The sequence below is a fragment of the Acidovorax facilis genome (assembly GCF_050626955.1).
In the GTDB taxonomy this organism is placed as follows: domain Bacteria; phylum Pseudomonadota; class Gammaproteobacteria; order Burkholderiales; family Burkholderiaceae_C; genus Acidovorax; species Acidovorax facilis.
This window is the reverse complement of sequence record NZ_CP192460.1, coordinates 1,294,939-1,351,003: the sequence shown is the minus strand read 5'-3', so window position 1 is coordinate 1,351,003 and position 56,065 is coordinate 1,294,939. Positions and strand designations below refer to the sequence as shown.

The window sequence follows — 56,065 nt, the reverse complement described above, 5'->3', positions numbered from 1 at the left end:
TCCATCCTGGCTGCGCCCCATGGCCAGCGGGCGAATGCCGTGCGGGTCGCGGAAGGCCAGCAGGCCGTGGCCTGCTATCAGCGCGATCACGGCATAAGAGCCCTTGATGCGTTTGTGTACCGCACGTACCGCAGTGAAGACGTCTTCAGGCTGCAGCGGCACACCCCGGGTGGCGCGCTCCAGCTCGTGCGCGAACACATTCAGCAGAACTTCAGAATCGCTTTCCGTGTTCGTATGGCGGTGGTCCGTCAGGAACAGCTCGGTGCGAAGTTCGCGCGCATTGGTCAGGTTGCCGTTGTGCACCAGCACGATGCCGAACGGTGCATTGACATAGAACGGCTGCGCCTCTTCTTCGCTGTAGGCGTTGCCTGCGGTGGGGTAGCGGACCTGGCCCAGACCCACATTGCCAGGCAACGCGCGCATGTTGCGCGTGCGGAACACATCGCGCACCATGCCCTTGGCTTTGTGCATGAAAAACTTGCGGCCCTGCTGGGTCACGATGCCCGCTGCGTCCTGACCACGGTGCTGCAAGAGCAGCAAGGCGTCATAGATCAGCTGATTGACGGGCGCTGGACTGACGACGCCGACGATTCCACACATAGTTGTATTCCATCCGTTTGCGGGAACAGCCCCGCGGCAACCCAGCGGCAACGGCTTCTGGCCGCAACCGCATCGCTATCAGGAAGGCAGATGCCTTCCAAATTCTTCCGGCAGCGCCGGTTTCAAGCCCCGAAGCACTTCAGCCAGCACCGGGGCACCTTGGGACTCCTGCCACCACAAGGCTTCGTGCAGGGGCGTGAGGCCCGCCACCACGGCCACCGCCAGCAGCAAAACCACCCCGCGCAACACCCCGAAGGCCGCCCCCAAAGTACGATCTGCAGGCCGCAGGCCGATGGCATCCACCAGCTTTTTTGCCAGCCATGTCAAAAAACCGCAGGCAAACACCGACGCAACAAACACCACCACAAACCCTGCGGCATAGCGCAATGCTTCGGCCGACTCGCCCATAGGCAACAACGCCGCCATGTCCTCGGCAAACCATTGCGCCACAAAAAAAGACACCACCCAGCCCACCAGAGACAGCACCTCGAACACCAGCCCGCGCCAGGCTCCTACGAGCATCGATGCCAGCAGCACCGCCGCAAAAATCCAGTCCAGCGCAGCCATGGATACAAAAACCCCTTGGCGCTGGCCTACAGAGTCAGCACAGAGGCCGACAGATCCAGCGCCTTGATGCGCGCCGCAGCCTTGTCCGCCTCAGCCCGGTTGGTGAAAGGCCCCACACGAACCCGTGTGCGCTTGCCCTCCTTGGTGTCCACCACCTGGGTGTAGGTTTTCATGCCCGCACGCTCCACTTTGGTACGCGCTTCACGGGCTTTGTCTGCGTCTGCGAAAGCACCCACCTGCACAATGAACCGGGCTTCCTCTGCAGTGGCAGCCGCAGCCGCGGGCTCTGCCGACCGGCCTTCCAGCAGCGCACGCGCGCGGGCAGCCTCGTCCGGGCGCTGCACAGGCTTGGGCTCGCTGGGCACCGGCGGCTTGGGCTCTGGCTTCGGTTCGGGTTTTATTTCCGGTTTGGCTGGCGCTGCAGGGGCGGGTTTGGAAGCCGCGGAACGCGATCCTTGCACCAGTTCCTCGCCATCCGCGAGCCCATTGCCCACCGCATTGTTGCTGCGCTGGGGCGTGGGGCGCGGTGCGGTGGCCACGTCCTGCGAAGACGGTGTCGAAGGCTTGGCAGCCCCTGGCGCCTCAGCAACCGGAGCGGGCACCACCAAGGGCGCCACCTTGTTGCGGTCGGGGATCTCGATGGGAATATCCACCGGAATCGGCCGGGGTTGGGTGTCAAACAGCATGGGGAAACCGATCACCCCAATCAGCACCAGCACTGCGGCGCCGATCAACCGATGGCGAGCACGCCGCCGCATCACCTCGATGCTCTCGGCCTGCGGGGTGCGCGGGCGCTTGGACGGCTTTTCGGCCTGAGCTTGTTCACCCTGACCGGGCCACCGAAACTTGAAAAATGCCATGGAGTAACGACTCGTTCGGACCTCAGAACCTGTCTATTGGCCCAGATGTTTGGCGTGCAGGCGAGGTGTTCCGTTGATCAGAACACCACCCACCGTGTAAAACGAGCCAAAGACCACGATTCTATCAGCGGGGTCTGCTGCGGCCACCGCCGCCTCCAGGGCCTCCATGGGGTCTGCGTGCAGACTGGAGGTCACATCGCGGCGCCCGCCCGCCACCATCTGCACGGCGTTCCACTTCTGCTGCAGGACGGCGGCAGTCTCGGCGCGCGGGGTCGGCAGGTTGGTGAAATACCAGCGGTCTACCAGCGGGCCGACCTTGGCCAGCATGGGCCCCAGGTCCTTGTCGGCCATGGCGCCGAACACCGCATGCGTCGTGGGGAAAAACCCCATGGCATCCAGATTGGCAGTGAGTGCAGCCACTGAATGCGGGTTGTGCGCCACGTCGAGCACCAGCGTAGGCTGGCCTGGCACGATCTGGAACCGCCCCGGCAGCTCCACCAATGCCAGCCCGTTGCGCACCGCCTGGGCCGTGACGGGAATGCGCTCGCGCAGGGCCTCCAGCGCGGCCAGCACGCCCGAGGCATTGATCAGCTGGTTGGCGCCGCGCAGCGACGGATAGGCCAGCCCCGCATAACGGCGGCCCCGCCCTGCCCAGCTCCACTGCTGTTTGTCGCCCGAGAAATTGAAATCCTTGCCGAAGCGCCACAGGTCGGCACCGATTTCCAGCGCATGGTCGATGACACTCTGGGGAGCCATCGGATCGCCCACGATCACCGGGCGGCCCGTGCGCATGATGCCGGCCTTCTCCCGGCCGATGCTCTCGCGGTCTGGTCCCAGGAATTCAGTGTGGTCGATGTCGATGCTGGTGATGATGGCGCAGTCGGCATCAATGACGTTGGTGGCATCCAGGCGCCCGCCGAGCCCCACTTCGAGGATGGCCAAGTCCAGCCGCGCATGGCTCATGAGGCGCAGGATGGCCAGCGTCGTGAATTCGAAGTAGGTGAGGGAGATTTCATTGCCATTTTGGACCCTGGCGCTTTCCACAGCTTCGAAGTGCGCTATCAAATCAGAAGCATTGACAATTTCACCGTGAACGCGGCAGCGCTCCTCAAAATGCACCAGGTGGGGCGACGTGTACACGCCTGTGCGGTAGCCCGCCTGCTGCGCCACCGCCTCCAGCATGGCGCAGGTAGAGCCTTTTCCATTGGTGCCCGCCACGGTGATCACGGGGCAGTCAAACCGCAGCACCATGCGGCGTGCCACTTCACGGACACGGTCCAGGCCCATTTCGATGTTGCGGGGATGAAGCTGCTCGCAGTGGCGGAGCCAGCCTTCCAGAGTGTGGATTTTGGTATGCATACAGGGCGGGATTGTCGCCCAGCCACAAGTTCGAGGATGATGCGCGGCATGACAACCTCACTCATCACCGTTTACGGTATACCCAACTGCGACACCGTCAAGAAATCCCGCACCTGGTTGACTGAACACGGCGTGGACTACCAGTTTCACGACTTCAAGAAACAAGGGGTGCCCGCCCACCGCCTGCCCGACTGGACGGCGGCAGCAGGCTGGCAAAAACTGGTCAATCGGCAGGGGACCACATGGCGAAAGCTGGACGCGCAAACCCAGGCAGCTGTCACCAACGACGATAGCGCCAGCGCCCTGATGCAGGCCCAACCTAGCGTCATCAAACGCCCGGTGGTGGAGTGGCAGCACGGTGGCCAGGTGCACATTTCCGTGGGTTTTGCTCCCGACCAATGGCAGATGTGGTTGGGACGGGCTGCAGGCACCTGAACCGGCACGTGAATCAATCGCCATGACCGGAGAAATTGCACAAATCTTTACGCAGATTTACGGCGGGCAGGCCCTGAATTGACCGTGCGGGCCTAAACTTTTCTGCAGTCTGGTGCGTTATGTACCGACCCGAAAGGAGTTTCTCCATGAAAAAGATCGTCATTTTTTCCGCCATGGCAGCCATCGCCACCATGGCCAGCGCCCAGGAACAGGGCCGCGTGCTCTCGGCCACCCCCATCGTCCAGCAGGTCGCGACGCCGCAGCAGGTGTGTGGCAACGAGACCGTCTATAGCGGTAACCGCACCACCGGAGCAGGCGCCGTGATGGGCGCGATTGCGGGTGGCGCAGCCGGCAACGCCATTGGCAAAGGCAGTGGCCGCGCCGCCGCCACAGCCATTGGCCTGATCGGTGGCGCCGTGATCGGCAACCAGATCGAAGGTGGCCAGCCGCAGTACCAGAACGTACAGCGCTGCACGACCGAGACGTATTACGAGAATCGCACAGTGGGCTACGACGTGGTGTATGAATATGCAGGGCGCCAGTACACCACCCGCACCCAGAACGATCCAGGCCGCTGGATCCCGCTGAGCGTGCAGCCTGCAGGCCAGACCTATTCCACCCAGCCTGATCCTTACGCCTCACAAGGTGTGTACAGCCAGCCGGGCGTGGTGACCTCGACCTACCCTGCGCAACCGGTGTACCAGCAGCAGCCCACTTATGTGACGCCGCCCGTCACGGTAATCGAGTACGGCTACGACAGCCGTCCTTATTACCCGCACCACCGCAACCCCTACTGGCGCTAAGCCTCGGCATGCCAGTATCACCAAGAGCCCTTCGGGGCTCTTTTTTTGCGCCCAACGGCTGATGGGGATTTTTCAGAGGCCTGCTGCGGCGGCGCTCCCCGCCCTCTGCCCTAAAATCCTGGGTTTCCCTCTACCTTATCCAGCGCACTCATGACCACCGAAAAAATTGACGGCGTGTCCGTCACCACCCAGGCCAATGTGTACTTTGACGGCAAGTGCGTGAGCCACGGCATCACGTTTGCCGACGGCACCAAGAAGTCGGTGGGCGTGGTACTGCCCGCAACGCTGACCTTCAACACCGGCGCGCCCGAGATCATGGAATGCGTGGCCGGATCCTGCGAATACAAGCTGGACGGCACCGACGCCTGGGTCAAGTCTTCGGCGGGCGACAAGTTCAGCGTGCCCGGCAACTCGAAGTTCGACATCCGCGTGACCGAGGCCTACCACTACATCTGCCATTTCGGCTGATCGTTCGACTGCGCATTCGGCTGGAATTTGATTGATTTTGGCCTCTAGCGCTTATCTATCAAGCGCAAGCAGCTATCATTTTTGAGAAGCATTTCATGGCAACCATCCTCCAGAACCTCCCCCTCGGCCAGAAGGTCGGCATTGCATTCTCCGGCGGCCTGGACACCAGCGCAGCCCTGCACTGGATGAAGCTCAAGGGCGCCGTACCCTACGCCTACACCGCCAACCTCGGCCAGCCCGACGAGCCCGACTACGAAGCCATTCCGCGCAAGGCCATGGAATACGGCGCAGAGAAGGCTCGCCTGGTGGACTGCCGCACCCAACTGGCGCACGAAGGCATTGCCGCCCTGCAGGCTGGCGCCTTCCATATCAGCACTGGCGGCCTCACCTACTTCAACACCACGCCCCTGGGCCGCGCTGTGACCGGCACCATGCTGGTGGCGGCGATGAAGGAAGACGACGTCAACATCTGGGGTGACGGATCGACCTTCAAGGGCAACGACATCGAGCGCTTTTACCGCTACGGCCTGCTGACCAACCCCTCGCTCAAGATCTACAAGCCCTGGCTGGACCAGCTGTTCATCGACGAACTGGGCGGCCGCGCCGAGATGTCGGCGTTCATGACACAAGCCGGCTTTGGCTACAAGATGAGCGCCGAGAAGGCCTACAGCACCGACAGCAACATGCTGGGCGCGACGCACGAGGCCAAGGACCTGGAGTTCCTGTCCAGCGGCATCCGCATCGTGAACCCCATCATGGGCGTGGCATTCTGGAAGGAAGAAGTCGCCGTCAAGGCCGAGGAAGTGTCGGTCCGCTTTGAAGAAGGCCAGCCCGTCGCCCTGAACGGCGTGGAGTTCAACGACCCGGTGGAGCTGATCCTCGAAGCCAACCGTATCGGCGGCCGCCACGGCCTGGGCATGAGCGACCAGATCGAAAACCGCATCATCGAAGCCAAGAGCCGCGGCATCTACGAAGCCCCGGGCCTGGCGCTGCTGCACATCGCCTACGAGCGCCTGGTGACGGGCATCCACAACGAAGACACCATCGAGCAGTACCGCATGAATGGCCTCAAGCTGGGCCGCCTGCTGTACCAGGGCCGCTGGTTCGACCCCCAGGCCATCATGCTGCGCGAAACCGCCCAGCGCTGGGTGGCCCGCGCCGTGACCGGCACCGTGACGCTGGAACTGCGCCGTGGCAACGACTATTCGCTGCTGAACACCGAATCGCCCAACCTGACTTACGCGCCCGAACGCCTGTCGATGGAAAAGGTGGAAGACGCGCCGTTCAGCCCGCTGGACCGCATTGGCCAGCTGACCATGCGCAACCTGGACATCTCGGACACGCGCGACAAGCTGGGTGTGTATTCGCGCGCTGGCCTGCTGTCGCTGGGTGGCAACGCGGCACTGGCGCAGCTGGAAAACGACCGCAAATAAACCTCGGGCCCAGAATATGGGTCAAAAATGGCTCTAGCGCTTACCCATAAAGCGCTAGCAGCTACATATATATGAGCAAAGCCACCGGAAACGGTGGCTTTTTTCTTTGCGGGGAAGGTTGGCTGCTGGTCTAAACCACCACCGGCTCGGGCTCCAGCCGGATGCCAAAGCGCTCGTACACGCTGGTCTGGATGGCCTTGGCCAGGGTCATCACCTCGCCGCCCGTCACGCTGTCGGCGCCGTGCCCCCGGTTGACCAGCACCAGGGCCTGCTTTTCGTACACCCCCGCCTTGCCGATGGACTTGCCCTTCCAGCCGCAGGCATCAATCAGCCAGCCCGCCGCCAGCTTGATGCTGCCGTCGGGCATGGGGTAATGCACGATCTTGGGCTCGCGCGCGATGATGTCGGCGCACTGGTCGGGCGACACCGTGGGGTTCTTGAAGAAGCTGCCTGCGTTGCCCACCACGGCAGGGTCGGGCAGCTTGGCGCGGCGAATGTCGCAGATCCAGTCAAAAATCTGCTGGGCACTGGGGTGCTCCACGCCCGCCTCGGCGCGGCGGCGCTCCAGATCGAGGTAGCCCAGCACGGGCTTCCAGGGCTTGGGCAGCCGAAACCGCACATGGGTGATGACCGCGCGCCCCGCCAGGCCCATGCCGCGCGGCATCCCGCTGCCGTCGGGTGCTTCAGACGGCGCATGCTTGAAGACGGAGTCGCGGTAGCCAAAGCCGCACTGCGCGGCATCCAGGCTGAACGACTGGCCGGTGGCCAGATCGAGGGCGTCGAGCGATTCAAACCGATCCTGCAGCTCCACGCCATAGGCACCGATGTTCTGCACGGGCGAGGCGCCCACCGTGCCCGGGATGAGCGCCAGATTTTCCAGCCCCGGGAACCCGTGCGCCAGCGTCCAGGCCACAGCATCGTGCCAGACCTCACCTGCACCCGCCTCCACGATCCAGGCCTTGGGGGTTTCCTCCACCAAGCGCAGCCCCTTGATCTCCATCTTGAGCACGATAGATTTCACATCGCCGGTCAGGATGATGTTGCTGCCCCCGCCCAGCACAAACTTGGCTGCGGGGGCCAGCTCCATATCGGCCAGAACGGCCTTCAGATCCGACACGGAGCGCACACGCACCAGGGTTTGGGCACGCGCAGCAATGCCAAAGGTGTTCCAGGGCTGCAAAGGGGCGTTTTTCTCGACTACCATTGGCCCGATTGTCGCACCCGCCCTTTCGGGCCCCTGCGATCTGTAGCTGTTTTCCCTGAGATTGAGAGCCATCCATGCCATCTTTTGACACCGTCTGTGAAGCCAACCTGGTTGAAGTGAAAAACGCCGTCGAGAACACCGCCAAGGAAATCGCCACCCGTTTCGACTTCAAGGGCACATCGGCCAGCATCGAGATCAAAGACAAGGACATCACGCTGATCGGCGACGCCGACTTTCAGCTCACCCAGATCGAGGATGTACTGCGCAACAAACTCACCAAGCGCAACGTGGACGTGCGTTTTCTGGACATGGGCGATGTGCAGAAGATAGGCGGCGACAAGGTCAAGCAGGTCATCAAGGTGCGCAACGGCATCGAGAGCGAGCTGGCCAAGAAGATCCAGAAGCTCATGAAGGAAAGCAAGCTCAAGGTGCAAGCGGCCATCCAAGAGGACAAGGTGCGCGTGACGGGTGCCAAGCGCGACGACCTGCAGGCGGCCATGGCGCTGATCCGCAAGGATGTGACGGACGTTCCCCTGTCGTTCGACAACTTCCGCGACTGAGATGGAGCACCCCCTGAGTCGCTTCGCGCCTTCCCCCTCCAAGGGGACGACGCCCTCGCTGCGGGGCGGCCCTTGCTTGGCTTCCCTCGCCTGGGCCGCGCCAGTTCCGAAGTACGGGGGAGGCGCACAGCGCCATCAACGAACGACGATCCACTCCTTTGCCCTGGCCGCGCTGGTTGCTCTGTGCTTGGCTCCGTCCTGGGCTCATGCGCAGGCGGTGGCGCTGGCGGGCATGCTGGGCAGCAAGGCCTTGCTGGTGGTGGATGCCAACCCACCCAAGGCGGTGGGTGCTGGGGATGAGTACCAGGGCGTAAAGGTCATTACCGTCACCAAAGAAGAAGCCACCATCGAAGTCAATGGCACGCGACGCGTGCTGCGGCTGGGCGAGGCCCCGGTGAGCGTTGGCGCCCGTGGCGGAAGCGGCAAGCGCGTCGTATTGATGGCCGACAGCCGTGGGCATTTCATCAACAGCGGCACCATCAACGGGCGTGTGATGCAGTACATGGTGGACACCGGTGCTTCCACCGTGGCCATCGGGCGGCAGGATGCTGAGCGCATGGGGCTCAACTACCAGAACGGCCAGCCCGTGCGCATGAACACGGCCAATGGTGTGGCGCAAGGCTGGCGCATGAAGCTGGACTCAGTGCGCATCGGCGATGTCGAGGTGTTCGGGGTCGAGGCCATCATCACCCCGCAGCCCATGCCCTACGTGCTGCTGGGTAACAGCTTTCTGACCGAGTTCCAGATGACACGCATCAACGACCAGATGGTGCTGGAAAAGCGCAACTGAGCCTGGCCGCTGCACACACCACCATGTCTGCCCACCACTCCACCGGCACCCCACACCACGCCGAAGGCGAGTACGAGGACTTGCTGGGCCTGTGGTCAGACCTGGAATCAGCGCTGTCGGTGCTGCTGTCGCGACCTCTGCAGGTACAGGATTTTGCCGCCAAGGTGCGCCAGTTCGATAGCTGGATGCAGGACCTGGTGGCGCACGACATCGACGCTGCGCTGTACCTGATGTTCCAGCTGGCGTCCACATCCACCGTGGGCTATAGCGCCTCCCATGCGCTGGTGTGCGGCACCTTGTGCCACATCATGGCGCACGAACTGCAGCTGGCACCACGCGAGCGCGACAGCCTGGTGCGCGCGGCCCTCACCATGAACATCGGCATGACGGCCCTGCAGGATGAGCTGGCCGAACAGCGTGAACGCCCGACACCGGTCCAACAAGAGGCCATCAAGAGCCACCCGGAAGAAAGCATGATGCTGCTGGAGCGCCTGTTCATCAACGATGCGCTCTGGCTGGACGTGGTGGGACAACACCATGCCACCGTGGCCGACCGTGTGCCGCTGGCCAACCAGGACCCCGTGGACCGGCTCACACGCGTCCTGGGCACCATCGACCGCTATGCAGCCATGATCAGCCCACGCAAGTCCCGTGCAGGCCGCAGTGCCACCGACTCGGTACGCGCCATCGTCGGGCAGGAGATCGACCAGCGCGATGAGGTGAGCTACACCCTGGTGCGCTCCATCGGCCTTTGCCCGCCAGGGACTTTTGTGAAGCTCGACAACGGCGAGACCGCCATCGTGCTGCGCCGCAGCGAAAAAGCCAATCATCCGCTGGTCGCCAGCCTTCTGGACCGCACCGGCACCCACCACGCGCAGCCCAGCCTGTACCAGACGGCCACCGGAAAACCCCGCATCCAGTCCGCTCTGGCCCGATCGGCCGTGAGCCTGGAGCTCAACCACCGCACCATGGTGCGCCTGGGCCTCTATGCCGCCCAGCACAGCGCCGGGCTCCGGGGGCTGATTTCAGGGCCAGGTTCGCTGTAGAACCTGTCCGTAGAAAAAGCTGAGCAGACGGCACGTGCACCGCAGTCAGCGCGGCGTGCCTTCCCCCTGCGTTTACTTTGGCGACTTGCCTGCACCCTCGGCGTTCGGCTTGGCCTTTTTGCTGCCCAGTCGCGACTCCTTGCCTTCGATCAGGCGCTGGATGTTCTCCTTGTGGCGCCAGGCCAGCAACATGGCCATCACGATGATGGAGCCCGCAATCGTGCCCTCGGCATACCACACCACCCCATCCACCAGCAGGTAATACACCGGCGCAAAGGCGGCAGCCACCAGCGAGGCCAGGGACGAGTAGCGGAAGAAAAACGCGATGATGAGCCAGGTCGCAGCCGTGGCTAGCCCCAGCCAGACGCTGATGCCCAACAGCACGCCCAGCGCAGTGGCAACGCCCTTGCCCCCTTCAAATCGGAAGAACACAGGCCACAGGTGGCCCAGAAAAGCCGCCAGCCCCACCATGGCGACCGTGCCGTCGTCCAGCCCATAGGGCTGACCAAACCACATCACCAACGCCACAGGCAGCCAGCCTTTCATGGCGTCCAACAGCAGTGTGACGATGGCTGCCGCCTTGGAGCCCGAGCGCAGCACGTTGGTGGCGCCGGGGTTCTTGCTGCCATAGGTGCGCGGGTCGCTCAGCCCCATCACACGCGTCACGATGACGGCGAACGACAGCGAGCCCAGCAAGTAGGCGGCCACAGCGGCAAGGATGGGATACACGGCGGTCAAAGTAACTCCTCAAAAATCGGGGGACGGCGGACGGTCTGCCGTGGCGGCCTATTCTGCCAGCGCGCAGTGCACCGGTTTAGCACCCAGCAACTGCACGCACACCTGCGGATCGATCTGCACCAGAAAGCCCCGGCGCCCGCCATTAATGGCAATGCGCGGCAGCGCCAGGATGGTTTCTTCGATGTACACCGGCATGGCGCGCCGCGTGCCAAAGGGCGACGTGCCCCCCACCAGGTAGCCGCTGTGGCGGTTGGCGACCTCCGGCGCGCACGGCTCGACCGACTTGGCGCCGATCTGGCGCGCGAGGTTTTTGGTGGAGACCTTGCGATTGCCATGCATCAGCACCAGCAAGGGCTTGGCATCCTGGTCCTGCATGACCAGGGTCTTGACCACCGTGAAGGGGTCGAGGCCTAGCACCTCGGCGCTGTGCATGGCGCCGCCGTGCTCCAGGTATTCGTAGGGGTGCTCAGTGAATGCCACCTTGTTCGCCTTGAGCAACTGGGTGGCTTGGGTCTCGGAGACGTGTTCTTTCTTGGCCATGGTGCGATCCGGGTAGGGAACGAATGGTATCCAGTTGCGCGCCCCCACTGCGAACGGCAGGCAGCCCGAATCAAGGCACCTCGATCACCCGCGCTGCTGTCGTCTTGCGCCGCCCCACCTTGCGCTTGCCGTACTGCTCAATGGCAGCCACCAGCGCCTGCGTGAACTGCTGCACCAGCGCCGACGGTGCCCGCCCTTCCACGGCCAGCACCTGCAAGCGTCGCTGCTGCAGTTGCACCTCGTCAAACGGCCGGGCCGCCAGCAGGCCCGCCTCCACCCAGCGCGCCGCCGTGAGGTAGCTGGCCAGCACCACGTCCTGCCCGCTCAGCAGCGGCAGCAGCGCCGATGAAAAATTGCTCTCCACCGCCGGCACATACCGCAGGCCCTGCACTGCACAGCTCAGGTCAAACAGCTGCCGCCCGGTCGTGTTGCCCGCACCCAGCAGCAGCGGATAGCGCACCACATCGGCCACGCTCACGCTGCGCTGGCGGGCCAGCGGGTGCTGTGCGGGCATGATGGCGTAGATCGGGGCAATGGCCGAATGCAGCACCTGCAAACCTTTCTCGGGCGCCACGCTGTACTTCAGCGCCAGATCAACGTCTCCGCGCTGCACCAGGGCCGACACTTCCTGCGGCACGTCCACCAGCAACTGCAGCTGCACCTGTGGGTGCGTCTGCCGGAACGCCGACATCACCAGCGGCATGAAGCTCGCGGCAAAGCCTTCGGTGCAGGCCACCCGCACACGCAAAGCCTGCTGGGCCGACAGCCCTTGCAGTTGCTCGACCAATTCTGTGGCCTGCGCATCGTGCGCCGTGGCATGGGCCAGCAGCCGGGTGCCCGCTTCGGTCAGCGCCATGCCACGTGCCTGACGTTCGAACAGCGTCACGCCCAGGCTGTCTTCCAGCTTGCCCAACTGGCGGCTCACCGCCGATGCTGCCACGTGCAGGCGCTGCGCCGCCTGATTGACAGAGCCGGTGCGCGCCACCTCCAGAAAGTAACGCAAGGGCAGGCTGAGCAGTGAAATGTGCATCGTGTACCTACTAACCAAAAGGCAACGCTCAGTTGCCAAATCTCTATCCAGAGCAATGGTAAACCGGCTCCCATCTTGCATGGTTTAAGGCTCCAATTCACCCATGGCTGTGGGTATCAGCGCAATCGCCTTTGTGGCAGTGGTGCCAACACCCCACGCATCAACCTCTGGAGCCTGCATGAAAAGCCTTGTCCGAGTCTCTTTGCTGTCCGCCGTCCTGGCCACCTTTGCCAGCGCCAGCACCCTGTCCCTTGCCCAGACGGCTGCGCCCTCGGAGGCGTGGCCCCAGCGAACTGTGCGCCTGGTCGCGCCCTTCCCACCCGGGGGCGGCACCGATGCCGTAGCCCGCGCGCTGGGCCAAAAGCTGTCCACACGCCTGGGCAAGTCCGTGGTCATCGACAACAAGCCCGGCGCCTCCACCATCATTGGCACCGACAGCGTGGTCAAGGCCGAGCCCGACGGCTATACCCTGCTGGTGTCGGGCTCCACCAGCTACACCGTGAACGCTGCGCTGCGGCCCAAGCTGCCGTACGACCCGCTCAAGGACCTGGCGCCTGTAGCCATCGTTGCCCGCGCACCGCTGGTGATCGTGGTCAGCGCCAGCTCGCCCCACAAGGACTTCGCCGCCCTGCTGGCCGCCGCAAAGGCCGCGCCCAAAACTATCAACTACGCCACTTTCGGCTCCGGTTCGGCCCCCCACTTGGTCGGCGCACTGTTGGAGCAGGCCGCTGGCGTGCGCCTGCAGGACGTGCCCTACCGGGGCAGCGCACAGGCCATGATGGGGTTGATCGGCGGTGAGATCCAGATGGCCATCGACACCGTGGCCAGTGCCGCACCGCATGTGCGCTCAGGCAAGCTGCGCGCACTGGCCATTGCAGGCAACGAGCGCGCCCGCGCCCTGCCCTCGGTTCCTACTGTGCGGGAGCTGAAGCTGCCAGACGCAGCCTTTGACGGCTGGTACGCCGTGGCAGCCCCGGCGCGCACGCCCGCGCCCATCGTGGACAAACTGGTGAAAGAAGTCGAGGCCGCCATGCGCGATGTCCAGCTGCAGGACCAGATCCGCGCCCAAGGCATGGAGCCCGTGTTCGTGGGCCCCAAGGCCATGCACGCCGCCATGGAAGACGAGATCGGGCGCTACCGCGCGCTGGCCCACCGTGCACAGATCGTGGTGGAGTGACCCCAGCAAGGAGAAAACGATGAACCGAGAGCAACTGATCAACAACGTTCACCACTACTTCGATGACGGCCGCTTTGCCGATGACCTGCGCCGACGCGTGGCCTGGCGCACCGAAAGCGACACCGGGCAAGTCCCCCCCACGCTGCGCACCTACCTGACCGACGAAATCGTGCCTTGGCTGGAGCCGCTGGGCTTTGACTGCCAGGTGCTCGACAACCCCGATCCCAAGGGTGGCCCGCTGTTGCTGGCCCGCAGGGTAGAAGACCCCGCCTTGCCCACCGTGATGACCTATGGCCACGGCGACGTGGTCAACGGCCAGGACAGCCAATGGCGCGAAGGTCTTTCGCCCTGGGAGCTGACCATTGAAGGTGACCGCTGGTATGGCCGTGGCACCGCCGACAACAAGGGCCAACACACCGTCAGCCTTGCCGCGCTGGCGCACACGCTGGAGGCACGCCAAGGCCGTCTGGGCTACAACGTGACACTGCTCATGGAGATGGGCGAAGAAGCCGGTTCACTCGGCCTGGCCGCATTCTGCGAACAGCACAGGGATGCGCTGAAAGCCGACCTCTTCGTGGCCAGCGACGGCCCCCGGGTGAACGCGGCGCGCCCCACGCTCTTTCTGGGTTCGCGCGGAGCCATCAACTTTTCGCTCGCGGTACGCAGCCGCGACAAGGCCTACCACTCGGGCAACTGGGGCGGCGTGCTGGCCAACCCGGCCACCGTGCTCACGCACGCGCTGGCCACGTTGGTGGACGCCCAGGGCCGCATTCTGGTCGAGGGCTTACTACCGCCTGCCGTGCCCGACAAGCTGCGCACCGCACTGAAAGACGTGGTGATCGGCGCAGGTGCCGATGACCCTGCGCTCACGCCCGGATGGGGCGAACCCGGCCTCACGCCCGCCGAACAACTGGTGGGCTGGAACACTCTGGAAGTGCTGGCTCTGGGTGCGGGCAACGCCCAACGCCCGATCAATGCCATCCCTTCCCAAGCGGTGGCCCATTGCCAGCTGCGCTTTGTAGTGGGCACCGACTGGAAGAACGTGCAAGCCACGCTGCGCGCGCATTTGGACGCGCATGGTTTCAGCCAGGTGGAAATCACCATGGGCATGGTGTGCGGCGCCACCCGGCTCGACCTGCACAACCCCTGGGTGGACTGGACGCTGGCGTCGCTGCAAGCCAGCGCGGGGCAGCCTGCCACCTTGCTGCCCAACCTGGCGGGCTCTCTGCCCAACGATATCTTTGCGGACCAGCTGGGCCTGCCCACCCTTTGGGTGCCCCACTCGTACCCGGCGTGCGCGCAACATGCGCCCAACGAGCACCTGCTGGCACCTGTGGCCCGCGAAGGGCTGGCCGTCATGGCAGGGCTGTTTTGGGACCTGGGTGAGGCGCAGGGCACACCGTGGAAGGAAGGACGTATCACCACCGCTGCGTAGACACCAGACGTACTGACCGACGTAAAAATGGGGCTGTTCAGCCCCTTTTTGCTATCTGTGCACAGTGATCACAATGCCGGGTCGCGCAGCTCCCAGCGGATGGCGTCGATCTCCTTCAACACCTCTGGCGACAGCGTGATTCCCCAGGCATTCAGGTCTTCATCCAACTGCGCCACCGACGTCACGCCGATGATGGTGCTGGCCACCTGCCACTTGGTGTAGCAGAACGCCAGCGCCATTTGCGTAGGCGTCATGCCATTGGCACGGGCCAGGGCGTTGTAGCGGCGCGATGCCGTGAGCGCCTCGGGGCGGCCCCAGCGTTGCTTGCGCACGGATTCATACGTGGCGATGCGTGCGCCCTGGGGTGCCGATGGGCCGGTGATGCCGCTCTCGTCGTACTTGCCCGTCAGCAGGCCAAAACCCAGCGGTGAGTAGGCGAGCAGCGACACGTTCAGGCGGTGGCAGGTTTCGTCCAGGCCGTTTTCCCACGTGCGGTTGATCAGGCAATACGGGTTTTGCACCGTAGCCACGCGCGGCAGGCCGTGCTGCTCGGCCAGGCGCACGAATTCGTGCACACCATAGGGCGTCTCGTTCGACAGGCCGATGTACCGCACCTTGCCCGCCTTCACCAGCCCCGACAAAGCTTCGAGCTGCTCGCGAATGGGGGTGGTGGAGGTTTCCTTGGAAGGGTCGTAGTACAGGTTGCCAAAGGCGGGCACGTGGCGCTCGGGCCAGTGGATCTGGTAGAGGTCGATCACATCGGTCTGCAGGCGGCGCAGGCTGCCCTCGCACGAAGCAACGATATCGGCCGCAGCCATGCCCTTGCCTTCGCGCACCCAGGGCATGCCGCGCGAAGGGCCCGCCACCTTGGTGGCCACCACCAGTTTCTGGCGCGCACCGGGGTTCTTGGCGAACCAGTTGCCGATGATGGTTTCGGTAGCGCCAAAGGTCTCAGCCTTGGCTGGCACCGAATACATCTCGGCCGTGTCGATGAAGTTCACCCCCCTTGCCAGCGAGCGGCTGAGGATGTCGTGGGAACCAGATTCGTTGACCTGTTCACCAAAGGTCATGGTGCCCAGGCAGATGGGGGTGACGTGCAGGTCGCTCTGACCGAGTTGGATATTGTTCATGCGGACTCCGTTGGCAAGCCGCGCAGTTTACGGGTTGCCAGCAAAGTCTGCAGGCCTGGGCTTGCACACCCGCCTCACAGGGTTTGCTGCACGCGCCATGCGGCAAACCCTGCGGTGTTTTTCTACCGTTCCATCAGCCCGTTCGACGGCAGCGTTTCATCCAGCAGTTTGCGCGCTGTCTCCACCCCTGCCACGGGCAGGCCGTTGGGATCGAGCAACCCCACCTGCACAAGCACACTGGCCTGGTCCCAGTAGATATGCTCGTGGTAGAGCTTGTCGCCGCGAAACTTGACCACCGCCAGCAGCGGTATTTCTACGCGCCGCCCCGTGGGCGCGACGCCGGGCAGCATCCAGGGGATCTCGGTGGTATGGGTGAAGCAAAACAGCATTTCATCCACCACCTGCGTGGCGCCCACCGTGCGCGAGATGGGGGTCAGGCTGGTATCAGGTGGGTTGCTGTTGACAAAGTGACGGGTGTAGAAGTCGTGCAGATGCCGGTAGCCCACACCGCCCGTCATGGTGGGGATGTGGTTCACATAGGGCTCCGCCACCATGGTGGACATGGTGGCGTCCACATTGCGCGTGGCGAACTCATATTCGCAGTGTTTGTCCCACAGAGCTGAGAGGTCGTAGTGTGGCCCCATTGCGCGTCGCAAGGCAGCCACGCTGCGCTGGTGTGCCATCAGGGCCGACGGCTTGTGGAAGTGGTCGCCACCCACGCGTGCAAACGCATGGTCGGTGCCGGGGTAGATGTACAGCTCCACGTTCTCGCGGCCCGAAAGGGTCTGCACGATGGCCTCGCGCGCGGGCGGCGGGCAAAAACCGTCAAGCTCAGCGATGTGCAGCACCAGGCGGCACTGGATATCAGCGGCTTCAGCTAGCGCAGCTTCTATGCCGACGCCGTAGTAGCCCACCGCCACGTCGGCATCGGTACGGCAGGCCGCCAGGTAGGCCAGCTTGCCGCCCAGGCAGAAGCCCAGCACACCCACCTTGCCGCCCTGCGTGCGGACCTCGGGGCGCGCACGCAGCGCCGAGATGGCTGTCTGCAGGTCCTGCACGCCCTTGGCTTCGTCAAAGCCCTGGTAGAGCGCAAATGCGCGCGGCATATCCTTCGCTGCATCGAGTTCCACCGCCTGCTCCTGGCGCCAGAAAAGATCGGGTACCAGCACCACATACCCTTCCTCTGCGTAGTAGTCGGCGACGTCACGCATGGTGCCGTTCACTCCAAAAATTTCCTGTGCAAGCACCAGCCCTGGTCCGCCGCCGCTTGCGGGTGTGGCGAGGTATGCGCGAAAGCTGCCGCTGCCGTCTGCGGCTTCGAGGGTGATCCATTGTCCTGGCATGTTCGGGATCCTTGTAGATGGTATTAGTGGTTTCAGGAGGGTTCAGGAAGCCGCAGCCCCCGAGGTGGCTTGGGGCGCTGCCACAGCCACGGTGGCATTCGCATGCCGCGCCAGCAGTTGCCGGGTGACCACCGCATAGTCCGACGGATCCACCGGCCCCAGCCACTGCTTGAAGCGGGTGAGCACATCAAGCGGCAGCCCCATGTCCTGCAGCAGTTCGTCAATGTTGTGCACCGAGAACGGGATGATGTTGGTGCCTTTGGAATGCTTGCCGTCGGTGCGCTCCTCCATCCAGGCCAGGCGCCGGTCGATCTGCGCGTTCATCTGGTCCGGCGGCGGCAGCTGCAGCCCACCGCGCAGGTGGTTGGCCAGCCACAACGCACCGATCTCGCAGTTGAGCTGGCTGAAGAACGAGGAGTTGTAGCCGTTGAACGCCAGGCGCGGCATGGCCACAGGCAGGATGGACCGGTACAGCCGGAAATTGCCGCGCGCATCGGTCACACGCTGCAGCACACTGCTGTCGAAGAACGGCACCTGCTGGTGCCAGCCCGTGCCGCAGACCACGATGTCGGCAGGCACCGTTTCACCGTTGCTCAGCACGGCCTGTCCGGGCTTCAGGGTCTGGATGCTCACGCCTTTGCGCACGCCCAATTCGCCAGCGGCCACCTTCTCGTAGAAACCGTCGGTCACCAGGCTCACGGTGCTGCGGGCGATGGTTTCGAGAGGCGTGCCCGGGTGCAGGCCGATCTCGCGGAGCTTGAGTTGGCGCGTGACCACCGATTCCACGCTGCCCAGCATGGAGTTGCGCACCGGCAGGCCCGGGCCGTGCAGGAATTTCTCGAAACCCTTGGGCTCGATGTACTTGAACAGCGCCTCGCCCATGCGCGTGAGCAGCAGGAACTTGAAGTTCAGCACGTTCATGAACTTCTTCGGAATCTTCCAGATGAGGTGGCGCGCGAGTACCGTGGTGCTGGCACTGTCGGCCGCGATGGCATTGGCCACATCGCACGACGACTTGCCGTAGCCCACCACCAGCACATGCTTGCCGCACGCATCGTTCGCGTTGTTGAACTGGCTGGTATGGCACACACGCCCGCCTGCGGCCACAAAGGCATCCGCCCCCGGGTACTGCGGCACTGCAGGCTCGCTGAAGATGCCGTTGCACACCACCAGGTAATCAAAGCGATACACCTCGGCCGGCAAGGCGCCGCCCTGCCCCGTCGCTGCGCGGCGCGCCTTCACGGTCCACACACCGGCCTCTTCATCGAACACCGCGCTCTCCACCGTGGTGGACATGCGCAGGAATGGCACCAGTCCGAAGTGCTCGGCATATGACTGCAGGTAGGCCTGCACCTGCTGGCCCGAGGGCCACTCGGGGTAGCTGGCTGGCATCGGAAAGTCCGACAGCGCATAGGTGGTGCGCGGGTTCTGCGTGGTCAGGCCCGGGTAGCGGCGCGAGGCGGCCCACACGCCGCCTACGTCAGGCTCCTTCTCGAACACCATCACCTCAAAGCCAAAGGCGCGCAGCACCTTGGCGGTGGAAAGGCCGGCGAAACCGGCACCGATGATGCCTACAGATCGGATGGTCATAGCTGCTCCTTCACGACATGAGTTTGGGGATGGCCGGCTCGTACGACTCTGGCCCCATGGCCGAGTAGCCGCCGTCGCAGGCATAGTCGGCGCCGGTCACGAAGCTGGCCAGGTCCGAGCACAGGAAGAGCACCACGTTGGCCACCTCGGCCGGGTCGCCCACGCGGCGCAGCAGGTGGAAGGGCGCGGCCACGCGGTCGGTCTTGGCGCGGTCACCACCGGTGAGCTGGTCCATGATGGCCGACCAGGTCCAGCCGGGCGAAACGCTGTTCACGCGCACGCCCTCGCCCGCGAGGTCCATGGCCATGCTGCGCGTGAGCTGCACCATGGCCGCCTTGCCCACCGGGTACAGCCAACGCCCGGTCTGCGCCACGCCCGAAGAGATGCTGGTGAAGTTGACCACCGCCCCGCCGCCCGAGCGCTGGAAGTGCGGGCGCACGGCCTTGAGCACCGTCACCGCGCTGACCAGGTTGACATTGAGCGAGGCCAGCCAGTCCTCGCGCGGCGAGGCGATGCCGTCGTCCAGGTACGAGCAGGCCAGGTTCACCAGGTAGTTCACCCCGCCGTGGCGCTCGGCGGCCAGCGCCACGCAGGCAGCCACCTGGGCGTCGTCGGTGATGTCGGTGCGGCTGAACAGCACCCCATCACCCAACTCGTCCGCCAGGGCCTGTCCAGCCTCGGCATTGATGTCGGCCACCACCACCCGCACCCCAGCCTGGTGCAGTGCACGCACCACCCCGGCACCGATGAGGGTGGCGCCCCCGGTCACGATCGCGCTCTTGCCGCGCATGCCTTCAAATCCCTGGACCATGCTGACTCCTGTGCTGACTGAAACATGTTGCGGCGCAGCAGCGGTAACACGCCGTCACATCCGCCCCCATGCACCCGGTGCTAACGCTCTTGCGCAGCACCCGGGGCATGCACAAGAATAGAAAAGCAGCCCGCGCATCCACATCCCGAAAGCGCAGGGCGTATCCCACAAACGCATGTTTTCGCGCCCCTGCCGTGGCGTGTTTCGTGCTTGCCCAAGAACCAACATCCCACCGGCCAAACCGCATGCACACCGCCCAGCAGAACAGCACCGCGCACCCGCTACCGCTGGAGCGCTATCGCCTGTTCGACAGCCACGACCTGGACGAGGCGCGCGAGTTCGTGGGCCGCGTGTTCTGCCCGCATGACCTGGCCACACTGCGCCCGGGCGCGCAGCTTGACGCCTGCCACCACAGCGTGCCCCTGCACCGCGACGCAAGCCTGAACTACGTGCAGTACGGGCCGGCGGTGCGCATTGAGCCTGGCCATTTGGGAGGCTTTTACCTGCTGCAGATTCCGCTGCGCGGTGGCGCCATGGTGCGGTGCGGCAGCCAGGCCGTGGAATCGCATGCGCTCATGGCCTCGCTGCCATCGCCCACTGAAGCGCTGTCGATGCGCTGGCACGACGACAGCCCACAATTCATCGTCAAGATAGACCGAGCGGCCATGCAATCACGCCTGTCTGCCCTGCTGCAGGCGCCCTTGCACCAGCCGCTGGTGTTTGACCTGGGGGTGGACCTGACCAACCCGGCGCTCTTGGGCATGACGAGCTTCATTGCCTACCTGCGCTCTGCGGTAGAAACCAATGCCATCCTGCTGGGACACCCGTTGCTGGCCGATCAGGCCGAGAACCACCTGCTCACCAGCCTGCTGCTCAGCACGGGACATAACTACTCAGCGGCACTGGCCTCAGGTGCATTCAGTTCTGGCGCAGTGCCCACGGTGCTGCCGCGCGTGGTCAAGCGTGCGCAGGAGTACATGCACAGCCAGTTGGAACAACCCATCACCCTGGCCGATGTGTGCGCACATGTTGGCGTCAGCGCCCGTTCGCTGCAGCAGACCTTTGCGCAATGCACGGGTAAAAGCCCCATGGCATTCCTTCGGGATTTGCGGCTTGATGCCGCCCGCACGGCACTGCAAAGCAAGTTTGCAGAACGTGCACCGCAGGTGTCGGATATCGCCGCGCGCTATGGCTTCTTCCACCTCGGCCACTTTGCAGAAGGCTACCGCCGGCGCTTCGGCGAGACGCCCTCAGAGACACGCCAGCGCCTGGGCCCACCGCACTGATCCCCGCTCACCCCGGCTGTGCCACGAAGGCATCTGCAAAGAACAGGGTGGACTGCATACCGGCCAGGGCCATAAAGTCGCGCCGCGCGGCATTCACCATGGCGGGCGCACCGCAGGCATACACCTCATGCTGCGACAAATCTGGATGGTCCTGCAACACGGCCTGATGTACCCAGCCCCTACGCCCCGTCCAACCATCGGCTTCGGGGGAGTCTGACAGCACCGGCACATAGGTCAGACGTCCTTTCAAGGCCTGTTCCCATTCCTTGCAGAGGTCATGCAGATACAGGTCCTGCCGCACGCGGCCGCCCCAGTACAGGGTGATTCGGCGTCCACTCCCCGCAGCAAGGAGCTGCTCCACCAATGCCTTGATAGGCGCAAAGCCTGTTCCGCTCGCCAGAAGAATGGCCGGGACATCGGTGGCGGTGTGCATGCCGAAGGTACCAAACGGCCCCTCAATGCGCAGCACATCGCGCACCTTGAGTTTGCCGAACACCTGGTCCGTGAAAACGCCGCCCGGCAGGTGGCGGATGTGCAGTTCCAGCAGGTCAACGCCCTCACGCGCCGGGGTGGCCAGCGAATAACTGCGACGCCGGTTGCCAGGCAGCAGCACATCCACATACTGGCCCGCCGCGTAGTGCAGGCGCTGGCCTGCGGGCGGTTGCAACTGCACGCGCATCACATCGGGGGCAAGACGCTCCATGGCCGCCACCCGCACCGGTAGCTTGCGCACATCGATACCCGGAATGTGAGGGATCTCGGCACACTCCAGCTGCAGGTCACCCGCCGCTGCCGAGCAGCACAAAAGGCGTTGGCCCTGGGCCAGGTCTTCAGCCGTCAGCGCGGAGGGTAAGGCCCCAGCAATATCCTGGACCGGCCCATGCAGCACCTGCGCCCTGCAGGCGCCGCAGCTGCCCGTTTTGCACTGGTGAGGCAAGCGGATGCCTGCGCGCGCTGCGGCGTCCAGCAGACTCTCGCCAAGCTGCGCCACAAACATCTTGCCGGCCGGCAGCAGCGTGACGCGGTGCTCCTGCGCACGGAGTTCAGCGTATGCCTGCGCAGATGGCGATTTCTGTAGATCCAAGTCCAAATCACAGTCCAGCATGGTCGGCCCTTCAACCCTTACACCGTAAGGTAACGCGCCCACAGGCTGCGGTCTGCATTGAGCGCAGCAGAGTCGCCCTGCCACACCACCCGCCCGCGCTCCAGGATCACATGGCGGTCTGCCAGGTCCACCAGGCGGTGCACGTATTTGTCCACCACGAGAATGGTCTGCCCAGCGGCCTTGAGCGTGGCCAGGTAGCGCCAGATCTCCTCGCGGATCACGGGCGCCAGGCCTTCGGTGGCTTCATCCAGGATGAGCAGGCGCGGGTTGGTGGACAGCGCTCGGCCAATGGCCAGCATCTGCTGCTCGCCCCCCGATAGCTGGTTGCCCAGATTGTTCTGCCGCTCCTTCAGGCGCGGAAACACGCCGTAGATGCGCTCCAGGTCCCACGCATCGCGCAGGCCATTGCGGTGGTCGGCAAAGGCCACCAGATGCTCGCGCACGGTGAGGTTGGGAAACACATGGCGCCCCTCGGGCACGATGGCTAGGCCCAGACGGGCGATGGCATCGGTCTTGAGCCTGCTGGTCGCCTCTCCTGCAAAACGGATACCACCGGCTGTAGGACGCAGCGCACCGACCAGGGCCTTGATGGTGGTGCTTTTGCCCATGCCGTTGCGGCCGAGCAGCGAAACCACTTCGCCTGCCGCGATCTGAAGGTCAATACCAAACAACACCTGGCTGACGCCATAGCCAGCCTCCAGGGCCTGGCAACTCAACAGGGGCTCTGGCGCGCTCATGCGATGGTCTCCAGCGTTTCGGTGCCCAGGTACACAGCCTGCACCTCGGGATGGTTGCGGATCTCGTCGGGCGTGCCAGCGGTGAGCACACGGCCATACACCAGCACGGAGATGCGGTCGGCGAGGCGAAACACGGCCTCCATGTCATGCTCGATGAGCAGCACCGCCATGTCCTTGCGCAGAGCCTCGATGAGCTGCACCATCTGTTGCGACTCATCTGGCCCCATGCCCGCCATGGGCTCATCCAGCAGCAGCAGCTTGGGGCTCGCAGCCAGCGCCAGCGCCACATCCAGCGTGCGCTGTGCGCCATGCGGCAAGGCACCCGCCGTCTCGGCAAGGCTGTGCTGCAGCCCTACGCGCTCTGCCAGTTGGTCTGCCTTGGCGTACAGCTCAGCGGCTTGCGAACGTGGCTGCAGAAAACGAAAGCTGGAGCCACTGTACGCCTGCACGGCCAGCAGCAGGTTGTCACGCACGGTCTGCGCAGGGAAGATGCGCGTCACCTGGAAGCAACGCGACATCCCGTGGGCCACACGGCGGTGCATGGGCAGCGGAGTGATGTCCACGCCGTCGAGCAGCACACGCCCTGCATCGGGCTGCAGCAGGCCCGATATCTGGTTGACCAGCGTGGTCTTGCCAGCGCCGTTGGGGCCAATCAGCGCATGGATCTCTCCCCGCTCCACCGACAGGCTCACATGGTCGGTGGCCAGCAGGCCGCCAAAGCGCTTGACCAGGCCTTCGACTTGAAACAGGCTCATCGGGCACTCCTTGCACGCCGGTCTGCCAGCGCCGCCAGGCCCTGGGGCGCATACAGAGCGGTGACGATCAACAGCGCCCCCAACGGCATGTGCCAGTAGTCGGTATTGAGCTTGAGCACCTCTTCGAGCGTGAGCCACACCGCAGCTCCCACTGGCCCGCCCCAACGTCGGCCCAGGCCACCAATCACCACCATCACAATGAGCGTGGCCGATTGCGTCCAGTGCATCATCGACGGGCTGACGAAGCTGTTGCCAGTGGCCAGCAACGCACCAGCCAGTCCCGCCACGGCGCCCGCCAGCACAAATGCAGTCAGCTGCAGCAGATACACCGGGTAGCCTAACGCCCGCATGCGCGTTTCGTTGTCGCGGATTCCCGTGAGCGCTGCACCAAAACGCGAGGCCGTTGCCCGGTCAAGCCACCACAGCACCAAAGCCACCAGCGCCAGCACCACCCAATACAGCGTCGACTCCTCGGCCCCGTTGAGGCCCAGGCCCAGCAGCGGCCGCATGGGCAGGGTGTAGCCGTCGTCGCCGCCATAACTGCGCAGTGACACAAACACGAAATACAGCATCTGCGCAAAAGCCAGCGTGATCATGATGAAGTACACGCCCCTGGTGCGCAGCGATACAGCGCCAATCAGCAACGCCGCCAATGCTGCCAATGCCATGGCTGCAGCCCACACAACCCAGGCCGATGTCACGCCCGCATCCGAGAGCATGACCACCGCATAGGCCCCCACGCCCACGAACCCGGCATGACCCAAGGCCACCATGCCACCAAAGCCCATGATGAAGTTCAGGCTGGCGGCAGCCAGGGCCACCACCAACACGCGGCGCACAAAACCGATGTAGAAATCCAGACCCAGGGCCGATGCCACCAGCGGGAACAGCGCCAGCGCCACCAGCAAGGCCAGCGGCAGCAGTGCGCCACGCCAGCGCGGCACATTCTCCTGCTGCAACGCGGAAGAAGTAAAACTCAGGGAAGAAGGCATATCAGGTTCCGTCGGTTCTATACGCCACCCGCAGCGCATGGAACTGGCGCGGCCAAGGCCAGTGCCCCCGCGCAAGAGCCGCCCCGCCGCAAAGGCGGCGTATCCAGAACTTGCGCTGGGGGCGTCCCCCTCCCGACTCGCGCAGCGAGTCGAGAAAGGGGTGAAGGCGCGAAGCGACTCAGGGGGTGTTTCATTTCAGCCCTTGGCAGAAAACAGCCCCGCAGGGCGAAAAGACAGCACTGCGGCCATCAGCGCGTACATGGCCACTTCGGCGCACAGCGGCCCCAGGTCGGCAGCCACGGCGGGCGGCAAGGTAGCGCGCAGAAGCAGCGGCAGGAAGGCTCGGCCAATGGTGTCCACCAGGCCCACCAGCAGCGCGGCCACAAAGGCGCCCCGCACCGAGCCAATGCCGCCGATGACAATGACCACCAGCGCAGGAATCAAAATGGACTCACCCATGCCCACCTGCACGGCCATGATGGGTCCCATCAGCGCACCAGCCAGTGCGGCCAGTGCAGCACCCAGCAGAAAGATGCCACTGAACACGCGCTTGACGCGCACGCCCATCAGCTCGGCCATCCACCGGTCGGATGCCCCCGCCCGCACCAGCATGCCCACGCGGCTGTGGTTGACCAGCAGGTACAAAAGCCCTGCCACCAACACCCCTGCGCCCAGCACCACCAGGCGGTACGAGGGGTAAGGCAGCCCGGCAAACAGCTCCACCGGCCCCGCCAGGGCTGCGGGCGTGGGGGCCATGATGGGGGACGGGCCCCACACCATCTTTACGGCATCGTCGGCCACCAAAATCACACCGAACGTGGCCAGCACCTGGGCCAGGTGGTCACGCCCATACAGGCGGCGCATCAGCGTCACCTCCAGCAGCACCGCCACCAGCATCGTGGCCGCTATGGCCACCAGCACGGCGCCTGCCAGCGAGCCGCTTTGCACATGCACGGTGGCCGCCACATAGGCCCCCACCATGAACAGCGAGCCATGCGACAGGTTCATCACGTCCATGATGCCGAAGACCAGCGTGAGGCCCGCAGCGATGAGGAACAGCATGAGCCCATAGCCCGCGCCGTTGAGCAACTGCTCGAAGACAAGTATCGGATTCATGGTGCGCAAGGGCCTGTTCAAGTGGGCTGCCAACGATCACTTCAACGGGCACTGGCTGGCATAGGCATCGCCGTAGTTCTCCAGCACCGTCTTGATGGTCTTGTTGGTCACACGGCCTTCTGCGTTCTTGCCGATGGTGCGCAGGTAGAAGTTCTGCACCGGGAAGTGGTTGTTGGCGTATCGGAACGTGCCACGCACCGAGGGAAACTGCGCCTTGGCAAAGGCCTTGATAAGAGCCTCCTTGTCGCTCACCTTGCCGCCCACGGCCTTCACAGCGGCGTCCATGGCGGCAATCACGTCATAAGCCTGGGCTGCGTAGATGGAGGGATAGCGGCCGCCGTACTCCTTGCGGAAAGCCGACACAAAGGCCTTGTTGGGCGCGTTGTCCATGTCATGCGCCCAGTGTGTGGTGTTGAACAGGCCCAACATCGGTTCGCCCACCGCACCGATGATGTCTTCGTCGGCCGAAAAACCGCTGGTGACCAGCGTGATGTCCTTGGACAGGCCTGCGCCCACAAACTGCTTGATGAAGTTGATGCCCATGGCACCTGGCAAAAAGAAATACACCGCATCAGGCTTGGCCGCGCGCAGCTGGGCAAGCTCGGTGGCGTAGTCGATCTGCCCGACCTTGGTGTAGATCTCGTCGGCCACCTGGCCCTTGTACTTGCGCTTGAAGCCGGTGATGCCGTCCTTGCCCGCCGGGTAGTTGGGCGCCATCACCACCATGCGGCCAAATTTCTGATCGGCAGCAAACTGCCCAGCTGCCTCGTGGAACTGGTCATTCTGGTAGGCCGTGCCGAAGAAATACGCGTTGCACTGGGCGCCTGCGAGCTGGCTGGGACCGGCGTTGTTCGAGAGGTAAGGCACCTTGGCCGCGAACAGCGAAGGCGCCACCGCCAGCGCCACGTTCGACGCGATGGGGCCGGTGAAAAGGTCGATCTTCTCGCGCTGCACAAAGCGGTCCACCAGCTGCTTGGCCTGGTCGGGGCTGCCGGCCATGTCGGTTTGCACAAACTCGACCGGTTGGCCGCCCAGCTTGCCCCCGAGCTGCTTGATCGCCAGGGCAAAGCCGTCACGCGCCTCGGCACCGGGGCCTGCAAATGGGCCCGAGATATCAAGCGCCATGCCGACCTTGATGGGGCCGGACTGCGCAATCGCAGATACGCAGCTGCAGGCCCCCAGGGCCACCAGAGCCGTCAGGCGTGCCACAACGTGCACGCGAGAGGATGAGCGAAATGTGAGAGCCATCTTCAGTCCTTGTCTAATAGCGTTCAAAAGAAAATCGGTGTGCACTACACGCCCACCTCGACCCGCCCCGCCACCACGCGCACCGGGAACGTGCGCACCGCTTCGGTGACCGGTGCCTTGCAGGGAGCGCCCGTGCGGATGTCAAAGGTGCCCTGATGCAAGGGGCATTCCACACAGCCGTCTTCCACGTAGCCATCGGACAACTTGGCGGCACCGTGGGTGCACAGGTCGTACAGGGCGTACAAGCCCTCTCCTTCGCGGAACACCGCCACGGGCAGTCCGCCCACCACCACGGGCCAGACGGCGCCGTCCGGGAAGTCATCGGGTTCGCCCACGTCGTGCCAGGCGGCGCAGGTGTGCCCGGTGGTTTCAATGTCTGTGGTTGTTTGCATGGTGGATCTCAGATGGGGGTGGCCAACAAGGTGGGTACGCGCAAGGTGTCGTACACCACCCGCTTGCTGCGGTAGCGCCACTCGCCTTCGTGTTGCACCACCTCGTCGAGGTAGGTGCCCGCCTGGTACACGGTGGAATCCCCGGCCTGACCGGTGATCACCACGATGTAGCTCGACTGCGTGCGCACCACGTCGTCCTCCACACTGGTGATGACCAGGCCCGACGTGGCGTGGCGATAGGCATGGTCCTCAAAGATGTTGGCGTGGCGCAGGGAGAGCACACGGTCGCGCAACATGCCGGCGTTGCGGCAGTACACGATGGGCGCAGGAAAGCCCGCGTCGAAGTTCTCCTTGGGGATGATTTCGTAGCGGCAGTCCTCCACAAAAAAGCCAGGCCAATCTTCCAGCCGGTTGGTGTCCAGCGCGCTCACATAGCGGTGCTGCAGCTCCAGCAGCTCGGTCCACAGTTGCAGTCGTTGTTGTGTTGTCATCTCGGTGGTTCCTCAATAGCCCATCAGCTTCTGGTAGCCCACCCAGAAGCGGCGGATCAGGTTTTCGGTGATGACGGTGTCTTGCTGGTCTGGCGCCTCGCGCGCCATGGCGATGTAGGAGTGCTTGTCGCCATCGCGCACCGTGCCCCGCTGCACCAGCTCGGTGGCCTCGGTGTCTTCCATCGAGATATAGCCCGCAGGCCCCACCAGGTTGGCCTGCAGCAGGCGCAGCTCGCGCATCTCGGGCGTGTCGTCCTCGTAGCCAAAAAAGTGAAACACCAGCTCGAAGTTGCTGGGCCCCTTGGGCAGCAACTGGCGCGCTACCAGCGTGTTGTGGATTTGCTGCACCACCAGCTGCGGAAAGATGGGCTGGATGTGGTTGGTGGTCATCTCATCGAACTCCTTGATCTGCCCCAGCAGCGTCGGGTCTTCGAGCGCAAAGCCTTCGTCCATCGAGCGGATGTTCTGCGCGCTGTAGGCCGCAGCGGTGTCCGTCTCCACCTCAGGCTTGGTCACGGTGATGATGCTGTGCAGGCCGTGGTTCGCATCGGGAATGGAGCGCGCCTTCATCCCCACTCGGAAGATGTTGAAGGTGGTGTGGAACAGGTGTAGCAGGCTCGCGTGGTACGGGTCCTTCACGTTCTCGAAGTACAGCTTCCAGTTCGACTTGGAGTACTGCCGCGTGCAGCCCAGGTAGACGATGGGCTTGTGGAAGATTCGGTCGATCCATGGGCGCATCTCGGCGCCCAGGTAGTCAGGCAGTGGTGGGGTTTCGCCGCTGAAGGTTGCAAACAGCAGCCCCTTGTAGCTGTCCACGCGCAGCTTGTGCAGGTTGTGTTCTTCGGGCTTGAAGTCCTTGGGCATGCCCACCATGCCCTTTTGGCCCCGGCGAAACGGCACACCCTGCAGGTCGCCATTGGCCGCAAAGCTCCACTGGTGGTACACGCAGGTGTGGCTGGCGGCATTGCCGCGCTTTTCGCGGCACACCATGGCGCCACGGTGCGCGCAGCGGTTGACCCAGCACGAAAGGCCTTCAGGGGTGCGGGTGACCACCACGGGCGTATCGCCAATGAACGTGGATTTGAAGTCACCCACATTGGGGATCTCGGCCTCCAGGCCCAGAAAGCTCCACACGGGGCCACGGAAGATGCGCTCCTGCTCGCGGTCATAGACCTCTTGCGCGCTGAACACGTGGTAGGGCACGTTGGAGCCATCAGGCTGCGGGAAAAACACCTGGCGCTGGGCCTTCAGCGAGGCGGGTGGTGCGACTTCAACAACGGGGATTTCAGACATGGGCAACACCTCTTGGATGGGGATACCTCCATGCTAAAAATCGAAGCACACTCGCGCTATCCAGTATCGGCACAGCGCACGCAACGCCTGTCCGGTTCTTGCAAATCTGATGGGAGTTGTGCAGCGCTGGAGCATGCGGCAGCCCCTGCGCCACGCAGGCGACTGCAGCAGTCGGGGTGGCCCGTGAAACTACGCGCCAGCCGTCTGGCTCGGCAGCTCGCCGAAGCGCTCGCGGTAGTAGCTCGAAAAGCGGCCCAAGTGGCCAAAGCCAAATTCCAGCGCGGTATCTGTCACGCAGTGGCCCGTCTGCTCCAGCAGCCGCGCACGCACGGCGTCCAGTCGGCGGTTGCGCAACAGCGCCATGGGGGACTCACCATGGTGGCGCTGGCACAGCATGTTCAGCCCGCGCACGCTCACGCCAGCGGCACGCGCCAGGTCTTCCAGCGCCACGGGAGCGCTGAGGCGGCTGCGCATGTAGTCATCCAGCCGCTCCAGGCGGCGCAGGTCGCCTGCGGCCGCGGCACTAGAAGGCAGTTCGATCTGTGGCACCGTAGGCTGCGTGGGTACCGGCACACCCTGCGCACACGATGCAAGGAACAGCGCCACGTTGCTCTCCATGTGATCCACCCAGCGCACCTGGGCGGCGCTCTCCACCGTCTGCTGGCTCACGTGCAGCAGGGACTGCATCAGAAAATGCCACTGCTGCCCCTGCACCGAGGACAGCGCAACGATGGGGTGCACAAAACGGGTGTCGTTCTGCAGAGATTCGGGTGCCCAGGCCCGCAACAACTGGCACGGCACCTTGAGGATGAGCTGGCGCGCGCCCTGCTGCCAGCGCATGTGCAGGTCGCGGCGCGGCGCGATGAGCGCAGCGGCCCCCGCAGGCAGTCGGATCGGTACCCCATCCGACACCATCTCGGCCACGCCCGACAGCGACAGATGCACCAGGACAAAATCATCGAAAGGGCGCGGGCGGATTTCCACCTCTGCACCGTATTGCAGCATGAACATCTGCAACTGGCGGATGCGCACCTTGGACAACGCAGTGTCCACCGCACCACTGCACCATTTCAGGCCGTGGTCCGAAAACTCGCGGGCCACCAGATCATGGGAATCCACCCGCGCGTCCGAGGTGAACACCGGCCGCCGCTGCAGGGCGGACAGGTCCAGAGACAAGGCAGACGGGGACGCCATCGGATAAGACCTCTTCGTGGGAATAGGCGCAGCACATTCGACGATGCGCTGATTGATATGCGTCAAAACAGCAATTTCCATACCCAAGGGGTCTTATCCGTCTTTAGTCCGTTGCAGGCCCTTTGCCTGGAGGGGCACATCCCAACGCGCTCCCTGGCTTTCGCTGCCTGCGCAGCCCTCACTACCTTGAGCCACCTAGGCGACAGGCCCCGCCCCACGGCTGGCTGGCACCCGACGTAACATTGCCGCCACACCGGATGCGCGCTTTGCAGCCACCTGCGCAGCCCCACCCCACACTGACCGCCCTGCCCTTCTCTCCATGTACCAAGCCCTCAAGCCCTCCCGCAGCAGCACGCTGCCATTGCGCCACCTCGATTACCACGTCCGCCACTGGGGCCCTGAGCAGAGCGATCTGCCCACGCTGGTGCTGGTGCACGGCTGGATGGACGTGAGCGCCTCCTACCAGTTCACGGTGGACGCGCTGCAGCAAGAGCGGCGCATCATCGCGCCCGACTGGCGCGGCTTCGGGCTCACGTCCAGCGCGCAGGCCGACCATTACTTTTTTGCCGACTACCTGGCCGACCTGGACCTGCTGCTGGACCACTACGCACCCGGCGAGGCCATCGACCTCGTTGGCCACAGCATGGGCGGCAACGTGGCCATGATGTACGCCGGTGTGCGGCCCGAACGCGTGCGCAAGCTGGTCAACCTCGAAGGCTTCGGCTTGCCCGCCACGCGGCCCGCGCAGGCGCCCACGCGCTATGCGCAATGGATCGACGAAATCAAGCAGCTGCACCAGGGCAACAAGGACCTCAAGACCTACGACAGCGCCGATGGCGTGGCGCGCCGCCTCATGAAGACCAACCCGCGACTGTCGGAAGACAAGGCGCAATGGCTGGCCCAGCACTGGGCGCGACCCAACGCGCAGGGCCTGTGGGAGATCCTGGGCGACCCTGCGCACAAGATCACCAGCGCCCAGCTGTATCGCGTGGACGAGGCCCTGGCCATATACGAGCGCATTACCGCCCCCGTGCTGGCCATAGAGGCCAGCGGCGACAGCCTGGGCCAGTGGTGGAACGGCCGGTACACGCTGGACGAATACCACCAGCGCCTGACCCATGTGCGCAACTGCCGCACCGCCGTCGTCGCAGACGCGGGCCACATGCTGCACCACGACCAGCCCGAGCAGGTGGCGCAGCTTATGGAGCAGTTCCTGAACGAAGCGTAGCCAGAATTTGAGCCCAATTGGCCACTAGCGCTTATCCAACAAGCGCCAGCAGCTATCATTTTTGAAGTTTTTTCTCCACAGATTCTCCGTTTGGCAAGCCCTCTGTCAGTCCAGTTGCCCAGCCAGGGGGCATTGAGGGGGCCGTGGCCCATCCCATGAGAAAATCGCGGGTTATTCCACCGAACACTCAGGACAAGAATCATGGACGCAGAACGTATCAACCTCATCGGCACCACCCTCAGCGACCTGGCTCTGCGCACGCAAGAGTTACGGAGGTATCTTTGACTTCGATGCCAAATTTGAACGCCTGCGCACGGTAAACGCATCGCTAGAAGACCCTGCGGTCTGGAACGACCCCAAGAAGGCCCAGGAGCTGGGCAAGGAACAAAAGTCTCTCTCCAGTGTGGTCGTCACGCTCGACAAGCTCACGCGCGAGCTGGCCGACAACGCCGAGCTGTATGAGATGAGCAAGGAGGAAGGCGACGAGCCGGGCCTCATGACCATCGAGGCCGAAACCGCCAAGCTGCGCCCGCTGATCGAAGAGCTGGAGTTCCGCCGCATGTTCAGCAACGAGGCCGATCCGCTCAACTGCTTTGTGGACATCCAGGCCGGCGCCGGCGGCACCGAGGCCTGCGACTGGGCGAGCATGCTGCTGCGCCAGTACCTCAAGTACGCGGAACGCAAGGGCTTCAAGACCACGGTCGAGGAAGAAACCCCGGGCGACGTGGCCGGCATCAAGAGCGCCACGATCAAAGTTGAGGGCGAATACGCCTATGGCCTGCTGCGCACCGAAACCGGCGTGCACCGCCTGGTGCGCAAGAGCCCCTTCGACTCGTCGGGCGGCCGCCACACCAGCTTTGCCAGTTTGTTCGTCTACCCCGAGATTGATGACTCGATCCAGATCGACATCAACCCGGCCGATGTGCGCACCGACACCTACCGCGCATCCGGCGCGGGCGGCCAGCACATCAACAAGACCGACTCGGCCGTGCGCCTGACGCACATCCCCACGGGCATCGTGGTGCAGTGCCAGGACGGCCGCAGCCAGCACGGCAACCGCGACATCGCCTGGCAACGCCTGCGTTCGCGCCTGTACGACCACGAGATGCGCAAGCGCCAGGAAGAGCAGCAAAAGCTGGAAGACACCAAGACCGATGTGGGCTGGGGCCACCAGATCCGCAGCTATGTGCTGGACAACAGCCGCATCAAGGACCTGCGCACCAACGTCGAAATCTCGGCCACGCAGAAGGTGCTCGACGGCGACCTGGACGCCTTCATCGAAGCTTCGTTGAAGCAAGGCGTCTAAGCGATGCGGATGCGCACCGACGCCATCATCTTCGACATGGACGGCACCATGATCGACTCCATGCCCTGGCACGCCCAGGCGTGGGTCGAGTTTGCACGCCGCCGTGGCATGGACATTGACGTGCCCGATCTCATGGCACGCACCACGGGCCGCAACGGCACCGAGTGCATCGTGGAGCTGCTGGGGCGCCCCGTGTCGCAAGACGAGGCCGACGCGCTCACGCACGAAAAGGAAACCATCTACCGCGAACTGTTCGCCCCCCGCTTTTCTGAAGTGGCGGGTTTTCGCCAGTTCGCAACCCAGGTGCGTGCGCGCGGGCTCAAGGTGGCCGTGGGTACTGCGGGCGACATCGGCAATGTGGAATTCGCCCTGGGCCACCTGGGCCTGGAACCGGCCCCACAGGCCATCGTGCGCGGCGACGAGGGCCTGCCTGGCAAGCCCCAGCCCGCCATCTTTCTGGAGGCGGCACGCCGCATTGCGGCAGCCCCCGAGCACTGCATCGTTTTTGAAGACGCGCCTTTTGGCATTGAGGCCGCACGCCGCGCCGGCATGCGCGCCGTGGCCATTTGCAGCACCCACACGCCCGAACAACTGGCCGGGCCCCATGTGCTGGCTGCCGTGCGCGACTACACCGAACTCATGAACACCGACTTTCTGGAGAGCATCCATGTTGCAACTGCATAGCGCAGACGGAAGCGGAGACGGCGCAGGCCCGGCCGCCGCCATCCGCCGCGAGGACTACACGGCCCCCGCCTACTGGATCGATAGCGTCGAGCTGACCTTCGACCTGGACCCCAACAAGACCCGCGTGCTCAACCGCATGACGCTGCGCCGGAACCCCGATGTGGCTGCGCAGCCGCTCAAGCTCGATGGCGATGACCTGAACCTGGCGCGCGTGCTGGTCAACGGCCAGGGCACCTCGTTCAAGATGGAAGGCGCGCGCCTGGTGCTGGAGAACCTGCCGGAGGGCGCCGAGCCCTTTGCGCTTGAGATCTTCACCACCTGCTGCCCCGCCAAGAACACGCAGCTCATGGGCTTGTACGTGAGCCAGGGCACCTTCTTCACGCAGTGCGAGGCCGAGGGCTTTCGCCGCATCACCTACTTCCTGGACCGCCCGGACGTGATGGCCAGCTACACCGTCACGCTGCGCGCCGACAAGGCCCAGTACCCGGTGCTGCTGAGTAACGGCAATCTGGTGGACAGCGGCGAGCTGGAAGACGGCCGCCACTTTGCCAAGTGGGTGGACCCGCACAAGAAGCCCTGCTACCTGTTCGCCCTGGTGGCGGGCAAGCTGGTGGCGCGCGAGCAGAAGATCAAGAGCCGCTCGGGCGCCGACCACCTGCTTCAGGTCTACGTGCGCCCCGGCGATCTGGGCAAGACCGAACACGCCATGAACTCGCTGATGTACAGCGTGGCCTGGGACGAAGCCCGCTTCGGCCTGCCGCTGGACCTGGAACGCTTCATGATCGTTGCCACCAGCGACTTCAACATGGGCGCGATGGAGAACAAGGGCCTGAACATCTTCAACACGAAGTACGTTCTGGCGAGCGAATCCACGGCCACCGACACCGACTTCGCCAACATCGAAAGCGTGGTGGGCCATGAGTACTTCCACAACTGGACGGGCAACCGCGTGACCTGCCGCGACTGGTTCCAGCTGAGCCTGAAGGAAGGCCTCACGGTCTTCCGCGACCAGGAATTCAGCATGGATCTGGCGGGCAGCCCGTCGGCCCGCGCCGTCAAGCGCATCGAGGACGTGCGCGTGCTGCGCACCGCCCAGTTCCCCGAAGACGCGGGCCCCATGGCCCACCCGGTGCGGCCCGACAGCTACGTCGAGATCAACAACTTCTACACCGTCACCATCTACGAAAAGGGTGCCGAGGTCGTGCGCATGCAGCACAACTTGGTGGGCCGTGACGGCTTTGCCAAGGGCATGAAGCTGTACTTTGAACGGCACGACGGCCAGGCCGTGACCTGCGACGATTTTGTGCAGGCCATCGCCGATGCCAACCCAGGCAGCCCGCTCACGCAGCATCTGGCCCAATTCAAGCGCTGGTACAGCCAGGCCGGCACGCCCCGCGTGCGCGCCACGGGCCGCTACGACGCGGCCACGCGCTGCTATGCGCTCACCCTGTCGCAAAGCTGTGCCCCTACGCCCGGCCAAAGCGAGAAGCAGCCTTTCGTCATCCCGGTCGAGCTGGGCCTGATCGATGCCACCACCGGTGCCGCCCTGCCATTGCACCTCGCGGGTGACGGCGCTGCAGAAGGCTCAGCCCCCACCACCTCGCGCGTGGTGGTGCTCACCGAGGCATCGCAGACCCTGACATTCACCAACCTGGACGCCGAGCCGGTGCCGTCGCTGCTGCGCGGTTTCAGCGCCCCGGTGGTGCTGGACATCGACTACACCGATGCGCAGTTGCTCACTCTGCTGGCGCACGACGCCGACGCCTTCAACCGCTGGGAAGCAGGGCAACGCCTTGCGCTTCGCACCGCTATCAATGCAATAGCTGATAGCGCAATGGGAACAAGCGCTAGCGGCCAATTTGACCATCAAATTCTTGCTGCGGAATTTGTGGATGCCATGCGCAGCGTGCTGCGCAACCCAGCGCTCGACGCAGCCTTCAAGGAGTTGGTGCTCACGCTGCCATCCGAAACCTACATTGCAGAGCAGCTTGCGGTGGTGGACCCACAGCGCATCCATGCCGTGCGCGAAGCCATGCGCGAGCAGTTGGCCCTGTCGCTGCAGGCCGACTGGGAAGCGGCCTGGGAGCAGAACCAGGACACCGGTGGCTACAGCCCCGATCCTGTGTCCTCGGGCCGCCGCGCACTCAGCGGGCTGGCGCTGCACATGCTGTGCATCGCCGCGCAGAAGACGGGCGACGTGGTCTGGCCCGGCAAGGCGTACCAACGCTTCAAGGTGGCCACCAACATGACGGACCGCTTCAACGCCCTGACTGCCCTGGTGGCCAGCGGCAGCGAACTGGCCACACCCGCCCTCGCCCGCTTCCATACGCTGTTCAAGGACGAGCCCCTGGTTATCGACAAGTGGTTTGCGCTGCAGGCCGGTGCGCCCGACCGTGGCGGCAACGTGCTGCCCGCAGTGCGCCAGCTCATGGCGCATCCAGACTTCAGCCTGAAGAACCCCAACCGCGCACGCAGCGTGATCTTCAGCTACTGCAGTGCAAACCCCGGCGCCTTCCACCGGTCGGATGCCGCAGGCTACGTGTTCTGGAGCGACCGTGTGATCGAGCTGGACGCCATCAACCCGCAGGTCGCTGCCCGCCTCGCGCGCGCGCTCGACCGCTGGAAGAAGCTGGCCGACCCGTGGCGCAGCGCCGCGCGCGAAGCCATTGCCCGCGTAGCCGCCAAGCCGGATCTGTCCAACGACGTGCGCGAGGTGGTGACCCGCGCACTCGCCGAATAAACCACGACCGAGAAGAGACCGACATGGCAAAAAGCATCAGCCTGACCCGCTACCTTGTTGAACAGCAACGGGTGGACGGGCTCATCCCCTCGCAACTGCGCCTGCTCCTGGAAGTGGTGGCACGCGCCTGTAAGAGCATCAGCCACGCCGTGAACAAAGGCGCGCTGGGCGGCGTGCTGGGCACGGCCAGCAGCGAAAACGTGCAGGGCGAGATCCAGAAAAAGCTCGACATCATCGCCAACGAGGTGCTGATCGAAGCCAACGAATGGGGCGGCCACCTGGCGGCCATGGCGTCTGAGGAAATGGACGGCATCTACCTGGTGCCCAACCGCTACCCCCAGGGCGAATACCTGTTGCTGTTCGATCCCCTGGACGGCTCCAGCAACATCGACGTGAACGTGAGCATCGGCACCATCTTCAGCGTGCTGAAGAAACCCGATGGTGACCGTGGCGTGGAGGAAGGCGACTTCCTGCAACCCGGCACCCAGCAAGTGGCCGCAGGCTACTGCATCTACGGCCCGCAGACCACGCTGGTGCTCACCGTGGGCGACGGCGTGGCCATGTTTACGCTCGACCGCGAACAGGGCTCCTTCGTGCTGACGGAAGAAAACGTGCGCATTCCCGAGGACACCAAGGAATTCGCCATCAACATGAGCAACATGCGCCACTGGGACGAACCCGTGAAGCGCTACATCGACGAATGCCTGCAGGGCAAGGACGGCCCGCGCGGCAAGGACTTCAACATGCGCTGGATCGCCAGCATGGTGGCCGATGTGCACCGCATCCTGACCCGTGGCGGCGTCTTCATGTACCCCTGGGACAAGCGCGAGCCCAACAAGCCCGGCAAGCTGCGCCTGATGTATGAAGCCAACCCCATGGGCTGGCTCGTCGAGCAAGCTGGCGGCGCCGCTACCAATGGCAAGCAACGCATCCTCGACATCCAGCCCACCCAGCTCCATGAGCGCGTCAGCGTGATCCTCGGCTCAAAAAATGAGGTCGAGCGCGTGACCAGCTACCATTCCACGCTATAATTCGAGGCTAAGCCGGTGTAGCTCAGTCGGTAGAGCAGCTCATTCGTAATGAGAAGGTCGGGTGTTCGATTCATCTCTCCGGCACCAAATGAAAGCCCCTGATTCGCAAGAGTCAGGGGCTTTTTGCCTGCGCTTGCTGCGCAAATCCTTGTCGCACTACATCATGGCGTAAACGTTGTGACACCGGTCAGCAACGCCACCGACAAGACCAGGCAGGGCTCGCGACCATCCTGCGCCCAGCCAAGGTCAAGGCTTGGGATCCCTCTGCCCCTGTTGCGCGAATGCGAAGTCCGGCAGCGACAACGTGGCCTCGGCTACCTCCAGCAGGCGGCGGTTCTGGTCCATCGAGGTTTTTTGCAACACCCTGAAGGCGACCTCCTCGTTCATGCCAAGTCGGGCCATCAACACTCCTTTGGCGCGCTCTATGACCTTGCGCTCGTTGAGCGTGCGGCGCGCAGCATCCAGCTCCGCTTCCATGCTGGCCATGCGGGCCGTCTGGGTCTGCAGCAGCTCCATGAGAGATGCGGGTTCCCCCGCTTGGGCGCCACCCGGAGGTGCTGGCACCACAGTGGGCGCCAGTGCCATGTCAAAAAACCGATCCACGGCATGCGTACGCTGCGGCGGGTTGTCGCGCAGTCCGCGCAGCAGGCCTTTGGAGTCCTGAAGGTCTTGCTGAGCTTCGAGGATGCGCGCCTCGCAGTCCGCCCGCAAGCGTTTGACCAGATCGACCTGGAGGTGCCACAGCGCATTGATGCGCTCGGAACAAACGTCGAACCAGATATCACTGAGATCGCCGTCCAGCGCAGCGTCTGGCCGAGCCACACACAGCGTTCGGCGCAAGCGCTCCAACTTGGCCACACCGGGAGATAGCTGTTGTTGCTCCCATCGCACGCGCAGTTCTGGCTCGGCGAACTCGGCGAAGACACGCAGGCTACGCTCCTGCGCATCGATGAGGTGAATCACACGCTGCTGGTGCGCCTCGTTGCTACGGCCGGATGCATACAGCAAGGCCCCCAAAGCCCGCTCCTGGCCCGCCTCTTCCTCAGCTTGCACGAGGTGCAGCAACGCCACCAGCAGGCGAGACACGCTGGGCAAACCCGCCGCATCGGCTACATGGAAAACCAACTCGATCAGCCCTGCAATGAGGTGGCTGTACGCGGCAACAGAATCGTTGGCAGTCATTGCCTGGCGCTCGATCTGGGTGCGCAGCGCTGGCAACGACTCCATCCCGAGCAGCGCCCATGCCATCAGCGACAGCGCCTTGGCAGTGGCGCCCTGTGCAGGCTCGATGTGCTGAGCAAACACTTCACGCAGCCGGGCCTCCAAGGGGCCCACCTCCTCGACGACCCGCAGGCGCATGTCGGCAAAACGCTGTGCCTTGGAGGCCAGGAAGGCCCCTGACGCGCCCCGCTCGCGCTGCAGGCCCTGGATCAGTTGCCCGATCACATCCACCAGTTCAGCCCGACTGGCCAGATGGCGCACAGCATCAATCTCCAGTTGCTTGGAACGCAGGACAAGGTTCGATACGGACAAGGGCGCCGCGAGGTCGGGCATGCAGGTTTCCTGGGTTGTTTAGGGCGCAGCCGGAGTGCCGCGACGTGGATGCGATTGTGTCAGGCTGCCGGCGCGCCAGCCACGCTGACACGACCACGTACGGCACGCACGCTGTAGGTGCGAACCGAATGCTCCGGCATTTCCAGGCATTCGCCCGTCTGCAGGTCAAAGTGGTTCTTGTACAGCGGTGAAGCCACCACCACGCGGCCGCTCAGGCTGCCGATCAGCCCGCGCGACAGCACACTGGCGCCTGACTTGGGATCCACGTTGTCAATGGCGAAGAACTGGTCGCTGCCAGTGCGGAAAACCGCCACGTGGAGATCGGCGACCAGGGCGCAGACGCCTGTGTTGGGGAGGATGTCATCCACCGCACAGATGTCGGTCCAGTCGAGGGAATCGGTGCTGTTCATGGGGAGTGCACTCATGGTCTATTCCTTTCAGGCCGCCTGGCGGATGGGGATCACTCTGGCCGACACAGGGCCACGCTCATCGGCGCGCGCCGGGCGGATCTGGCCGCGCTCTTCGACGAAGAGCACGTTCTCATCGGCCTGGTCGCTGTTCACGAACGAGCGGAAGCGCTTGCGCGTCTCGGGGTCGGTCACGGCCGCCTTCCACTCGCACTGGTAGGTGTTCACCACGTGCTGCATCTGCGATTCAAGCTCGGCGCACAGGCCCAGGCTGTCTTTTTGCAGCACGTCCTTGAGGTAGTCGAGGCCCCCTTCGAGGTTTTCGCGCCAGGTGCTGGTGCGCTGCAGCCGGTCTGCCGTGCGCACATAGAACATCAGCACCCGGTCGATCATGCGCACCAGGTCTTCCTTCGTCAGGTCCGATGCAAACAGTTCGGCATGGCGCGGCTTCATGCCGCCGTTGCCACAGATGTAGAGATTCCAGCCCTTTTCAGTGGCAATGACGCCAATGTCCTTTCCCTGCGCCTCGGCGCATTCGCGCGTGCAGCCCGACACACCGAACTTGATCTTGTGCGGGGCACGCAGGCCCTTGTAACGGTTCTCCAGTTCCACGGCCAAGCCCACGCTGTCCTGCACTCCGTAGCGGCACCACGTGGAGCCCACACAGCTCTTCACGGTGCGCAGCGACTTGCCGTAGGCGTGGCCGGATTCAAAACCGGCGGCGATCAGCTCTTCCCAAATCAACGGCAACTGCTCCACCCGCGCACCAAACATGTCCACGCGCGCACCGCCCGTGACCTTGGTGTACAGCCCATATTTCTTAGCCACCTGGCCCACGGCGATCAGGCCGTCGGGTGTGACTTCGCCACCGGGCATGCGTGGCACCACCGAATAGGTGCCGTCCTTCTGGATGTTGCCCAGGAAGTAGTCGTTGCTGTCCTGCAGGCCGGCCAGCTCCTTCTTGAGCACAAATTCGTTCCAGCACGAGGCGAACACACTGGCCGCCACGGGCTTGCAGATATCGCAGCCCATGCCTTTGCCATGCTTTGCCAGCAGGTCCTCGAAGCTCTTGATCTGGCCCACACGCACCAGGTGGTAGATCTCCTGGCGTGAGTAAGCGAAGTGCTCGCAGATGTGGTTGTTCACGGCCATGCCACGGCGCGCCATTTCCGCCTTTATGACCTGGGTGACCAGGGGCACGCAGCCGCCGCAGGTGGCACCAGCCTTGGTGCAGGCCTTCACCTCGGCAATGGTGCACGCCCCATTGCCCACGGCTTCGCAGATGCCACCCTTGGTGACGTTGTTGCACGAGCAGATCTGTGCCGTGTCGGGCAGGGCCTCCACGCCCAATCCGTGCTTGGCCTTGCCGTCGCTGGACGGAAAAATCAGGAACTCGGGGTCATCGGGCAGCGTGATGCCGTTCAGGGCCATCTGCAGCAACGTGCCGTATTCGGAGGCATCGCCGATCAGCACGGCGCCCAGCAGCTGCTTGCCATCCTCGCTGATGACGATCTTTTTGTAGACCTGGCGACGCTCGTCCACGTACTGGCAGGTGCGGCTGTGCGGCGTTTTCCCATGCGCGTCGCCAATGCTGGCTACGTCCACGCCCATGAGCTTGAGCTTGGTGCTCATGTCCGCACCGACGAAAGCCGCGTCGGTCTCACCCGCGATGTGGCGGGCGGCCACACGCGCCATGTCGTAGCCGGGCGCGACCAGGCCGAAGGTCTGCTCGTTCCACGAGGCGCATTCGCCGATGGCGTAGACATCGTGGTCGCTGGTACGGCAGGCACTGTCAATGGCCACGCCGCCGCGCGGGCCAATGGCCAGCAGGCTCTGGCGCGCCAGTTCGTCTCGTGGGCGGATGCCAGCGGAGAACACGATCATGTCGGTCTCCAGCCAGGTGCCGTCGGCAAACACCATGCGGTGGCGCGCGCGGGCGCCATCGGTGATCTCCTGCGTATTGCGGCCGGTGTGCACCTGCACGCCCAGTTCTTCGATCTTGGCCCGCAGCACGCGGCCACCGCCCTCATCCACCTGAACAGCCATGAGCCTGGGAGCGAACTCGACCACATGGGTTTCGAGGCCCATGTCGCGCAGCGCCTTGGCGCATTCCAGGCCCAGCAGCCCCCCGCCCACGACCACGCCGGTCTTCGATTTGGCACCCGAGGCCTGCATGGCCTCCAGGTCCTCGATGGTGCGGTAGACAAAGCAGTGATCGCGGTCGCGTCCGGACACCTGGGGCACGAAGGGATTGGAGCCGGTGGCCAACACCAGCTTGTCGTAGGTGAGCACTTCGCCATCCGCCGTGGTCACGGTGCGGATGCGACGGTCCACCGATGCAGCGCGCGCGGCCAGGCGCAACGTGAAGCCGGTGCGCTCGAAGAAGCCGGGTTCGACCAGCGAAAGTTCATCGGCCGAGGTGCCACTGAAGAAGGCCGACAGATGCACCCGGTCGTAGGCAGGGCGCGGCTCCTCGCACAGCACGGTGACCTCGACACCAGTCATGCCGGTTTCGGCCAGACTTTCGAGGAACTTGTGGCCGACCATGCCGTGGCCAATGAGAACGATTTTCATGCTTGCTCATCCTGCAAGAACCCGGGGAACCGTTTCGAGGGGTGCAGGATGTGCCATGCCAGCGGCACAGCACACCCTCCGCGGAACCACGGGCGTGGGTTGGAACTACCAAGCGGGCGACTGCAAAAAAAGCCGCAACTCACTCGGGTGTTCCGCCATCATTAGCGGAGGGTATCGATCAGTCCGCAGGCAGCTTCACCAGCAGACACGGAAGGGGATCGCAATATTCATGCCGCACCATCCGAGGCCATGCCAAGCCCCTGTGGGCGGACCAGGTAGGGCTGACCGGATCGTTCTCTGGAGTACCGCCCGGTGGCGGAATGCATCAATGCAGTGCAGCACCTCACCAAATCAGGGCAATCACCCATACCGGTAGCGAGCTGCAAGGACTGGAGTCGCCAGGCTTTGGCAAAGGCTTGGGCGGTGGACACTTTGGAATCTTCCGATTCACCAAAGCATCTGCAGTGTCACCCTTGCAACCCACCTTGCCTTGCGGTCATCTTTTCATTTCCAAAAAAAGCGAGCTCCGGCAGACTGGCACGGCAGGACGGAGGCGACTGGCAACCACCGAGCATCACGTTCATGAAGCACCGACAGCCCCAGCCCCCATCAATACCCATGACCCCACCAGCATGAGCACCAGTATGAACACCGACCGGAGAGTCAACACCGACAGACGCAACGGGCAGGACCGCCGACAAACAGAAAAAGGCCCTCCCAGCAACTACGAACGCAGGCGTGCCGTGGAGGCACGGCAACCGGAATTGACGGAGCTGCATCTGGACGAAGAAGAACTCAAAGCGCTGGGATTTATAAAAACCACATCCATGCCACAAAGCCCGACTTGATATCTGCGGTGCCCCACAAGCGCCTGAAGCCGGTTGCCCAAACCCACAGGGATACACCGTTGCCCCGCTTCAAGTCCGCCACTCAGCAGCGTCCTGTTTCAATCTCCGTGGAGCGCAAGCAGACGGTGCGCCACCATATCCAATGCAGGCCGGGTGTTGCCCTGCTTGTCCGTCCAGACTCTCGGTGTGATGCTGCCCGAAAGCGCGAGTGAATCCCCATCGCGCAGGTGATGAATGGCAGCGCAAACACCCGCCTCAAACGCAATCACATTCACAAAAAGCAACTCGCCATCCGCCGTGTTTGCACGCACCTTGGCCACAGTGAAAGGCTTTCCAGCCTTGTCGGTACGCTGCTCGGAATCACCGTAAAGCCTTCCGGCCACGAGTCCATCGATCATGAAAGTCCTCCGCCCCGGCGGGCCATCACCTGTTTTCGATCAGCACACAGTGCGCTCCCTGGCGGCAAGCCCGCGCAACAAGCCCTAAGAGTGCAGCGGTCAGGAGGCATGGTACAAATCATTCAGGGATACCTCTGAGCGCCCTCTCAAGCAAAAAAGCCCAGAACCTTTCGGTTCTGGGCTTTTGCTATCAATGGTCGGCGTGGCGGGATTCGAACTCGCGACCCCTTGCACCCCATGCAAGTGCGCTACCAGGCTGCGCTACACGCCGACAAGACTTAGATTATATGCACAAAAACCTCAGTTCAGAGAAAGCAGCGCACGAATCTCAAATAATTCTTTGCGCACCGCATTGGAGTCCAGGGTGAACCCCATCGCCTCGATGGAAAGGTCACGCGCGCTATCCACCAGCATGCTGGGCATCTGGGAATCCAGGCCATCACCATTCAATGCAGCGTCGGTTCCGGAATCATCGCGGGCCGGATGCGCAAGCTCCTGCAGACGATTGCGTGCACCACTGATCGTGAACCCCTGGTCGTACAGCAGATCGCGGATGCGGCGGATCATCAACACCTCATGGTGCTGGTAATAGCGCCGATTGCCGCGCCGCTTCATGGGACGCAACTGCGTGAACTCCTGCTCCCAATAGCGCAAAACATGGGGCTTGACGCCACACAACTCCGCGACCTCACCAATCGTGAAGTAGCGCTTGGCAGGGATGGAAGGAAGCGGGGTGCCCATGGGTTGTGGATTCAAACCGAACAGCCGACTAGCGTACTGCAGACGCGCACAGACCGCCAGCCATCGGCAACATTCTGGTCACAAAAAGCGCACAAATTCACGAGGCAGCGGCCGTCTGGATCTGCTCCTTGAGCTTGCTGCTGGCATGAAACGTCACGACCCGGCGTGCTTTGATCGGAATGGCCTCGCCCGTGCGCGGATTACGACCAGGTCGTGGAGCCTTGGTCCGAATCTGAAAGTTGCCGAAGCCCGACAACTTGACATCCTTGCCCTCCACAAGGCTCTGGGAGATCAGGTCAAAGAACGCATCGATCATGTCCTTGGACTCGCGCTTGTTCAGGCCGATTTGGTCGAACAGCAGATCGGCCAGCTGCGCCTTGGTCAGCGCTGGGGTCTCCAGGCTTTCGACTGCGAATTCGATCATGATTTATCACTCCCTTTGGACATCGTCACATCCGCAGCCGTGCGCCCGCACGCTGCGCCAGCTGTGCGACCACGGCTTGCACCGCCGCCTCGATCTCGGCCTCTGTGAGCGTGGCCTCGTCACGCCCCAGAGTGAGACGCACAGCCAGGCTCTTCTCGCCGGGAGCCAGGCCACCTGCGGGGGTCTCTTCACCGGCACGCAGTGCCTTGGGCCGGTACACGTCAAACAGCACGGCAGACCGCAGCATGCCATCGGGAACGGCCTGCTCCACCGCACCCATGATGTCGGCGTGCGTCACGCGCTCGGCCACCACTACGGCCAGATCACGCTCAACAGCCTGATGCTTGGCCACTGGCTTGAACTGGGGCACTACGCGTTGCAGCACGGCATCGAGCTCCAGCTCGAACATCACAGGCGCCTGTGGCAAATCCCACGACTGGCGCCACTGAGGGTGCAACTCGCCCACAAAACCTATGGCACGCCCATTCACCAGCACGCGCGCACACCGGCCGGGGTGCATGGCAGGATGGGTCGCAGGTTCAAACATGGCCTCCACAGGCGCCAGGAGCGCCTCCACATCGCCCTTCACGTCAAAGAAATCGATAGCCTGCTCTTTGCGGCCCCATTGCAAGGTGTCGTTCGGGCCATACGCCAGGCCTGACACTCGCATAGGCTGATGAAAGCCCTCCACGGTGGTGTCCGTGTTGCGCACACTCGCGTCGCGCAGGAACACGCGGCCCAGTTCGAACACCCGCACACGCTGTGCTTTGCGGTCCAGGTTGAACTTCAAAACTTGTAGCAGAGAACCCAGCAAGGTAGAGCGCATCACGCTCATCTGGCTTGCAATGGGGTTCAGCAGCTTGATGGGTTGTGTGTTGGCGGCCAGTTCGTGCTCCCAACGCTCTTCCACAAAACTGAAGTTGATCGTCTCCTGGTACCCCAGGCCTGCCAATGAACGGCGCACCGCAAACGGGCTGCGCGTGGCCTCGGCCGGCAACTTGGGCGTAATGGGCGCCAGCGGTGGGGTGGTGGGGAGGTTGTTGTAACCCACCATGCGCGCCACTTCTTCGATCAGGTCTTCCTCGATCGTGACGTCGAACCGGAACGACGGTGGCGTGACGGTGAGCGTACCCTCGCCCTGCACCACGGGCAGCCCCAGACGCTGCAATGCATCAGCGCATTGCGCCTGGGTGAGGGGCATACCGATGACCTTGGCCGCACGTGCGACACGCAGTGCGACCGGCCGGGGTACCGGCAGATTCACCGCCTGATCATCCATGGGGCCACATACCGTGTCAGGCGTACCGCAGATATCAATCACAAGCTGTGTGATGCGCTCGATGTGCTCCACTGTCAGGCTCGGGTCCACACCCCGCTCAAAGCGATGGCCTGCGTCGGTCGAGAAGTTGAAGCGGCGCGAGCGCCCTGCCACCGCCTTGGGCCACCAGAAGGCGGCCTCGATGTAAATGTGCTGGGTATCGTCGGACACTGCCGTGGCGTCGCCGCCCATGATGCCCGCCAGCGACTCGACTTGGCTGTCGTCGGCGATCACACCCACCTTGTCGTCCACGGTGATGGTGTTGCCGTTGAGCAGCTTGAGCTGTTCACCGGGCTTGCCCCAGCGCACATCCAGGCCGCCGTGGATCTTGTCCAGATCAAAAATGTGAGATGGGCGCCCCAGCTCAAACATCACATAGTTGGAGATATCCACCAACGGCGACACACCACGCTGGCCGCAACGGGCCAGGCGATCCAGCATCCATTGAGGCGTGGCAGCCCGCGTGTTCACGTTGCGCACGATGCGGCCGGAAAAGCGGCCGCACAGGTCAAGAGCGCTCACCTTGACCGGCAACCGGTCGGCAAGCTTGGTAGCCACGGCGGGGAACGAGGGTTGCTGCAGCGGCACCCCGGTCAGTGCGGACACTTCGCGCGCAATCCCATAGACGCTGAGGCAATGCGCCAGGTTGGGCGTGAGCTTGAGGGTGAACAGCGTGTCATCCAAGTTCAAGTGTTCACGGATGTCCTGGCCCACCGGCGCAGAAGCATCGAGTTCGAGCAAACCGCCATGGTCCTCGGACAGCTTGAGTTCGCGCGCCGAGCACAACATGCCCTGGCTTTCCACACCGCGCAGCTTGCCCACCTTGATGAGGAACGGCTTGCCGTCATCACCCGGGGGCAGTTCGGCCCCCACCAGCGCACAAGGCACCTTGATGCCCACGCGGGCGTTGGGAGCACCACACACGATATTCAGCAAGGCCCCCTGCCCCACGTCCACCTGGCACACGCGCAAGCGGTCGGCGTCCGGGTGCTGAACGGCTTCCTTGATTTCGCCGACCACAATTTTCGTGAAAGGCGGCGCCACGGGCCGCAATTCTTCAACTTCCAGACCCGCCATGGTCAGCGTGTCGGCCAGTTCTTGGGTGGTCAGCGGTGGGTTGCAAAATTCGCGCAACCAGGACTCAGGGAATTGCATAGTGAAGAGATTCTTTGGCGTTTGCTCTGAAAAAAATAGCTGCTTGCGCTTGTCTGTTCTTTATTTCAATGTCAAAAGGCGATGAAACCCATTGAAATCAAGCGCTAGCAGCTCACTTTTTTGCTTTATTGGAACTGCGACAGGAAACGAATGTCGCCGTCGAAGAACAGGCGCAGGTCGTTCACGCCATAGCGCAACATGGTCAGGCGGTCCGGTCCCATGCCAAAGGCAAAGCCGATGTACTTTTCGGGGTCGAGGCCCATGTTGCGCACCACGTTGGGGTGCACCTGGCCCGAGCCTGCCACCTCCAGCCAACGGCCGGCCAATGGGCCCGTCTGGAACTGGATGTCGATCTCGGCGCTGGGCTCCGTGAAGGGGAAGAAGCTGGGACGGAAGCGCAGCACGAGGTCGTCACTCTCGAAGAACGTGCGGCAAAAAGCCGTGAAGATGACCTTCAGATCCTTGAAACTCACGTTTTCGCCAACCCACAGGCCTTCGCACTGGTGGAACATGGGCGAGTGCGTGGCGTCACTGTCCACCCGGTAGGTGCGGCCCGGCGCAATGACGCGGATCTCGGGCATCGCCTGACCGGTATCCAGCGCGGCACGGTGCTTCTTGACATGCTGCACCGCGTGGCGGATCTGCATGGGGCTGGTGTGCGTGCGCAGCAGGTTGGGGGCAGTGGCAGTGCCGCCCTCGACATAAAACGTGTCATGCATGGACCGCGCAGGGTGGTCTTCCGGCGTATTCAATGCGGTGAAGTTGAACCAGTCGGTTTCGATCTCGGGGCCTTCGGCGACGTCAAAACCCATGGAGCCAAAGATGCCCTGGATGCGTTCAAGCGTGAGGGACACCGGGTGAAGACCACCCTGCCCGCGCTGGCGGCCTGGCAGGCTCACATCCAATGCCTCGGCCTTGAGCTGAAGCTGCAATTCTGCGTCGGCCAGAGCCTGGCGGCGTGCGGTCAGTGCGGCTTCAATGGCTTGCTTGGCCACATTGATGGCTGCGCCACGGGATTTTTTTTCCTCGACGGACAGCTGCGCCATGCCCTTCATCAGCTCGGTCACGCGGCCCGACTTGCCCAGAAACTGCGCCTTGGCGTTTTCCAGATCAGCGGGGGTGGCGCTTTGGGCAAACAGTTGCGTCGCGCTCTCGACCAGGGAATCCAACTCGTTCATACGACTCTTTATCGCTCGTGAAAAATAAACAAGGGCTAGCGCCTTTTCAAGCTCTAGCCCTTGCTGTTATTGCGCAAGCAGCTATCAGAACGATAGCCGCTCATCGTGATCTCAAGCAGCCAGCTTGGCCTTGACTTGGTTCACGATGCTGCCAAAGGCAGCCTTGTCGTGCACGGCGAGGTCGGCCAGCATCTTGCGGTCGATCTCGATGGATGCCTTCTTCAGGCCGTTGGCGAACTGGCTGTAGGTCAGGCCCAGTTCACGGGCAGCGGCGTTGATACGGGCGATCCACAACTGGCGGAACACGCGCTTCTTGGTGCGGCGGTCACGGTAGGCATATTGCCCAGCCTTCATTACCGCCTGTTTGGCGATACGGTAGACATTACCGCGGCGACCACGGAAGCCCTTGGCAAGGGCGAGAACTTTCTTGTGACGGGCACGGGCCGTTACACCACGTTTGACGCGAGGCATGTATGTACTCCTTGTTCGTCGTTATTAAAGGCCAGCACTGGGCAGCATTTGTGCGATCGAGCCCATGTTGGTCTCATGCACAGCAACTGCACCACGCAGGTGGCGCTTGTTCTTGGTGGTCTTCTTGGTCAAGATGTGACGTTTGAAGGCTTGACCGCGCTTGACGGTGCCACCGGGACGAACGCGGAAACGTTTTTTCGCGCTGCTCTTGGTCTTCATTTTGGGCATGTGAATGCTCCTTTTGTTTGTGCTCGCGAGGCGTTTGCAAACCGATCTGCAAACTTGTTGGCCCCGAGCCACTTTTATCGAAGGGTTCGCACCCTTCGCTCAGCAGTGCCGAAACACTGCCTTTTTGAACCCTGCTCCGGTAAAGGAGCAGCATTCAAAATCTCATACCAACCCGCACAACTTCAGGCTGCGGTGCCCGTTGCCGGAGCAACCTCTGCTGCTGGCTTGGCACCAGCAGGCTTTTTCTTGCCCGGGGCAATCATCATGATCATCTGACGGCCTTCCAGCTTGGGAAACTGCTCGATGATGATGCTGTCTGCCAACTCGTCGCGAATCCGGTTCAGCAAAGCCAAGCCCAGTTCCTGGTGCGTGATTTCGCGCCCCCGGAATCGCAGCGTGATCTTGCATTTGTCGCCATCCGCCAGAAAACGGCGGATGTTGCGCATCTTGATGTTGTAGTCGCCATCGTCCGTGCCCGGACGGAACTTGACTTCCTTGATCTCAATGACCGTTTGCTTGGCTTTGGCTTCCGCCGCACGCTTTTGCTCTTGGTACTTGAACTTGCCGTAGTCCATGAGGCGGCACACTGGAGGGTTCGCCGTAGCGGCGATTTCCACCAGATCCACATCCAACTCGCCCGCCATGCGCAGGGCTTCCATCAGACTGACAACACCCAAAGGCTCGTTATCAGGACCCGAAAGACGGACCTCCGGAGCCATGATTTCACGGTTCAGGCGGTGCTTGCGCTCTTCACGGTGGCGACGATCACGAAATTCAGTAGCGATGGCTATCTTCCTTCAATCAAAATACTACAAACTTTGTAGCTACAACCGTACACATGGCAGGCGCCGAAGCATGTTTTCACTAAAAATCAGGCTTTGGTGGCAATGTCTTGGGCGATCAGCTCAGCGAACGCTTCAACAGACATCACGCCGAGGTCACGATTGCCCCGGCCGCGCACTGCGACGGCTCCTGCGGCCTTTTCCTTGTCGCCCGCGACAAGGATGTACGGCAGCTTTTGCAACGAATGCTCGCGTATTTTATACGTAATCTTTTCGTTGCGCAGATCGACCGCCACCCTAAGGTCTTGATTCGGAAGTGCTTTTTGCAGTTTTGCGGCAATTTCGCGACAGTAATCGGCCTGTGCGTCGGTGATGTTGAGCACCGCAACCTGCACCGGAGCGAGCCAGACCGGGAACGCCCCGGCATAGTGTTCGATCAGCATGCCAATGAACCGTTCCATGCTGCCCACGGTTGCACGGTGCAGCATCAGTGGGCGCTTGCGGCTGCCGTCTTCGGCCACGTATTCGGCGTCCAGACGCTCGGGAAGGTTGGGGTCGATCTGCATCGTGCCGCACTGCCATTGACGGCCCAGCGCGTCCTTGAGCGTGTACTCGATCTTCGGACCATAGAACGCACCTTCGCCTTCGGCAATCTCGAACTCGCAACCCGAATGGCGCAGGCCATCCATCAGCGCCTTCTCCGCGCGGTCCCACGACTCGTCCGTGCCAATGCGTGCCTCGGGCCGTGTGGCCACCTTGTAGATGATGTCGGTAAAGCCAAAGTCCTTGTAGACCTTCTGCACCAGCGCCGTGTAGTTGGCGCACTCTTCCAGCACCTGCTCTTCCGTACAGAAAATGTGCCCGTCATCCTGCGTGAAGCCGCGCACGCGCATGATGCCGTGCAGGCCGCCCGTAGGCTCATTGCGGTGGCAGGCACCGAACTCGCCGTAGCGCAATGGCAGGTCGCGGTAGCTCTTGATCCCCTGCTTGTAGATCAGGATGTGGCCGGGGCAGTTCATCGGCTTGAGCGCGTACTCGCGCTTTTCCGACTCGGTCGTGAACATGTTGTCGCGGTACTTGTCCCAGTGGCCCGTTTTCTCCCACAGGCTCTTGTCCAGGATCTGCGGACCCTTCACCTCCTGGTAGCCGTTATTGCGATAGACGCGGCGCATGTACTGTTCCACCTCCTGCCACAAAGCCCAGCCCTTGGGGTGCCAGAACACGGTGCCGGGCGAATGCTCATCCATATGGAACAGGTCCAGTTCACGACCCAGCTTGCGGTGGTCGCGCTTTTCGGCCTCTTCCAGCATGGTGAGGTACTGCTGCAGTTCTTCTTTGGAAGTCCAGGCCGTGCCATAAATACGCTGCAGCATCTCGTTGCGGTGGTCGCCACGCCAGTAGGCGCCCGCTACCTTCATGAGCTTGAAGAACTTCAGCTTGCCCGTGCTGGGCACGTGGGGGCCACGGCATAGGTCTTCGAAGTTGCCTTCGCGGTACAGACTCACGTCTTCATTGCTGGGGATGCTCGCAATGATCTCGGCCTTGTAGTGCTCGCCCAGGCTCTTGAAATAGGCCACGGCCTCGTCGCGCGGCAGAACGCGGCGTACCACGGGCTCGTCCTTGGCGGCGAGTTCGGCCATGCGCTTTTCGATGGCCACCAGGTCCTCAGGCGTGAAGGGGCGCTTGTACGCAAAGTCGTAGAAGAAACCGTTCTCGATCACCGGGCCGATGGTCACCTGGGCTTCCGGGAACAGCTCCTTGACGGCATAGGCCAGCAAGTGGGCTGTGGAGTGGCGAATGACCTCCAGGCCATCGGCATCCTTGGCCGTGATGATGGACAGTGGGCTGTCGGCCGTGATCTGGTAACTGGTGTCCACCACCTTGCCGTCAATCTTGCCGGCCAGAGCCGCCTTGGCCAGACCGGTGCCGATAGAGGCCGCCACTTCGGCCACCGTGACAGGACCCGGGAATTGGCGCTGCGAGCCATCAGGAAGCGTGATGTGAATCATGGGAGTAACTCTTTCTTTTCAATCAGTGCAATGGATGCGGGCACGCGCCAGGCCCAGAAACAAAAAAGCGCGGAACGGGTCCGCGCTTTCTGGATGAGGAGTGCAATCTCGTGCAGGCGCGAACAGCCAGCCTTAACGGCCAGTCAACATCTCCGATGTAGTTCGCGGTGTCATAACCAGATTGCCTTTCTCGCTCTTGTAAGTGGAATTTTTGGCATTTTACCCCCGCCCCGGGATCGATTGCCCAGACAACGCGCTTGCGCACATCATCAAAGACGTTTCGCTTACACAACTGGAGCACCCATGAACACACCCGCCCCATGGACAAAACTGTGCGATGATTTTTGGCGGTAGTCAATCTGGCAACTACAGTCGGTGCGTCGAAATGTGAGAAAGTCCTGCACTGGGGCGTCACCAAGCCAGGCGCCCCGGTAACACGGGCGTCAAGCAACAGCACCCCGCTAGCACCGATTGCGCAGCCACACCCCAAGGCAGCACTTCGGTACATCCCACCACTCTGGCTCGTAGCTGATCTTCGGCCAGGATCGGCTTTATGAGAATGTTTATGCACCCTGAGATTTCCGTTGTCATCCCTGTCTATTGTGAAGAAGCCGGCATCCGGTTCACCTTGCGGGAGGTCGAGAAATTTCTGGCTGTATCAGCCTCCACCTGGGAAATCGTGGTGGTGGATGATGGGTCCAAAGACAACACATGGAATGAAATTACCGCCATCTCTCAAACTATGGCCCGGTTGCGGGGTCTGCGCCTGAGTCGCAATTTTGGCAAGGAAGCGGCGGTGTCGGCGGGCCTGGAGGCGGCACGAGGCAAGGCGGTGATCATCATGGACGGCGACATGCAGCACCCTCCTTCCCTGCTCCCGACCATGATCGAAACTTGGCGCACTGGCGAGTTCGACATCGTGGAAGCGGTCAAATCCAGCCGGGGCGACGAATCCAGCCTCTCTGCTGCACGGGCAAAACTGTTTTATCTTATTTTGCGGGCGTTCTCCGGCCACGACTTGAACGGCGCGTCCGACTACAAACTGCTTGATCAACGGGTCATCGAGGCGTATCGCACGATGAAAGAACGCAACGTCTTCTTTCGCGGCATGATCAGCTGGATGGGGTTCCGGTCTACGCAGATCCCCTTCGAGGTGGAGCCCCGCATCGCTGGAGATTCGGGATGGTCTGTCTTTGGCCTGATTCGCCTTGCGGCCGTTGCCGTCACAAGTTTCAGCACTTTTCCACTGCACCTGATCACAATCTTTGGTGTGCTCTTCTTCGCATTTTCCGTCATGCTGGGGATGCACACGGTGTACATGAAGTTGTCGGGAGCGGCGATCAACGGCTTTACCACCGTCATCTTGCTGCTACTGATCATCGGCAGCTCACTGATGATTGGCCTCGGAATCATCGGGGAGTATCTCGCGCGCATCTATGACGAGGTCAAACAACGACCCCGCTACATCGTCTCCCAGAAGCTGCCTCTGAACCAACCCGACAACCCCGCCAGCCCTTGATCCGGCAACGCAGGCCGCACGCCTGAGCGCTCCATGTCGCACTGACCCTTCTTTCTCCACCACGCGGGGGTCACGGCACCGCTATTTCACATTCACCATTGCCCTCATGCCCTCCTTTTCCAAACTGCTTCGCTATGGCGTTGTGGGTGTTATCGGTGCCGTAGTGCACATGTCCACCCTGTTCCTGCTGGTGGAGCTTGGCTTAACAGGGCCGGTCGTTGCCACCACCACAGGGTTTGTATTTGCACTGCTGATCTCCTACGGAATGAACAGGATCTGGACCTTTGGATACGTTGGCAGCTACTGGGCTTCGCTGATCAGGTACTGCATCGTGTCGCTGATCGGCCTGGGGCTGAACATCCTCATCATCAAGCTGTTCACGGATTTTCTGGGCCTGTGGTACGGCTGGGGGGCGTTTGTAGCTGTGGGCGCCGTGGCACTGAACAATTTCCTTCTCAACAACGCCTGGACCTTCACGCACAAGACCTCGGACATGGCCTAAACAAGCTCTGGCAACGGCCCATCACACCCCGCGCAACAGGGGTCTTGGGCTCTCTTGCCCTTCGAGGAACAGGGCGCAGCCCCCAGCAACAAGACGATCAAAAAGGTAGACATGCAGACAGCCGCTTTGATGACCCGCCAGCGAACATCAAGCTACTGGATAGCGCTGATCTTTGTCGCCATCCTGGGGGCCATACAGGTCTACTTCTTTGACATTACATTCCACGGCCCTGACCAGATCCGCGACGTGGAAATAGCACGCAGACTGATCCATCACCAGGAATGGCCGCTCAACGGTCCTCCGCTGTTCGGGGAACGTTTCAACCTGCCGCCAGGTTTTTACTACCTGCTCGCCCTGCCCCTTCTGGTCAGGGACACCGAGGCTGCGATCTTCATCACATTCGGCGCTCTGTTTGCGCAGTCGGTCTGGTATCTGCTCCGCGTCATCCACGCACAGTTGGGTTCCAGATGTGCACTTGCCTATGCAGTGCTGGCATTCCCCGTCTTTGCGTCTTTCTACACCCACAGCGCCTGGAATCCTGCTCTGGTGATGACATTGAGCAATGTGGTCCTGGGGTTGTTCATCAGCCTTGCGCAACAGCACCGTCACGATGGGCTGTTGCTTCCGCTGGCGGCATTCCTGCTTGTACAAATCCACCCCTCTGCAGCGCCATTGTTGCTGGGCCTGGGAGCCTACGCACTGCTGAACTACCAGGTTCTCCTGAACCGTAGAACGCTGGCTTCCCTGCTCCTCATTGCAGGGATGGCAGCCGTGTGGGGAAGCCAATCAGGGGCCGTCTCGAAGCTGTTGTCGCCCGCGCCTGCGTCGGCCGCCACAGCCTCCGGCCATGGCTGGCTCAGCAATCTGTTGGACATGGACAAATGGCGTGACGTTTTCCTGATGCCCTACAGCGCCATTGAGAGCATCCAGCCGGCCATCAGTGGACTGGGCGCACTGACGGCCTTTCACCTGACTCTGATGCTGGGAGGGGTGTTGCTGGGCATCGTCTATGCAGCAAAAGAGCGGACCCTCCGCTGGATATTGCTCACCACGGTGCTGTGGTTCATCGTTTCCATGGCTTTTCTAAGCCAGGGCGCTTTTTGGCACCTGGACGTGGTGCACCCGTGGCTTGCAGTATTGGCGGCCCATGGTTTGGCGCGCGCCAGCGAAAAAGCGTCACTTTCGACCGGGCACTTCAATGCCCTAGCCGCAACATCCTTGGTCCTCGTTGTCGTCGCCCATCTGAACCTTTACCTTCAGTTCGAGAAAAGGGGCAAACACGATCTCCTGCTCGCATCGCTGTTTTTCCCCAAACTGGAACCCCTGGAATACAAGATTCCGGGGTACACATTCAAGTACCTGCATGCGATGCGCGACGGCCTGTCGAGCCGAGGGATTTGCCAGGACCAAGTCATCGGCCTGGACCCCATGGTGATGAGCAACGCCGTCAACCGGACGCTCGACGCGCCTTGCCCCTCTCCGGCTACGACGGGGCAGGTTTCGCAAACCCTTTATTTCATCGCCAACGATCAGGATGCACTCCGGTTCGACTTCACCAAAGGCTTGCAGGCCATGACCACAGTGGGCGCCAGCGCGATTTATGCAGTCCGCAACACTGGTGCGCTGGTCAATGGCAAGGCAGAAAACAATGTCCTGTCCAACAAAAAGATGGACTACATGACCTTCCTGCCAGCACGACTCGCAGAAGGCCTGACCCTCACCCTCCCGCCTGCGCCAGAAACCATCGTGCGTGTTGCCTTGCGGTGCGGCAGGGACTACCCCATCGAACAACAGGCCCATTGGAAGGTCCAGGGCGCCGAGTACAAAAAGCCCCTGACCACCGCGCACGCCCGGTACCTTGGTTCCAACTACTACGATCTGGAATGGACACTGACCATGCCCGCAAGCCGAGCCTACGGCGCCACCATTTCGTCGACGCTGGGCCCACTGGATTGCGACGTTTCGGCAATTACCCGTCCCATCACTGTGCACTGACGGGGCGAACTCCCCGGAAAGACCACGCAAAGCCCATGTGCGCGTACCGCCCGGCCCCGATGCGTCCCACACCAAACGAAAGAGAGCGATGAAAAAAGCCACCCCGCAGGGTGGCTTCTTGTCTTGCCGTAACTCCATCCCCTGTGCGGGGGATTTCAGATCAGTGGAACTGCTCTTCTTCGGTCGAACCCGTCAGGGCCTTCACGGAGGACGAGCCGCCCTGGATCACCGTGGTCACATCGTCAAAGTAGCCTGCGCCCACTTCCTGCTGGTGCGACACGAAGGTGTAGCCCTTCTCGCGTGCTGCGAATTCTGGCTCTTGCACCATTTCGGTGTAGTGCTTCATGCCTTCGCCTTGAGCGTATGCATGGGCGAACTGGAACGTGTTGAACCAATTGATGTGGATGCCGGCCAACGTGATGAACTGGTACTTGTAGCCCAGAGC

54 protein-coding genes and 2 tRNA genes (2 of these 56 running past the window's edge) are annotated in these 56,065 nt (G+C 62.9%); 20 read left to right on the top strand and 36 right to left on the bottom strand.

Annotated features, from left to right (window positions below; translation table 11 throughout):
• The 4 genes from purF to folC form a co-directional block, all read right to left on the bottom strand.
• On the bottom strand, window positions 1-600 hold the beginning of the coding sequence (gene purF, locus ACQ4MJ_RS06130; RefSeq protein WP_055402574.1) for an amidophosphoribosyltransferase. The gene continues 906 nt to the left of window position 1, outside the view; the window shows 600 of its 1,506 coding nt (coding positions 1-600); it begins with the start codon at window positions 598-600; its stop codon lies beyond the left edge, outside the window.
• A gap of 78 nt (window positions 601-678) precedes the next feature.
• Entirely contained in the window at window positions 679-1,167 is a 489-nt protein-coding gene (locus tag ACQ4MJ_RS06125; protein WP_055402576.1) for a CvpA family protein, read from the bottom strand.
• A gap of 26 nt (window positions 1,168-1,193) precedes the next feature.
• Window positions 1,194-2,027 carry an SPOR domain-containing protein gene (locus tag ACQ4MJ_RS06120; RefSeq protein WP_121506086.1) on the bottom strand — a complete coding sequence of 278 codons (834 nt, stop codon included), beginning with the start codon at window positions 2,025-2,027 and terminating at the stop codon, window positions 1,194-1,196.
• A 33-nt stretch (window positions 2,028-2,060) separates the two neighbouring features.
• Complete coding sequence (folC, locus tag ACQ4MJ_RS06115) at window positions 2,061-3,386, bottom strand: bifunctional tetrahydrofolate synthase/dihydrofolate synthase (RefSeq protein ID WP_055402580.1); 1,326 nt, start codon at window positions 3,384-3,386, stop codon at window positions 2,061-2,063.
• Window positions 3,387-3,434: 48 nt separating this feature from the next.
• Here folC and ACQ4MJ_RS06110 point away from each other — a divergent pair, with 48 nt between their 5' ends.
• From ACQ4MJ_RS06110 to argG, 4 genes are all read left to right on the top strand, one after another.
• The gene (locus tag ACQ4MJ_RS06110; RefSeq protein WP_121508656.1) at window positions 3,435-3,821 is read left to right on the top strand and encodes an ArsC family reductase; all 387 of its coding nucleotides are present in this window, start codon (window positions 3,435-3,437) and stop codon (window positions 3,819-3,821) included.
• Between the two features lie 146 nt (window positions 3,822-3,967).
• Window positions 3,968-4,624, top strand: a complete 657-nt coding sequence (locus ACQ4MJ_RS06105; RefSeq protein ID WP_121420433.1) for a glycine zipper 2TM domain-containing protein — start codon at window positions 3,968-3,970, stop codon at window positions 4,622-4,624.
• A gap of 150 nt (window positions 4,625-4,774) precedes the next feature.
• On the top strand, window positions 4,775-5,092 hold the full coding sequence (locus ACQ4MJ_RS06100; RefSeq protein ID WP_121506085.1) for a pyrimidine/purine nucleoside phosphorylase: 318 nt from the start codon (window positions 4,775-4,777) through the stop codon (window positions 5,090-5,092).
• A gap of 95 nt (window positions 5,093-5,187) precedes the next feature.
• A complete protein-coding gene (argG, locus tag ACQ4MJ_RS06095) occupies window positions 5,188-6,525 on the top strand; it encodes an argininosuccinate synthase (RefSeq protein WP_055402586.1) in 1,338 nt (445 codons plus the stop codon).
• A gap of 130 nt (window positions 6,526-6,655) precedes the next feature.
• Here argG and murB read toward each other — a convergent pair whose 3' ends face one another.
• A complete protein-coding gene (gene murB / locus ACQ4MJ_RS06090) occupies window positions 6,656-7,729 on the bottom strand; it encodes a UDP-N-acetylmuramate dehydrogenase (RefSeq protein WP_055402588.1) in 1,074 nt (357 codons plus the stop codon).
• Between the two features lie 74 nt (window positions 7,730-7,803).
• On the opposite strand from murB, the gene ACQ4MJ_RS06085 reads away from it, so the two are divergent.
• The 3 genes from ACQ4MJ_RS06085 to ACQ4MJ_RS06075 all read left to right on the top strand — a co-directional run bounded on the left by ACQ4MJ_RS06085 (window position 7,804) and on the right by ACQ4MJ_RS06075 (window position 10,125).
• The gene (locus ACQ4MJ_RS06085) at window positions 7,804-8,289 is read left to right on the top strand and encodes a YajQ family cyclic di-GMP-binding protein (protein WP_055402590.1); all 486 of its coding nucleotides are present in this window, start codon (window positions 7,804-7,806) and stop codon (window positions 8,287-8,289) included.
• A gap of 187 nt (window positions 8,290-8,476) precedes the next feature.
• Window positions 8,477-9,079, top strand: coding sequence for a retropepsin-like aspartic protease family protein (locus ACQ4MJ_RS06080; protein WP_431149542.1), 603 nt, complete (start codon window positions 8,477-8,479; stop codon window positions 9,077-9,079).
• A 23-nt stretch (window positions 9,080-9,102) separates the two neighbouring features.
• Entirely contained in the window at window positions 9,103-10,125 is a 1,023-nt protein-coding gene (locus ACQ4MJ_RS06075) for an HD-GYP domain-containing protein (protein ID WP_055402593.1), read from the top strand.
• A gap of 72 nt (window positions 10,126-10,197) precedes the next feature.
• On the opposite strand, the gene plsY is transcribed toward ACQ4MJ_RS06075, so the two are convergent.
• From plsY to ACQ4MJ_RS06060, 3 genes are all read right to left on the bottom strand, one after another.
• The gene (plsY, locus tag ACQ4MJ_RS06070) at window positions 10,198-10,863 is read right to left on the bottom strand and encodes a glycerol-3-phosphate 1-O-acyltransferase PlsY (protein ID WP_121420437.1); all 666 of its coding nucleotides are present in this window, start codon (window positions 10,861-10,863) and stop codon (window positions 10,198-10,200) included.
• A gap of 48 nt (window positions 10,864-10,911) precedes the next feature.
• Complete coding sequence (locus ACQ4MJ_RS06065) at window positions 10,912-11,403, bottom strand: aminoacyl-tRNA deacylase (protein WP_055402597.1); 492 nt, start codon at window positions 11,401-11,403, stop codon at window positions 10,912-10,914.
• Between the two features lie 70 nt (window positions 11,404-11,473).
• A complete protein-coding gene (locus ACQ4MJ_RS06060) occupies window positions 11,474-12,433 on the bottom strand; it encodes a LysR family transcriptional regulator (protein ID WP_431149544.1) in 960 nt (319 codons plus the stop codon).
• A 178-nt stretch (window positions 12,434-12,611) separates the two neighbouring features.
• On the opposite strand from ACQ4MJ_RS06060, the gene ACQ4MJ_RS06055 reads away from it, so the two are divergent.
• Together ACQ4MJ_RS06055 and ACQ4MJ_RS06050 are read left to right on the top strand one after the other, a co-directional pair.
• Window positions 12,612-13,610, top strand: coding sequence for a Bug family tripartite tricarboxylate transporter substrate binding protein (locus tag ACQ4MJ_RS06055; protein WP_431149545.1), 999 nt, complete (start codon window positions 12,612-12,614; stop codon window positions 13,608-13,610).
• Between the two features lie 19 nt (window positions 13,611-13,629).
• Window positions 13,630-15,045, top strand: coding sequence for a M20 family metallopeptidase (locus ACQ4MJ_RS06050; RefSeq protein ID WP_431149546.1), 1,416 nt, complete (start codon window positions 13,630-13,632; stop codon window positions 15,043-15,045).
• 68 nt (window positions 15,046-15,113) lie between these two features.
• On the opposite strand, the gene ACQ4MJ_RS06045 is transcribed toward ACQ4MJ_RS06050, so the two are convergent.
• The 4 genes from ACQ4MJ_RS06045 to ACQ4MJ_RS06030 form a co-directional block, all read right to left on the bottom strand.
• Window positions 15,114-16,175: an aldo/keto reductase gene (locus ACQ4MJ_RS06045; protein WP_431149547.1), complete on the bottom strand. Its 1,062-nt coding sequence runs from the start codon at window positions 16,173-16,175 to the stop codon at window positions 15,114-15,116.
• 122 nt (window positions 16,176-16,297) lie between these two features.
• On the bottom strand, window positions 16,298-17,518 hold the full coding sequence (locus ACQ4MJ_RS06040) for a dienelactone hydrolase family protein (protein WP_431149548.1): 1,221 nt from the start codon (window positions 17,516-17,518) through the stop codon (window positions 16,298-16,300).
• Between the two features lie 42 nt (window positions 17,519-17,560).
• Window positions 17,561-19,108 (bottom strand): flavin-containing monooxygenase, encoded by a 1,548-nt coding sequence (locus ACQ4MJ_RS06035; RefSeq protein ID WP_431149549.1) that lies wholly within the window; start codon window positions 19,106-19,108, stop codon window positions 17,561-17,563.
• A gap of 10 nt (window positions 19,109-19,118) precedes the next feature.
• A complete protein-coding gene (locus ACQ4MJ_RS06030; RefSeq protein ID WP_431149550.1) occupies window positions 19,119-19,919 on the bottom strand; it encodes an SDR family oxidoreductase in 801 nt (266 codons plus the stop codon).
• Between the two features lie 245 nt (window positions 19,920-20,164).
• Here ACQ4MJ_RS06030 and ACQ4MJ_RS06025 point away from each other — a divergent pair, with 245 nt between their 5' ends.
• The gene (locus ACQ4MJ_RS06025) at window positions 20,165-21,205 is read left to right on the top strand and encodes an AraC family transcriptional regulator (protein WP_431149551.1); all 1,041 of its coding nucleotides are present in this window, start codon (window positions 20,165-20,167) and stop codon (window positions 21,203-21,205) included.
• A 7-nt stretch (window positions 21,206-21,212) separates the two neighbouring features.
• Here the strand turns inward: ACQ4MJ_RS06025 and ACQ4MJ_RS06020 are convergent, their stop codons facing one another.
• From ACQ4MJ_RS06020 to ACQ4MJ_RS05975, 10 genes are all read right to left on the bottom strand, one after another.
• Window positions 21,213-22,289 carry a CDP-6-deoxy-delta-3,4-glucoseen reductase gene (locus tag ACQ4MJ_RS06020; RefSeq protein WP_431173696.1) on the bottom strand — a complete coding sequence of 359 codons (1,077 nt, stop codon included), beginning with the start codon at window positions 22,287-22,289 and terminating at the stop codon, window positions 21,213-21,215.
• A 38-nt stretch (window positions 22,290-22,327) separates the two neighbouring features.
• Entirely contained in the window at window positions 22,328-23,047 is a 720-nt protein-coding gene (locus tag ACQ4MJ_RS06015) for an ABC transporter ATP-binding protein (protein WP_431149552.1), read from the bottom strand.
• Window positions 23,044-23,802: an ABC transporter ATP-binding protein gene (locus ACQ4MJ_RS06010; protein WP_431149553.1), complete on the bottom strand. Its 759-nt coding sequence runs from the start codon at window positions 23,800-23,802 to the stop codon at window positions 23,044-23,046. Before ACQ4MJ_RS06010 ends, ACQ4MJ_RS06015 begins: the two co-directional genes overlap by 4 nt.
• The gene (locus ACQ4MJ_RS06005; RefSeq protein WP_431149554.1) at window positions 23,799-24,794 is read right to left on the bottom strand and encodes a branched-chain amino acid ABC transporter permease; all 996 of its coding nucleotides are present in this window, start codon (window positions 24,792-24,794) and stop codon (window positions 23,799-23,801) included. Before ACQ4MJ_RS06005 ends, ACQ4MJ_RS06010 begins: the two co-directional genes overlap by 4 nt.
• Window positions 24,795-24,989: 195 nt before the next feature.
• Window positions 24,990-25,910 (bottom strand): branched-chain amino acid ABC transporter permease, encoded by a 921-nt coding sequence (locus tag ACQ4MJ_RS06000; RefSeq protein ID WP_121420450.1) that lies wholly within the window; start codon window positions 25,908-25,910, stop codon window positions 24,990-24,992.
• 36 nt (window positions 25,911-25,946) lie between these two features.
• Entirely contained in the window at window positions 25,947-27,158 is a 1,212-nt protein-coding gene (locus tag ACQ4MJ_RS05995) for an ABC transporter substrate-binding protein (protein ID WP_431149555.1), read from the bottom strand.
• A gap of 44 nt (window positions 27,159-27,202) precedes the next feature.
• A complete protein-coding gene (gene andAb / locus ACQ4MJ_RS05990) occupies window positions 27,203-27,550 on the bottom strand; it encodes an anthranilate 1,2-dioxygenase ferredoxin subunit AndAb (protein WP_055402625.1) in 348 nt (115 codons plus the stop codon).
• Between the two features lie 8 nt (window positions 27,551-27,558).
• On the bottom strand, window positions 27,559-28,041 hold the full coding sequence (andAd, locus tag ACQ4MJ_RS05985) for an anthranilate 1,2-dioxygenase small subunit AndAd (protein ID WP_431149556.1): 483 nt from the start codon (window positions 28,039-28,041) through the stop codon (window positions 27,559-27,561).
• A gap of 12 nt (window positions 28,042-28,053) precedes the next feature.
• On the bottom strand, window positions 28,054-29,334 hold the full coding sequence (andAc, locus tag ACQ4MJ_RS05980) for an anthranilate 1,2-dioxygenase large subunit AndAc (RefSeq protein WP_431149557.1): 1,281 nt from the start codon (window positions 29,332-29,334) through the stop codon (window positions 28,054-28,056).
• A gap of 189 nt (window positions 29,335-29,523) precedes the next feature.
• Entirely contained in the window at window positions 29,524-30,528 is a 1,005-nt protein-coding gene (locus tag ACQ4MJ_RS05975) for an AraC family transcriptional regulator (protein ID WP_431149558.1), read from the bottom strand.
• A 319-nt stretch (window positions 30,529-30,847) separates the two neighbouring features.
• Here ACQ4MJ_RS05975 and ACQ4MJ_RS05970 point away from each other — a divergent pair, with 319 nt between their 5' ends.
• The 6 genes from ACQ4MJ_RS05970 to ACQ4MJ_RS05945 all read left to right on the top strand — a co-directional run bounded on the left by ACQ4MJ_RS05970 (window position 30,848) and on the right by ACQ4MJ_RS05945 (window position 37,604).
• Window positions 30,848-31,756, top strand: coding sequence for an alpha/beta fold hydrolase (locus ACQ4MJ_RS05970; RefSeq protein WP_228897943.1), 909 nt, complete (start codon window positions 30,848-30,850; stop codon window positions 31,754-31,756).
• 201 nt (window positions 31,757-31,957) lie between these two features.
• Window positions 31,958-33,062 (top strand): peptide chain release factor 2 gene (gene prfB / locus ACQ4MJ_RS05965; protein WP_121420455.1). Its coding sequence is split into 2 segments (ribosomal slippage): window positions 31,958-32,038 and window positions 32,040-33,062, totalling 1,104 coding nucleotides; the frame shifts between segments, so codons are not numbered across the junction.
• A 9-nt stretch (window positions 33,063-33,071) separates the two neighbouring features.
• Window positions 33,072-33,746 carry an HAD family hydrolase gene (locus ACQ4MJ_RS05960; protein WP_055402639.1) on the top strand — a complete coding sequence of 225 codons (675 nt, stop codon included), beginning with the start codon at window positions 33,072-33,074 and terminating at the stop codon, window positions 33,744-33,746.
• Window positions 33,730-36,486, top strand: coding sequence for an aminopeptidase N (gene pepN / locus ACQ4MJ_RS05955; protein ID WP_431149559.1), 2,757 nt, complete (start codon window positions 33,730-33,732; stop codon window positions 36,484-36,486). Before ACQ4MJ_RS05960 ends, pepN begins: the two co-directional genes overlap by 17 nt.
• A 23-nt stretch (window positions 36,487-36,509) precedes the next feature.
• A complete protein-coding gene (locus tag ACQ4MJ_RS05950) occupies window positions 36,510-37,517 on the top strand; it encodes a class 1 fructose-bisphosphatase (protein ID WP_055402642.1) in 1,008 nt (335 codons plus the stop codon).
• Between the two features lie 11 nt (window positions 37,518-37,528).
• Window positions 37,529-37,604, top strand: a tRNA-Thr gene (locus ACQ4MJ_RS05945).
• 159 nt (window positions 37,605-37,763) lie between these two features.
• Here ACQ4MJ_RS05945 and ACQ4MJ_RS05940 read toward each other — a convergent pair.
• The 3 genes from ACQ4MJ_RS05940 to nirB are packed head-to-tail and all read right to left on the bottom strand — an operon-like array spanning window position 37,764 to window position 42,052.
• Window positions 37,764-39,071: a nitrate- and nitrite sensing domain-containing protein gene (locus tag ACQ4MJ_RS05940; RefSeq protein WP_431149560.1), complete on the bottom strand. Its 1,308-nt coding sequence runs from the start codon at window positions 39,069-39,071 to the stop codon at window positions 37,764-37,766.
• Window positions 39,072-39,130: 59 nt separating this feature from the next.
• The gene (gene nirD / locus ACQ4MJ_RS05935) at window positions 39,131-39,496 is read right to left on the bottom strand and encodes a nitrite reductase small subunit NirD (protein ID WP_228897937.1); all 366 of its coding nucleotides are present in this window, start codon (window positions 39,494-39,496) and stop codon (window positions 39,131-39,133) included.
• A 12-nt stretch (window positions 39,497-39,508) separates the two neighbouring features.
• Window positions 39,509-42,052, bottom strand: a complete 2,544-nt coding sequence (nirB, locus tag ACQ4MJ_RS05930; protein ID WP_431149561.1) for a nitrite reductase large subunit NirB — start codon at window positions 42,050-42,052, stop codon at window positions 39,509-39,511.
• A gap of 632 nt (window positions 42,053-42,684) precedes the next feature.
• Here nirB and ACQ4MJ_RS05925 point away from each other — a divergent pair.
• Window positions 42,685-42,900 (top strand): hypothetical protein, encoded by a 216-nt coding sequence (locus tag ACQ4MJ_RS05925; protein WP_233573437.1) that lies wholly within the window; start codon window positions 42,685-42,687, stop codon window positions 42,898-42,900.
• 98 nt (window positions 42,901-42,998) lie between these two features.
• Here ACQ4MJ_RS05925 and ACQ4MJ_RS05920 read toward each other — a convergent pair whose 3' ends face one another.
• From ACQ4MJ_RS05920 to thrS, 10 genes are all read right to left on the bottom strand, one after another.
• The gene (locus ACQ4MJ_RS05920) at window positions 42,999-43,298 is read right to left on the bottom strand and encodes a single-stranded DNA-binding protein (RefSeq protein WP_055402674.1); all 300 of its coding nucleotides are present in this window, start codon (window positions 43,296-43,298) and stop codon (window positions 42,999-43,001) included.
• 194 nt (window positions 43,299-43,492) lie between these two features.
• Window positions 43,493-43,569, bottom strand: a tRNA-Pro gene (locus ACQ4MJ_RS05915).
• A 29-nt stretch (window positions 43,570-43,598) separates the two neighbouring features.
• The gene (locus ACQ4MJ_RS05910) at window positions 43,599-44,039 is read right to left on the bottom strand and encodes a MerR family transcriptional regulator (protein ID WP_055402676.1); all 441 of its coding nucleotides are present in this window, start codon (window positions 44,037-44,039) and stop codon (window positions 43,599-43,601) included.
• A 97-nt stretch (window positions 44,040-44,136) separates the two neighbouring features.
• Window positions 44,137-44,463, bottom strand: coding sequence for an integration host factor subunit alpha (locus ACQ4MJ_RS05905; protein ID WP_035198379.1), 327 nt, complete (start codon window positions 44,461-44,463; stop codon window positions 44,137-44,139).
• A 25-nt stretch (window positions 44,464-44,488) separates the two neighbouring features.
• A complete protein-coding gene (pheT, locus tag ACQ4MJ_RS05900) occupies window positions 44,489-46,936 on the bottom strand; it encodes a phenylalanine--tRNA ligase subunit beta (protein ID WP_431149562.1) in 2,448 nt (815 codons plus the stop codon).
• A 125-nt stretch (window positions 46,937-47,061) separates the two neighbouring features.
• On the bottom strand, window positions 47,062-48,114 hold the full coding sequence (gene pheS / locus ACQ4MJ_RS05895) for a phenylalanine--tRNA ligase subunit alpha (protein WP_431149563.1): 1,053 nt from the start codon (window positions 48,112-48,114) through the stop codon (window positions 47,062-47,064).
• 111 nt (window positions 48,115-48,225) lie between these two features.
• A complete protein-coding gene (rplT, locus tag ACQ4MJ_RS05890; RefSeq protein WP_121420463.1) occupies window positions 48,226-48,585 on the bottom strand; it encodes a 50S ribosomal protein L20 in 360 nt (119 codons plus the stop codon).
• 24 nt (window positions 48,586-48,609) lie between these two features.
• On the bottom strand, window positions 48,610-48,813 hold the full coding sequence (rpmI, locus tag ACQ4MJ_RS05885; RefSeq protein WP_055402683.1) for a 50S ribosomal protein L35: 204 nt from the start codon (window positions 48,811-48,813) through the stop codon (window positions 48,610-48,612).
• A gap of 182 nt (window positions 48,814-48,995) precedes the next feature.
• On the bottom strand, window positions 48,996-49,604 hold the full coding sequence (gene infC, locus ACQ4MJ_RS05880; RefSeq protein ID WP_082437675.1) for a translation initiation factor IF-3: 609 nt from the start codon (window positions 49,602-49,604) through the stop codon (window positions 48,996-48,998).
• 80 nt (window positions 49,605-49,684) lie between these two features.
• Entirely contained in the window at window positions 49,685-51,604 is a 1,920-nt protein-coding gene (thrS, locus tag ACQ4MJ_RS05875; RefSeq protein ID WP_218300097.1) for a threonine--tRNA ligase, read from the bottom strand.
• A 565-nt stretch (window positions 51,605-52,169) separates the two neighbouring features.
• Between thrS and ACQ4MJ_RS05870 the strand changes: the two genes are divergently transcribed.
• From ACQ4MJ_RS05870 to ACQ4MJ_RS05860, 3 genes are all read left to right on the top strand, one after another.
• A complete protein-coding gene (locus ACQ4MJ_RS05870; protein WP_082437676.1) occupies window positions 52,170-53,123 on the top strand; it encodes a glycosyltransferase family 2 protein in 954 nt (317 codons plus the stop codon).
• Window positions 53,124-53,229: 106 nt separating this feature from the next.
• Window positions 53,230-53,625 (top strand): GtrA family protein, encoded by a 396-nt coding sequence (locus ACQ4MJ_RS05865; protein WP_431149565.1) that lies wholly within the window; start codon window positions 53,230-53,232, stop codon window positions 53,623-53,625.
• 54 nt (window positions 53,626-53,679) lie between these two features.
• Window positions 53,680-55,620 carry a hypothetical protein gene (locus ACQ4MJ_RS05860; RefSeq protein ID WP_431149566.1) on the top strand — a complete coding sequence of 647 codons (1,941 nt, stop codon included), beginning with the start codon at window positions 53,680-53,682 and terminating at the stop codon, window positions 55,618-55,620.
• Window positions 55,621-55,780: 160 nt separating this feature from the next.
• Here ACQ4MJ_RS05860 and aceA read toward each other — a convergent pair whose 3' ends face one another.
• Window positions 55,781-56,065: the end of an isocitrate lyase gene (aceA, locus tag ACQ4MJ_RS05855; protein ID WP_055402695.1), read on the bottom strand. The gene runs 1,047 nt beyond the window's last position; only the last 285 of its 1,332 coding nucleotides appear in the window; its start codon lies off the right edge, out of view — the gene reads right to left on this strand; it ends in the stop codon at window positions 55,781-55,783.

Coding starts and splice junctions, on each gene's coding strand:
- ACQ4MJ_RS05940 (WP_431149560.1), bottom strand. CDS start 39,071: ATGCCCGACCTCGCGGCGCCCTTGTCCGTATCGAACCTTGTCCTGCGT.
- folC (WP_055402580.1), bottom strand. CDS start 3,386: ATGCATACCAAAATCCACACTCTGGAAGGCTGGCTCCGCCACTGCGAG.
- ACQ4MJ_RS05910 (WP_055402676.1), bottom strand. CDS start 44,039: ATGGGCACCCCGCTTCCTTCCATCCCTGCCAAGCGCTACTTCACGATT.
- ACQ4MJ_RS06075 (WP_055402593.1), top strand. CDS start 9,103: ATGTCTGCCCACCACTCCACCGGCACCCCACACCACGCCGAAGGCGAG.
- ACQ4MJ_RS06040 (WP_431149548.1), bottom strand. CDS start 17,518: ATGCCAGGACAATGGATCACCCTCGAAGCCGCAGACGGCAGCGGCAGC.
- ACQ4MJ_RS06100 (WP_121506085.1), top strand. CDS start 4,775: ATGACCACCGAAAAAATTGACGGCGTGTCCGTCACCACCCAGGCCAAT.
- ACQ4MJ_RS05925 (WP_233573437.1), top strand. CDS start 42,685: ATGAGCACCAGTATGAACACCGACCGGAGAGTCAACACCGACAGACGC.
- ACQ4MJ_RS06105 (WP_121420433.1), top strand. CDS start 3,968: ATGAAAAAGATCGTCATTTTTTCCGCCATGGCAGCCATCGCCACCATG.
- ACQ4MJ_RS06060 (WP_431149544.1), bottom strand. CDS start 12,433: ATGCACATTTCACTGCTCAGCCTGCCCTTGCGTTACTTTCTGGAGGTG.
- ACQ4MJ_RS05905 (WP_035198379.1), bottom strand. CDS start 44,463: ATGATCGAATTCGCAGTCGAAAGCCTGGAGACCCCAGCGCTGACCAAG.
- thrS (WP_218300097.1), bottom strand. CDS start 51,604: ATGATTCACATCACGCTTCCTGATGGCTCGCAGCGCCAATTCCCGGGT.
- ACQ4MJ_RS06035 (WP_431149549.1), bottom strand. CDS start 19,108: ATGACCATCCGATCTGTAGGCATCATCGGTGCCGGTTTCGCCGGCCTT.
- pheT (WP_431149562.1), bottom strand. CDS start 46,936: ATGCAATTCCCTGAGTCCTGGTTGCGCGAATTTTGCAACCCACCGCTG.
- ACQ4MJ_RS06010 (WP_431149553.1), bottom strand. CDS start 23,802: ATGAGCCTGTTTCAAGTCGAAGGCCTGGTCAAGCGCTTTGGCGGCCTG.
- ACQ4MJ_RS06120 (WP_121506086.1), bottom strand. CDS start 2,027: ATGGCATTTTTCAAGTTTCGGTGGCCCGGTCAGGGTGAACAAGCTCAG.
- ACQ4MJ_RS06005 (WP_431149554.1), bottom strand. CDS start 24,794: ATGCCTTCTTCCCTGAGTTTTACTTCTTCCGCGTTGCAGCAGGAGAAT.
- nirD (WP_228897937.1), bottom strand. CDS start 39,496: ATGAGTGCACTCCCCATGAACAGCACCGATTCCCTCGACTGGACCGAC.
- andAb (WP_055402625.1), bottom strand. CDS start 27,550: ATGCAAACAACCACAGACATTGAAACCACCGGGCACACCTGCGCCGCC.
- ACQ4MJ_RS06110 (WP_121508656.1), top strand. CDS start 3,435: ATGACAACCTCACTCATCACCGTTTACGGTATACCCAACTGCGACACC.
- nirB (WP_431149561.1), bottom strand. CDS start 42,052: ATGAAAATCGTTCTCATTGGCCACGGCATGGTCGGCCACAAGTTCCTC.
- ACQ4MJ_RS06050 (WP_431149546.1), top strand. CDS start 13,630: ATGAACCGAGAGCAACTGATCAACAACGTTCACCACTACTTCGATGAC.
- ACQ4MJ_RS06030 (WP_431149550.1), bottom strand. CDS start 19,919: ATGGTCCAGGGATTTGAAGGCATGCGCGGCAAGAGCGCGATCGTGACC.
- ACQ4MJ_RS06055 (WP_431149545.1), top strand. CDS start 12,612: ATGAAAAGCCTTGTCCGAGTCTCTTTGCTGTCCGCCGTCCTGGCCACC.
- andAc (WP_431149557.1), bottom strand. CDS start 29,334: ATGTCTGAAATCCCCGTTGTTGAAGTCGCACCACCCGCCTCGCTGAAG.
- rpmI (WP_055402683.1), bottom strand. CDS start 48,813: ATGCCCAAAATGAAGACCAAGAGCAGCGCGAAAAAACGTTTCCGCGTT.
- ACQ4MJ_RS06045 (WP_431149547.1), bottom strand. CDS start 16,175: ATGAACAATATCCAACTCGGTCAGAGCGACCTGCACGTCACCCCCATC.
- argG (WP_055402586.1), top strand. CDS start 5,188: ATGGCAACCATCCTCCAGAACCTCCCCCTCGGCCAGAAGGTCGGCATT.
- ACQ4MJ_RS05950 (WP_055402642.1), top strand. CDS start 36,510: ATGGCAAAAAGCATCAGCCTGACCCGCTACCTTGTTGAACAGCAACGG.
- ACQ4MJ_RS06065 (WP_055402597.1), bottom strand. CDS start 11,403: ATGGCCAAGAAAGAACACGTCTCCGAGACCCAAGCCACCCAGTTGCTC.
- pheS (WP_431149563.1), bottom strand. CDS start 48,114: ATGAACGAGTTGGATTCCCTGGTCGAGAGCGCGACGCAACTGTTTGCC.
- ACQ4MJ_RS06000 (WP_121420450.1), bottom strand. CDS start 25,910: ATGAATCCGATACTTGTCTTCGAGCAGTTGCTCAACGGCGCGGGCTAT.
- murB (WP_055402588.1), bottom strand. CDS start 7,729: ATGGTAGTCGAGAAAAACGCCCCTTTGCAGCCCTGGAACACCTTTGGC.
- ACQ4MJ_RS05995 (WP_431149555.1), bottom strand. CDS start 27,158: ATGGCTCTCACATTTCGCTCATCCTCTCGCGTGCACGTTGTGGCACGC.
- ACQ4MJ_RS06015 (WP_431149552.1), bottom strand. CDS start 23,047: ATGAGCGCGCCAGAGCCCCTGTTGAGTTGCCAGGCCCTGGAGGCTGGC.
- pepN (WP_431149559.1), top strand. CDS start 33,730: ATGTTGCAACTGCATAGCGCAGACGGAAGCGGAGACGGCGCAGGCCCG.
- ACQ4MJ_RS05975 (WP_431149558.1), bottom strand. CDS start 30,528: ATGGCGTCCCCGTCTGCCTTGTCTCTGGACCTGTCCGCCCTGCAGCGG.
- andAd (WP_431149556.1), bottom strand. CDS start 28,041: ATGACAACACAACAACGACTGCAACTGTGGACCGAGCTGCTGGAGCTG.
- ACQ4MJ_RS05865 (WP_431149565.1), top strand. CDS start 53,230: ATGCCCTCCTTTTCCAAACTGCTTCGCTATGGCGTTGTGGGTGTTATC.
- ACQ4MJ_RS06085 (WP_055402590.1), top strand. CDS start 7,804: ATGCCATCTTTTGACACCGTCTGTGAAGCCAACCTGGTTGAAGTGAAA.
- rplT (WP_121420463.1), bottom strand. CDS start 48,585: ATGCCTCGCGTCAAACGTGGTGTAACGGCCCGTGCCCGTCACAAGAAA.
- ACQ4MJ_RS06125 (WP_055402576.1), bottom strand. CDS start 1,167: ATGGCTGCGCTGGACTGGATTTTTGCGGCGGTGCTGCTGGCATCGATG.
- ACQ4MJ_RS05960 (WP_055402639.1), top strand. CDS start 33,072: ATGCGCACCGACGCCATCATCTTCGACATGGACGGCACCATGATCGAC.
- ACQ4MJ_RS05970 (WP_228897943.1), top strand. CDS start 30,848: ATGTACCAAGCCCTCAAGCCCTCCCGCAGCAGCACGCTGCCATTGCGC.
- ACQ4MJ_RS05870 (WP_082437676.1), top strand. CDS start 52,170: ATGCACCCTGAGATTTCCGTTGTCATCCCTGTCTATTGTGAAGAAGCC.
- ACQ4MJ_RS05920 (WP_055402674.1), bottom strand. CDS start 43,298: ATGATCGATGGACTCGTGGCCGGAAGGCTTTACGGTGATTCCGAGCAG.
- ACQ4MJ_RS06025 (WP_431149551.1), top strand. CDS start 20,165: ATGCACACCGCCCAGCAGAACAGCACCGCGCACCCGCTACCGCTGGAG.